Origin of the sequence: Mesobacillus stamsii, assembly GCF_030814065.1 — a bacterium.
Classification (GTDB): Bacteria; Bacillota; Bacilli; order Bacillales; family Cytobacillaceae; genus Mesobacillus; species Mesobacillus stamsii.
On the sequence record NZ_JAUSUN010000009.1, the window covers coordinates 56,749 to 114,419 of the forward strand.

General features: G+C 43.9%; 54 protein-coding genes and 1 pseudogene (1 of these 55 running past the window's edge). 45 read left to right on the forward strand and 10 right to left on the reverse strand.

The genetic code is table 11. From position 1 onward, the window contains the following. The 3 genes from recN to spo0A form a co-directional block, all read left to right on the forward strand. Nucleotides 1–1,685: the 3' portion of a DNA repair protein RecN gene (gene recN / locus J2S25_RS09435; RefSeq protein WP_044393753.1), read on the forward strand. Its footprint begins 7 nt before the window's first position; only the last 1,685 of its 1,692 coding nucleotides appear in the window; the start codon falls outside the window, past its left edge; the stop codon is at nucleotides 1,683–1,685. A 124-nt stretch (nucleotides 1,686–1,809) separates the two neighbouring features. Continuing rightward, nucleotides 1,810–3,096: a SpoIVB peptidase gene (spoIVB, locus tag J2S25_RS09440; RefSeq protein ID WP_044393754.1), complete on the forward strand. Its 1,287-nt coding sequence runs from the start codon at nucleotides 1,810–1,812 to the stop codon at nucleotides 3,094–3,096. 241 nt (nucleotides 3,097–3,337) lie between these two features. Continuing rightward, entirely contained in the window at nucleotides 3,338–4,132 is a 795-nt protein-coding gene (gene spo0A / locus J2S25_RS09445) for a sporulation transcription factor Spo0A (RefSeq protein WP_044393755.1), read from the forward strand. A 106-nt stretch (nucleotides 4,133–4,238) separates the two neighbouring features. Here the strand turns inward: spo0A and J2S25_RS09450 are convergent, their stop codons facing one another. Beyond that, nucleotides 4,239–4,502 (reverse strand): DUF2627 domain-containing protein, encoded by a 264-nt coding sequence (locus J2S25_RS09450; protein ID WP_044393756.1) that lies wholly within the window; start codon nucleotides 4,500–4,502, stop codon nucleotides 4,239–4,241. 213 nt (nucleotides 4,503–4,715) lie between these two features. Here J2S25_RS09450 and J2S25_RS09455 point away from each other — a divergent pair, with 213 nt between their 5' ends. From J2S25_RS09455 to J2S25_RS09535, 17 genes are all read left to right on the forward strand, one after another. After that, entirely contained in the window at nucleotides 4,716–6,776 is a 2,061-nt protein-coding gene (locus J2S25_RS09455) for a sigma-54 interaction domain-containing protein (protein ID WP_307191767.1), read from the forward strand. A gap of 135 nt (nucleotides 6,777–6,911) precedes the next feature. Further along, the gene (yqiS, locus tag J2S25_RS09460) at nucleotides 6,912–7,811 is read left to right on the forward strand and encodes a phosphate butyryltransferase (RefSeq protein WP_044393760.1); all 900 of its coding nucleotides are present in this window, start codon (nucleotides 6,912–6,914) and stop codon (nucleotides 7,809–7,811) included. A 35-nt stretch (nucleotides 7,812–7,846) separates the two neighbouring features. Continuing rightward, entirely contained in the window at nucleotides 7,847–8,941 is a 1,095-nt protein-coding gene (bcd, locus tag J2S25_RS09465) for a branched-chain amino acid dehydrogenase (protein WP_044393761.1), read from the forward strand. A 155-nt stretch (nucleotides 8,942–9,096) separates the two neighbouring features. Then, nucleotides 9,097–10,182 (forward strand): butyrate kinase, encoded by a 1,086-nt coding sequence (buk, locus tag J2S25_RS09470; protein WP_044393762.1) that lies wholly within the window; start codon nucleotides 9,097–9,099, stop codon nucleotides 10,180–10,182. A 63-nt stretch (nucleotides 10,183–10,245) separates the two neighbouring features. Next, complete coding sequence (gene lpdA, locus J2S25_RS09475) at nucleotides 10,246–11,667, forward strand: dihydrolipoyl dehydrogenase (protein WP_044393763.1); 1,422 nt, start codon at nucleotides 10,246–10,248, stop codon at nucleotides 11,665–11,667. A gap of 54 nt (nucleotides 11,668–11,721) precedes the next feature. Further along, nucleotides 11,722–12,717 (forward strand): thiamine pyrophosphate-dependent dehydrogenase E1 component subunit alpha, encoded by a 996-nt coding sequence (locus J2S25_RS09480; protein ID WP_307191768.1) that lies wholly within the window; start codon nucleotides 11,722–11,724, stop codon nucleotides 12,715–12,717. A gap of 12 nt (nucleotides 12,718–12,729) precedes the next feature. Continuing rightward, on the forward strand, nucleotides 12,730–13,713 hold the full coding sequence (locus J2S25_RS09485) for an alpha-ketoacid dehydrogenase subunit beta (RefSeq protein ID WP_044393767.1): 984 nt from the start codon (nucleotides 12,730–12,732) through the stop codon (nucleotides 13,711–13,713). A 21-nt stretch (nucleotides 13,714–13,734) separates the two neighbouring features. Continuing rightward, nucleotides 13,735–15,030, forward strand: coding sequence for a dihydrolipoamide acetyltransferase family protein (locus J2S25_RS09490; protein ID WP_044393768.1), 1,296 nt, complete (start codon nucleotides 13,735–13,737; stop codon nucleotides 15,028–15,030). Nucleotides 15,031–15,208: 178 nt separating this feature from the next. After that, the gene (locus J2S25_RS09495; protein ID WP_307191769.1) at nucleotides 15,209–17,164 is read left to right on the forward strand and encodes a methylmalonyl-CoA mutase family protein; all 1,956 of its coding nucleotides are present in this window, start codon (nucleotides 15,209–15,211) and stop codon (nucleotides 17,162–17,164) included. Further along, nucleotides 17,151–19,331 carry a methylmalonyl-CoA mutase gene (gene scpA / locus J2S25_RS09500; RefSeq protein WP_044393772.1) on the forward strand — a complete coding sequence of 727 codons (2,181 nt, stop codon included), beginning with the start codon at nucleotides 17,151–17,153 and terminating at the stop codon, nucleotides 19,329–19,331. Before J2S25_RS09495 ends, scpA begins: the two co-directional genes overlap by 14 nt. Further along, nucleotides 19,331–20,461, forward strand: a complete 1,131-nt coding sequence (gene meaB, locus J2S25_RS09505) for a methylmalonyl Co-A mutase-associated GTPase MeaB (RefSeq protein ID WP_307191770.1) — start codon at nucleotides 19,331–19,333, stop codon at nucleotides 20,459–20,461. Before scpA ends, meaB begins: the two co-directional genes overlap by 1 nt. Before the next feature lie 191 nt (nucleotides 20,462–20,652). Further along, on the forward strand, nucleotides 20,653–21,090 hold the full coding sequence (locus J2S25_RS09510) for a BrxA/BrxB family bacilliredoxin (RefSeq protein WP_044393776.1): 438 nt from the start codon (nucleotides 20,653–20,655) through the stop codon (nucleotides 21,088–21,090). A gap of 196 nt (nucleotides 21,091–21,286) precedes the next feature. Next, the gene (locus J2S25_RS09515; protein WP_044393778.1) at nucleotides 21,287–22,078 is read left to right on the forward strand and encodes a transporter substrate-binding domain-containing protein; all 792 of its coding nucleotides are present in this window, start codon (nucleotides 21,287–21,289) and stop codon (nucleotides 22,076–22,078) included. A gap of 83 nt (nucleotides 22,079–22,161) precedes the next feature. Continuing rightward, nucleotides 22,162–22,821, forward strand: coding sequence for an amino acid ABC transporter permease (locus tag J2S25_RS09520; protein WP_044393780.1), 660 nt, complete (start codon nucleotides 22,162–22,164; stop codon nucleotides 22,819–22,821). Beyond that, nucleotides 22,814–23,536, forward strand: a complete 723-nt coding sequence (locus J2S25_RS09525) for an amino acid ABC transporter ATP-binding protein (RefSeq protein ID WP_044393782.1) — start codon at nucleotides 22,814–22,816, stop codon at nucleotides 23,534–23,536. The genes J2S25_RS09520 and J2S25_RS09525 overlap by 8 nt, the downstream gene beginning before the upstream one ends. Before the next feature lie 132 nt (nucleotides 23,537–23,668). Then, nucleotides 23,669–24,658, forward strand: a complete 990-nt coding sequence (locus J2S25_RS09530) for an aromatic acid exporter family protein (RefSeq protein ID WP_044393784.1) — start codon at nucleotides 23,669–23,671, stop codon at nucleotides 24,656–24,658. 28 nt (nucleotides 24,659–24,686) lie between these two features. Continuing rightward, nucleotides 24,687–25,208, forward strand: a complete 522-nt coding sequence (locus J2S25_RS09535; RefSeq protein ID WP_044393786.1) for a L,D-transpeptidase — start codon at nucleotides 24,687–24,689, stop codon at nucleotides 25,206–25,208. A 232-nt stretch (nucleotides 25,209–25,440) separates the two neighbouring features. Here the strand turns inward: J2S25_RS09535 and prli42 are convergent, their stop codons facing one another. After that, on the reverse strand, nucleotides 25,441–25,536 hold the full coding sequence (gene prli42 / locus J2S25_RS20040; RefSeq protein WP_157841607.1) for a stressosome-associated protein Prli42: 96 nt from the start codon (nucleotides 25,534–25,536) through the stop codon (nucleotides 25,441–25,443). Nucleotides 25,537–25,744: 208 nt separating this feature from the next. On the opposite strand from prli42, the gene mce reads away from it, so the two are divergent. From mce to J2S25_RS09575, 7 genes and pseudogenes are all read left to right on the forward strand, one after another. Beyond that, nucleotides 25,745–26,158: a methylmalonyl-CoA epimerase gene (mce, locus tag J2S25_RS09545; protein WP_044391105.1), complete on the forward strand. Its 414-nt coding sequence runs from the start codon at nucleotides 25,745–25,747 to the stop codon at nucleotides 26,156–26,158. Nucleotide 26,159: 1 nt separating this feature from the next. Continuing rightward, on the forward strand, nucleotides 26,160–27,710 hold the full coding sequence (locus J2S25_RS09550) for an acyl-CoA carboxylase subunit beta (RefSeq protein WP_044391104.1): 1,551 nt from the start codon (nucleotides 26,160–26,162) through the stop codon (nucleotides 27,708–27,710). A gap of 74 nt (nucleotides 27,711–27,784) precedes the next feature. Next, a complete protein-coding gene (locus J2S25_RS09555; RefSeq protein ID WP_044391103.1) occupies nucleotides 27,785–28,906 on the forward strand; it encodes a tripeptidase T in 1,122 nt (373 codons plus the stop codon). A 331-nt stretch (nucleotides 28,907–29,237) separates the two neighbouring features. Beyond that, entirely contained in the window at nucleotides 29,238–29,765 is a 528-nt protein-coding gene (locus tag J2S25_RS09560) for a matrixin family metalloprotease (RefSeq protein ID WP_044391102.1), read from the forward strand. Between the two features lie 16 nt (nucleotides 29,766–29,781). Next, nucleotides 29,782–30,369: a hypothetical protein gene (locus J2S25_RS09565; protein ID WP_044391101.1), complete on the forward strand. Its 588-nt coding sequence runs from the start codon at nucleotides 29,782–29,784 to the stop codon at nucleotides 30,367–30,369. A 664-nt stretch (nucleotides 30,370–31,033) separates the two neighbouring features. Next, nucleotides 31,034–31,936: pseudogene (locus tag J2S25_RS09570) on the forward strand (IS1595 family transposase). 64 nt (nucleotides 31,937–32,000) lie between these two features. Further along, nucleotides 32,001–32,483: a chemotaxis protein CheW gene (locus tag J2S25_RS09575; RefSeq protein WP_044390360.1), complete on the forward strand. Its 483-nt coding sequence runs from the start codon at nucleotides 32,001–32,003 to the stop codon at nucleotides 32,481–32,483. 49 nt (nucleotides 32,484–32,532) lie between these two features. On the opposite strand, the gene J2S25_RS09580 is transcribed toward J2S25_RS09575, so the two are convergent. Continuing rightward, the gene (locus J2S25_RS09580) at nucleotides 32,533–34,245 is read right to left on the reverse strand and encodes a methyl-accepting chemotaxis protein (protein WP_044390362.1); all 1,713 of its coding nucleotides are present in this window, start codon (nucleotides 34,243–34,245) and stop codon (nucleotides 32,533–32,535) included. Between the two features lie 181 nt (nucleotides 34,246–34,426). Here J2S25_RS09580 and J2S25_RS09585 point away from each other — a divergent pair, with 181 nt between their 5' ends. Together J2S25_RS09585 and gnd are read left to right on the forward strand one after the other, a co-directional pair. Next, a complete protein-coding gene (locus tag J2S25_RS09585; protein ID WP_044390363.1) occupies nucleotides 34,427–35,719 on the forward strand; it encodes a DNA polymerase IV in 1,293 nt (430 codons plus the stop codon). A gap of 107 nt (nucleotides 35,720–35,826) precedes the next feature. Next, on the forward strand, nucleotides 35,827–37,236 hold the full coding sequence (gnd, locus tag J2S25_RS09590) for an NADP-dependent phosphogluconate dehydrogenase (protein WP_044390365.1): 1,410 nt from the start codon (nucleotides 35,827–35,829) through the stop codon (nucleotides 37,234–37,236). A gap of 497 nt (nucleotides 37,237–37,733) precedes the next feature. On the opposite strand, the gene zwf is transcribed toward gnd, so the two are convergent. Beyond that, nucleotides 37,734–39,233: a glucose-6-phosphate dehydrogenase gene (gene zwf, locus J2S25_RS09595; RefSeq protein WP_128721455.1), complete on the reverse strand. Its 1,500-nt coding sequence runs from the start codon at nucleotides 39,231–39,233 to the stop codon at nucleotides 37,734–37,736. Nucleotides 39,234–39,533: 300 nt separating this feature from the next. Between zwf and rnz the strand changes: the two genes are divergently transcribed. The 3 genes from rnz (at nucleotide 39,534) to J2S25_RS09610 (ending at nucleotide 43,192) form a co-directional block, all read left to right on the forward strand. Further along, nucleotides 39,534–40,466, forward strand: a complete 933-nt coding sequence (gene rnz, locus J2S25_RS09600; protein ID WP_044390367.1) for a ribonuclease Z — start codon at nucleotides 39,534–39,536, stop codon at nucleotides 40,464–40,466. A gap of 241 nt (nucleotides 40,467–40,707) precedes the next feature. Then, nucleotides 40,708–41,076, forward strand: a complete 369-nt coding sequence (locus tag J2S25_RS09605; RefSeq protein ID WP_044390385.1) for an ArsR/SmtB family transcription factor — start codon at nucleotides 40,708–40,710, stop codon at nucleotides 41,074–41,076. Further along, the gene (locus J2S25_RS09610; RefSeq protein WP_084221670.1) at nucleotides 41,069–43,192 is read left to right on the forward strand and encodes a heavy metal translocating P-type ATPase; all 2,124 of its coding nucleotides are present in this window, start codon (nucleotides 41,069–41,071) and stop codon (nucleotides 43,190–43,192) included. Before J2S25_RS09605 ends, J2S25_RS09610 begins: the two co-directional genes overlap by 8 nt. Nucleotides 43,193–43,295: 103 nt before the next feature. On the opposite strand, the gene namA is transcribed toward J2S25_RS09610, so the two are convergent. Together namA and proC are read right to left on the reverse strand one after the other, a co-directional pair. Continuing rightward, nucleotides 43,296–44,318 (reverse strand): NADPH dehydrogenase NamA, encoded by a 1,023-nt coding sequence (gene namA, locus J2S25_RS09615; protein WP_044390369.1) that lies wholly within the window; start codon nucleotides 44,316–44,318, stop codon nucleotides 43,296–43,298. 133 nt (nucleotides 44,319–44,451) lie between these two features. Continuing rightward, nucleotides 44,452–45,297 carry a pyrroline-5-carboxylate reductase gene (proC, locus tag J2S25_RS09620; RefSeq protein WP_044390387.1) on the reverse strand — a complete coding sequence of 282 codons (846 nt, stop codon included), beginning with the start codon at nucleotides 45,295–45,297 and terminating at the stop codon, nucleotides 44,452–44,454. Between the two features lie 519 nt (nucleotides 45,298–45,816). Here proC and J2S25_RS09625 point away from each other — a divergent pair. From J2S25_RS09625 to J2S25_RS09640, 4 genes are all read left to right on the forward strand, one after another. Continuing rightward, nucleotides 45,817–46,782: an MBL fold metallo-hydrolase gene (locus tag J2S25_RS09625; RefSeq protein WP_044390370.1), complete on the forward strand. Its 966-nt coding sequence runs from the start codon at nucleotides 45,817–45,819 to the stop codon at nucleotides 46,780–46,782. 10 nt (nucleotides 46,783–46,792) lie between these two features. Next, nucleotides 46,793–47,584, forward strand: a complete 792-nt coding sequence (locus J2S25_RS09630) for an SDR family NAD(P)-dependent oxidoreductase (protein WP_044390372.1) — start codon at nucleotides 46,793–46,795, stop codon at nucleotides 47,582–47,584. A gap of 206 nt (nucleotides 47,585–47,790) precedes the next feature. Then, nucleotides 47,791–49,050: a Y-family DNA polymerase gene (locus J2S25_RS09635; RefSeq protein ID WP_044390374.1), complete on the forward strand. Its 1,260-nt coding sequence runs from the start codon at nucleotides 47,791–47,793 to the stop codon at nucleotides 49,048–49,050. Nucleotides 49,051–49,071: 21 nt separating this feature from the next. Further along, nucleotides 49,072–49,410 (forward strand): YolD-like family protein, encoded by a 339-nt coding sequence (locus tag J2S25_RS09640; protein ID WP_044390376.1) that lies wholly within the window; start codon nucleotides 49,072–49,074, stop codon nucleotides 49,408–49,410. A 49-nt stretch (nucleotides 49,411–49,459) separates the two neighbouring features. Here the strand turns inward: J2S25_RS09640 and J2S25_RS09645 are convergent, their stop codons facing one another. Continuing rightward, the gene (locus J2S25_RS09645) at nucleotides 49,460–49,684 is read right to left on the reverse strand and encodes a CDGSH iron-sulfur domain-containing protein (RefSeq protein ID WP_431305953.1); all 225 of its coding nucleotides are present in this window, start codon (nucleotides 49,682–49,684) and stop codon (nucleotides 49,460–49,462) included. Between the two features lie 134 nt (nucleotides 49,685–49,818). Between J2S25_RS09645 and J2S25_RS09650 the strand changes: the two genes are divergently transcribed. Further along, a complete protein-coding gene (locus J2S25_RS09650; RefSeq protein WP_044390379.1) occupies nucleotides 49,819–50,157 on the forward strand; it encodes an iron-sulfur cluster biosynthesis family protein in 339 nt (112 codons plus the stop codon). A gap of 111 nt (nucleotides 50,158–50,268) precedes the next feature. Here the strand turns inward: J2S25_RS09650 and J2S25_RS09655 are convergent, their stop codons facing one another. Beyond that, a complete protein-coding gene (locus J2S25_RS09655; protein ID WP_044390381.1) occupies nucleotides 50,269–51,177 on the reverse strand; it encodes an alpha/beta hydrolase in 909 nt (302 codons plus the stop codon). Between the two features lie 283 nt (nucleotides 51,178–51,460). Here J2S25_RS09655 and J2S25_RS09660 point away from each other — a divergent pair, with 283 nt between their 5' ends. The 5 genes from J2S25_RS09660 (at nucleotide 51,461) to J2S25_RS09680 (ending at nucleotide 54,531) form a co-directional block, all read left to right on the forward strand. Next, nucleotides 51,461–52,150, forward strand: coding sequence for a CoA transferase subunit A (locus J2S25_RS09660; protein WP_044394384.1), 690 nt, complete (start codon nucleotides 51,461–51,463; stop codon nucleotides 52,148–52,150). Between the two features lie 29 nt (nucleotides 52,151–52,179). Then, nucleotides 52,180–52,848, forward strand: coding sequence for a CoA transferase subunit B (locus tag J2S25_RS09665; protein ID WP_044394344.1), 669 nt, complete (start codon nucleotides 52,180–52,182; stop codon nucleotides 52,846–52,848). Nucleotides 52,849–52,964: 116 nt separating this feature from the next. Continuing rightward, nucleotides 52,965–53,213, forward strand: coding sequence for a YqkE family protein (locus J2S25_RS09670; protein ID WP_044394346.1), 249 nt, complete (start codon nucleotides 52,965–52,967; stop codon nucleotides 53,211–53,213). Further along, complete coding sequence (locus J2S25_RS09675; protein ID WP_044394347.1) at nucleotides 53,210–53,734, forward strand: GrpB family protein; 525 nt, start codon at nucleotides 53,210–53,212, stop codon at nucleotides 53,732–53,734. The genes J2S25_RS09670 and J2S25_RS09675 overlap by 4 nt, the downstream gene beginning before the upstream one ends. Before the next feature lie 62 nt (nucleotides 53,735–53,796). Further along, a complete protein-coding gene (locus J2S25_RS09680) occupies nucleotides 53,797–54,531 on the forward strand; it encodes a hypothetical protein (protein ID WP_198528199.1) in 735 nt (244 codons plus the stop codon). 61 nt (nucleotides 54,532–54,592) lie between these two features. Here the strand turns inward: J2S25_RS09680 and J2S25_RS09685 are convergent, their stop codons facing one another. Together J2S25_RS09685 and mciZ are read right to left on the reverse strand one after the other, a co-directional pair. Next, a complete protein-coding gene (locus J2S25_RS09685; protein ID WP_044394349.1) occupies nucleotides 54,593–55,504 on the reverse strand; it encodes an aldo/keto reductase in 912 nt (303 codons plus the stop codon). A gap of 61 nt (nucleotides 55,505–55,565) precedes the next feature. After that, nucleotides 55,566–55,712, reverse strand: coding sequence for a Z-ring formation inhibitor MciZ (gene mciZ / locus J2S25_RS09690; protein WP_084221835.1), 147 nt, complete (start codon nucleotides 55,710–55,712; stop codon nucleotides 55,566–55,568). Nucleotides 55,713–55,788: 76 nt separating this feature from the next. Here mciZ and J2S25_RS09695 point away from each other — a divergent pair, with 76 nt between their 5' ends. The 3 genes from J2S25_RS09695 to fur all read left to right on the forward strand — a co-directional run bounded on the left by J2S25_RS09695 (nucleotide 55,789) and on the right by fur (nucleotide 57,650). After that, entirely contained in the window at nucleotides 55,789–56,340 is a 552-nt protein-coding gene (locus J2S25_RS09695; RefSeq protein WP_044394350.1) for an NUDIX hydrolase, read from the forward strand. Between the two features lie 94 nt (nucleotides 56,341–56,434). Further along, complete coding sequence (spoIIM, locus tag J2S25_RS09700; RefSeq protein WP_044394351.1) at nucleotides 56,435–57,076, forward strand: stage II sporulation protein M; 642 nt, start codon at nucleotides 56,435–56,437, stop codon at nucleotides 57,074–57,076. 115 nt (nucleotides 57,077–57,191) lie between these two features. Beyond that, nucleotides 57,192–57,650, forward strand: a complete 459-nt coding sequence (gene fur / locus J2S25_RS09705) for a ferric iron uptake transcriptional regulator (RefSeq protein ID WP_044394352.1) — start codon at nucleotides 57,192–57,194, stop codon at nucleotides 57,648–57,650. Nucleotides 57,651–57,671: the final 21 nt, after the last annotated feature.

The following is a 57,671-nucleotide window of genomic DNA, read 5'->3' on the forward strand; positions in this document are numbered from 1 at the left end:
CTGAATTATCAATACGTAATTTCGCGATTATTGAATCTTTATCTGTTTCTTTTACGAAAGGATTAACTGTTCTCACCGGAGAAACAGGTGCCGGCAAATCGATTATTATCGACGCCATCCACTTGCTGGTCGGCGGGAGAGGATCAGCTGAATTTGTCCGGCATGGCGAGGATAAGGCGGAGATCGAAGGATTGTTTTTTATTGAAGACCCGAATCATCCAAGTAAAGCGAAAGCAGCAGAATTCGGCATCGAAATAGAGGACGGAATGATCGTTTTAAGAAGGGATATTGCAGCCAATGGGAAAAGTGTGTGCAGAATCAATGGGAAACTTGTCACCATTGCTGTCTTGAGAGAAGTTGGTTCCACACTGATTGATATCCATGGACAGCATGAACATCAGGAACTCATGGATGAAACTAGGCATATCAACCTTCTCGACCAGTTTGGCTCCGAGGAGATCTTGCCAGCGATCCAGGAGTATCGTCAAGTGTATAGATCGTTCGAACAAACACTCAAAAAGCTTAATAGTCTCAAGTTAAATGAGCAGCAAATGGCACACAGATTAGACCTAATCCAATTCCAGCATGATGAAATCCTGTCCGCAAACTTGATGATGAATGAGGACGTGGAATTGCTGGAAGAGCGACGGAAGCTTGCCAATTTTGAACGAATTTTTGAAAGCATCCAGATGAGCTATAATGCACTGCACGGCGATCAGCAAGGTCTGGATTGGATTGGTCTCGCCATGGATAATCTCCAAACAGCTGCGGAGTTGGATTCTGAGTATAAAACTGTTGCAGAAGCAGTCGCGAATAGCTTCTATATGATTGAGGATGCTGCGAGAACGATCAGGAATCACCTTGATTCTCTTGAGTATGACCCTCAGCGCTTGCTGGAGATAGAAGACAGATTGAATGAAATGAACCAGCTTAAGCGAAAATATGGAAAAACGATTGAAGAAATTCTTGAATATGCCTCAAAAATAGAAGAAGAAATCGAAACTTTGCAAAATAAAGAAGTCCATATTGACCAGATGGAAAAAGAATTGGCCTCGCTCAAAAAAGATTTGCGGATTGAAGCTCATCATATAACACAAATCCGAAAAAAATGGGCCAAGAAACTGACAAAACTAATTCATAAAGAATTAAAAGAACTTTATATGGAAAAAGCTGTATTTGAACTAAAGATCGATTCAGACCTAGACGATTTTCATAAAAATGGGGTAGATAAAGTTGAATTTTATATTTCAACGAATCCAGGTGAACCCGTAAAGCCATTATCAAAAATTGCTTCTGGAGGAGAATTGTCTAGAATCATGCTCGCACTAAAAAGTATTTTCTCTAAACATCAGGGTGTTACGTCGATAATTTTTGATGAAGTGGACACAGGTGTCAGCGGGAGAGTAGCACAATCCATCGCCGAAAAGATCTACCATGTATCGACTGACTCCCAGGTTCTCTGTATTTCGCACTTGCCTCAAGTAGCAGCAATGGCGGATACCCATCTTTATATCGCGAAAGTGATAAAAAACGGGCGGACAAAAACCTCTGTCACTCCCCTGTCCGCTGCTGAAAAGGTAAAGGAAATTGGCAGGATGATTTCCGGAGTCGAAATCACAGAGCTAACAAAGCAGCATGCAGAGGAATTGCTGCAAATGGCACAGAGTATGAAGACCGTTACTTGAAAAGCTATCCATAATGGGTAGCTTTTTTATTTTTATACTAGTTATAAATGAGACAAGTCAAGGCAAAATTAAAGGTGTAGCCATTTTTGATGTGTGTGAACTAGAAGCGAGGAGAGTGAATGGAATGAAAAAAGATTTTCTCAGAAAATTTATTGGTGGAATTCTCCTTGTTTCATTAATTGCTCTAGGATATGCAAAACCAGTACATGAATATTTATCTATTCCAGGTGAATTGACATTGTTCGAGGGGCAAACTCTTGAGTTCCAGGCAAATGCAGCTCAAGTAACGGCTCCTTTAAAGGATTCGAGCATTACGGTTGACCAGAAAGATGAAACGGTTTCGATAGACGCCAAGAGACATGGAAAGGACGAAATGGTCCTTGAGTTAGCCGGCTTTCCAGTGAAAAAGGTCGATGTAAATGTCCTAAAGGATTTTAAGGTCAGACCGGGTGGTCAATCAATAGGCGTAAAACTTAATACGATTGGTGTCCTAGTGGTCGGGCATCATCAGGTTCAGGCAGCGGAAGGAAGGGTATCACCAGGAGAGCTGGCTGGTATTAAGAAAGGCGATATCATCACGGAAATCAATGGACAGCAAATAGAAAAAATGGCAGACGTCGGCGATCTTGTTAAACAAGCAGGAGCCAATGGAAAGGCGTTGGATGTAGTCATCAAAAGGGATAATGAAAAAATCAAAACGAAGCTTCAGCCTATGAAGGATGTAAACGAAAACACGTATAAACTTGGCTTGTATATACGTGATTCGGCAGCAGGTATTGGGACGATGACGTTTTATCATCCTCAGTCCAAAAAGTATGGCGCGCTTGGCCATGTCATATCAGATATGGATACTAAAAAGCCGATTGTCGTTGAAGATGGGCAAATTGTGAGGTCAACCGTTACTTCCATCGAAAAAGGCGGGAAAGGGAATCCGGGTGAAAAGCTGGCTCGTTTTTCTGCTGACAGAGAAGTAATTGGAACGATCAGCAGAAACAGCCCATTTGGGATCTTCGGGGAGTTGAACAAAGAGATTGCGAATGGGATTTTTGATAAACCATTGTCGATTGCTCTGTCGCATCAAGTAAAGGAAGGGCCAGCAAAAATTCTTACCGTTGTCGATAATGACGAGGTGAACCTTTTTGATATAGAAATTGTTAGCACCATCCCGCAAAAATTTCCGGCAACAAAGGGGATGGTTATCAAGATAACCGATCCTGAGCTGCTTGAGAAAACGGGCGGAATTGTCCAGGGAATGAGCGGCAGTCCGATCATACAAGACAACAAACTTGTCGGGGCTGTCACGCATGTGTTCGTAAATGATCCAACAAGCGGATATGGAGTCCATATCGAATGGATGCTAAATGAAGCCGGAATTGACATTTATGAAAAACAAAGAGAACAGGCAAGTTAACAGAAATTTGGCGGCGATATAATGCCGCCTTTTCTTTGTTTAAAAGGATATTCGACAAAATCCTCCTCTCCTTATTGTCAACTATCGAAATGAGTCGAAAAACAAAGGAAAAGGAAGAAAACATAAGAAAATATTACTTTTTTAAGAAAAAATTAAAAATAAAAGGAATATCTGTTGCATTGTCGAATTAGTTATTTAGAATAGAATTTAGAGAACAGATTGATTGAGGAGGAACTAAGCAGTGAGCAAAATAAAAGTATGCATTGTAGATGATAACAGAGAACTAGTCGATCTTTTGGAAGAATTTATTTCATCACAGGAGGATATGGAAATCGTCGGTGTCGCCCATAACGGCCAGGAATGTTTGGAAATGCTGGAAGACACGGATCCTGATGTCCTGCTTTTAGATATTATCATGCCTCATCTTGATGGACTCGCGGTGTTAGAGAGACTCCGTGATATGAAAAAAGCAATCATCCCGAATGTCATCATGCTGACAGCCTTCGGACAAGAAGATGTGACGAAAAAAGCAGTAGAGCTTGGAGCATCCTACTTTATTCTGAAACCATTCGATATGGAGCAACTCGCTGTGCATATCCGTCAGGTAAGTGGCAAGGCAAAAATGGTAGCAAGAAAGCCTTCTTCCCTCAATTATGGAAGGGCTAATGCAGAACAAAAGCCCAAAAATCTAGATGCTAACATTACTAGCATTATCCATGAAATTGGAGTTCCTGCTCATATTAAAGGTTATATGTACTTGCGTGAAGCTATTTCCATGGTATACAACGATATTGAACTCCTTGGATCAATCACAAAAGTTCTCTATCCAGATATTGCAAAGAAATTCAATACAACGGCCAGCAGGGTAGAACGTGCAATCCGACATGCGATTGAGGTAGCGTGGAGCAGAGGGAATATTGAATCCATTTCTTCCTTATTCGGCTATACAGTAAGCATGTCAAAAGCAAAGCCTACGAATTCCGAATTCATTGCAATGGTCGCCGACAAGCTGCGTCTAGAGCATAAAGCCTCTTGAAGGAGTTAGAAAAGATTTCGCTATTTTTCCATACATCATAACAAATCTTACTTGATTTCTTTTTAAGTCGGAGTCAAGGATAGAAAATAAAACACAGGCCAGATCATCATGGCCTGTGTTGCTTTTTATTGCTATCCGGAATGCGGAAAAATGCCTGTACTTTATTTCTCTTACGGTCCCGATGCAGAATGAAACCAGCGATGAATCCAAGTCCCGCCAGAAAAAAGAGTAGTCCAGACAGGAACTGAAGCCATAAATAGGGAAAAGGGACCTGTAAAATTCCGAAAACCATATCACGCATTAGTTTTACCCCTAAAGCAGCAATAACACCTGGTATTACCATGATGAGTAACGCGACAATTCTGATCATTTGAAAATCCCCTCATTAAGGTTGTCCTCTTTAGAAAGTATACTTCAACATAAGCTTTTTCCGCAATATTTGTTGTTTGCAATTAGCTGCAGAAAAAGTGGACACGAAAGAAATTTGTCAGTTTGTTTAAAAACCATTACAATGAAATTGAAAGATATTGCAGGCTGTAAAGGAAGATTCATGAAATATATTTCCAACATGTGGTGAATAATTATGCAAAAAATAATGATTGTAGGTGCAGGCAAGGGTGGAATAGCGATCCTTGATATTTTTAAACAAACGGCCTCTATAGCTGCGGTTATTGACATTAATCCAAATGCTCCCGGAATACTAGCTGCGCAGGAAGCAGGTATCCCTACAGGGGTAGACTGGCAAGCGTATTTGTCCGCTGAATTGGATATCATTATCGAAGTGACCGGGGATGAAAAAGTTTTCCAGGAATTGAGAGATGCTCGCAGTAAAAGCACGGTACTGATCCCGGGAAGCGTCGCATTTCTTCTTGCAACTTTGTTACAAGAAAAGGAAGAACTAATCAAGACTCTTAGAAAAATTACATATGAACATGATTTAATCTTTAATTCCTCTGGAGACGGCATGGTCGTTATTAATACAGAAGGAATAATAACTTTATTCAATAAGAGCGCTGAAAAAATTATTGGGAACAAGAGGGAGCGCGCTGAGGGCCGGCATGTTCTGGAGATCATTCCGACCAGCAAACTTCCGAGAGTCCTGCTTACGAGAAAGATCGAGTCTAATCAAGAATTATTGCTGTCCAATGGCTCAAAGATTATCACAACAAGAATTCCGATCATTGATGAGAATGACCAGCTGATTGGTGCCTTTTCTGTATTCAAGGATATCACCGAAGTAGTAAATCTTGCGGAAGAAATCACAAACCTAAAAGAAATCCAGACGATGCTCCAGGCAATCATTCATTCCAGCGATGAGGCTATTTCCGTAGTCGATGAGGATGGCCGAGGGATTATGATTAATCCTGCTTACACGAGAATAACCGGGCTTAAAGAAGAAGAAGTAATCGGACAGCCAGCAACTGCAGATATTTCTGAGGGAGAAAGCATGCATATGAAGGTGCTTCAAACGAGGAGGCCTGTTCGCGGAGCAGCGATGAGGGTTGGCCCGAAAAAAAAGGAAGTAGTCGTAAATGTTGCCCCTATCATAGTGGATGGGAAATTAAAGGGCAGTGTCGGGGTTATCCATGATATGTCTGAAATCCAAAGTCTTAACCGGGAGCTCCATCGCGCAAGGCAGATCATTCGGACGCTCGAGGCGAAATATTCGTTTGAGGATATTATTGGCCAATCGGAAGAAATGACAATCCCGATTGAACAGGCGAAGCTAGGAGCAAAAACACCTGCAACGGTCCTCCTCCGCGGCGAATCAGGTACAGGGAAGGAGCTTTTTGCTCATGCAATTCACAATGCCAGTGACCGCAAGTTCAACAAATTCATTCGAGTCAATTGTGCCGCGCTTTCAGAGTCTCTGCTAGAAAGTGAACTTTTTGGTTATGAAGAAGGGGCGTTCTCAGGGGCAAAAAGAGGTGGGAAGCGCGGATTCTTTGAAGAAGCAAACAGCGGAAGTATTTTTTTGGATGAAATCGGCGATTTGCCAGCAAATACGCAGGCTAAATTACTGCGTGTCCTGCAGGAAAGGGAAATTGTCCGTGTCGGAGGAACAAAACCTGTGCCTATCAATGTCAGGATAATTGCTGCAACCAATGTAAATCTTGAAAAAGCGATAGCTAATGGCAGTTTTAGGGAAGATTTATATTATCGGCTGAACAGGATGCCGATCCATATCCCCCCTCTCAAAAGAAGGAAAGATGACATTCCTCTGCTTTGCGAAAGATTGATCCAGAAAATAAATCAAGACTACGGACGAAATGTTGAAGGTGTATCCAATCGTGCCCTTAAGAAGTTGATGGCATATGACTGGCCAGGGAATGTCAGAGAACTAGAGAATGTGCTCGGCCGGGCAATCATTTTTCTACATTATTCCGAGACCATCATTCAGGAAGAACATCTTCCTGAACTTCAGAAAGGCGAGGAGAAGAAAAGGGAGAGCGGCGAGACTGATCCAATCCGTTCAGAGACTTTAGCCACGCAATTGGAAATATACGAAGAAAGCGTGATAAAATCAACTCTTCATTCTATGAAAGGCAATAAAACTGCGGCTGCCAAAGTATTAGGGATTTCTGTTAGGAATCTCTATTATAAACTTGAAAAATATGGTATTGAAACAAATGGCATGCAATAACCTTCATAGTACGCAAAATTTTGCAGAATATTTTTCAGCAAGAGTAAAACGTTTTCATGTTTTTTGATTGGCATGCTTCTTGCAATAAGATACTAATGGGTGATGTGCAAACGAAAGAAAGGATGGACTAAAAACATGAAGCTTGACTCGCTGATTAGCACGGCCTCTCAAAATGGCAAAAAAACCATCGCAGTAGCAGCGGCAGAAGATCCACGTGTATTAGAAGCAGTTGCCGGGGCTGTTGAAAGAAACCTTGCAGATTTTTTTCTCTATGGAGATGAAGAGGAAATCAATAGAATCATCGCTGCACAATACCCTGTTCTCGCGAATCATCAAGGAATTGAAATTTTCTCTGCATCAAATAATAATGCAGCCGAGCTGGCAGTGAAAGCTGTAAATGCGAATGAAGCTCAGGTAGTGATGAAGGGGAATATCCCGACTGCTGCAATCTTGAAGGCAGTCCTGAATAAAGAATATGGTCTCAGAGCAGGAGCGGTATTATCGCATGTAGCTGTGTTTGAAGTGCCTGGGTATGACAGATACTTAATCGTTACCGATGCTGGGATGAATATCGCGCCGGACCTTGAACAAAAGGCACAAATAATTACGAATGCCGTCAGGGTAGCTCATTCAATCGGTATTGATATGCCAAGAGTAGCGCCTCTGGCAGCGGTGGAAGTAGTCAATCCTACTATGCAAGCCACCACGGATGCAGCGGCATTGACGGTCATGAATCAAAGAGGGCAAATTTCCGGTTGTATTGTCGATGGCCCGCTTGCGCTCGACAATGCGGTATCACAGCTTGCTGCAGAGCACAAGGGAATCAAGAGCGACGTCGCCGGGAAGGCTGATATCCTTTTAGTGCCTGCAATCGAAGCCGGTAATGTATTGTATAAATCATTAGTTTACTTCGCCAATGCAAAAGTTGGCGCAGTCATAGCTGGGGCAAAAGCTCCAATCGTGTTGACATCCAGGGCAGATACAGCGGAAAGCAAGCTATATTCTCTTGCACTGGCATTATGCTCTACTAACTAACAAATAACCTACATAAGTAAAAGGGGGAACTAGAAATGGAAATCTTCAAGTATCTTGAACAGTATGATTATGAGCAGGTAGTGTTTTGCCAAGATAAGCAATCAGGGTTGAAGGCGATTATTGCCATACATGATACAACTTTAGGTCCAGCTTTGGGAGGTACCCGTATGTGGACTTACGCTTCAGAAGAAGCAGCGATCGAGGATGCTCTTCGACTTGCAAAGGGGATGACTTATAAGAATGCCGCAGCTGGTCTTAATCTTGGCGGAGGAAAAACGGTCATCATCGGCGACCCGCGCAAGGATAAGAACGAAGAATTGTTCCGTGCATTCGGCCGGTATGTCCAGGGCTTAAATGGCAGGTACATCACCGCTGAAGATGTAGGTACGACAGTGGCTGATATGGACTTGATCCATGAAGAAACAGATTATGTAACTGGTATTTCTCCAGCATTCGGTTCTTCTGGTAATCCTTCACCTGTAACTGCTTACGGTGTATACAGAGGAATGAAGGCCGCTGCAAAGGAAGCATTTGGCACAGATTCTCTTGAGGGGAAGACAATCGCAGTGCAGGGTGTAGGAAATGTCGCCTTTCATCTATGCCGTCATCTTCATGAAGAAGGAGCGAACCTGATCGTAACGGACATCAATAAAGAAGCAGTGCAGAGAGCGGTCGAAGCATTCGGGGCCAAGTCTGTAGCCCCAGAGGAAATCTATGGAGTAGACTGTGATATTTATGCTCCTTGTGCCTTAGGTGCAGTTATTAATGATGAAACGATTCCACAAATCAAAGCAAAGGTTATTGCAGGTGCAGCAAACAACCAGCTGAAGGATGCCAAACATGGGGATATCATCCATCAAATGGGGATCGTTTACGCTCCTGATTACGTCATCAATGCTGGCGGAGTAATTAACGTAGCAGATGAGCTATATGGCTACAATGCTGAAAGAGCGATGAAAAAGGTTGAAACGATTTATAATAATATTGAAAAAGTAATTGAAATTGCCAAGCGGGACGGGATTCCTACCTATAAAGCAGCAGACCGTATGGCGGAAGAACGTATTGAAAGAATGCGCAATTCTCGCAGTCAGTTCCTGCAAAATGGCCAACATATCTTAAGTCGCCGTTAACCTTTTTTGTCGCTTGTTTTTGTGATGAAAAGGATAAGCCTTAATCAAACATGACTACAGAGTGCGCTGAACCATTCCTTCGGCGCCTCTGCTGTTCTTCCATGCTACTGATATTACGGATTAAAGATGCTTGTAAGCAAAATGGAGGTTTAACTGTGCAACAAACCGAACATCGGATTCTCGTGATAAATCCAGGATCTACATCAACGAAAATAGGTGTATTTGATAACGAAGTGTCCATTTTTGAAAAAACGATCCGTCATGATTCAGCTATTATTAACTCCTATGAAACCATCATCGATCAATACGAATTCAGGAAGAAGACGATTCTTGAGTCGCTTGATACGGAAGGCATTAATATTTCGAAACTAAGTGCAGTTTGTGGGCGCGGAGGTCTTTTACGGCCGATTGAAGGTGGAACATATAAGGTTAACAAAAAAATGCTGGAAGATCTGCGGGCAGGATTCTCTGGCCAGCACGCATCAAATTTAGGTGGTATTTTAGCGTTTGAAATTGCTTCAGGTTTGAACATTCCGTCGTTTATTGTGGATCCAGTCGTGGTCGATGAACTAGAGCCAATTGCCCGTGTATCTGGATTCTCGCTCATTGAACGCAAGAGCATTTTCCATGCTCTCAACCAAAAGGCGGTTGCGCGAAGGGTCGCGAGGGACCTCGGTAGGAAATATGAAGAGCTGAACCTCATCATTACCCATCTCGGTGGCGGGATCACCGTGGGTGCTCATAAAGGAGGAAGGGTGGTGGATGTCAACAATGGTCTGCATGGAGATGGTCCATTTAGTCCGGAACGTGCAGGCACCGTACCAGCTGGAGATCTTGTTCAGCTTTGCTTTTCTGGAGATTACTTTCGGGATGAAATCATGAGAATGCTTGTCGGAAGAGGAGGTCTTGTTGGCTATCTGGGCACAAATGATGCAGTCAAGGTTGAAAAGATGATCAAGCAAGGGAATGAAAAGGCGAAACGAGTTTATGATGCGATGGCATACCAGGTGGCAAAGGAAATCGGTTCTGCCAGCGCAGTCCTGGCTGGAAAGGTTGATGCGATTGTTCTTACTGGGGGACTTGCTTACGGCAAGGAATTTGTCCAGAAAATTTCTGAACGCATCAATTGGATTGCGGATGTTCTTGTTCATCCGGGAGAAAACGAATTGCAAGCTCTTGCTGAAGGAGCTCTTCGAATTTTACGAGGCGAGGAAGATGTCAAAGAATACCCAGGCAGTTAAATCCTGCAAGACAAGGATGGTTCTTTTTAATCCAATTTCATTCCTATTAGAGGAGGGGTACAGATGACTCAAGAATATGATTTGGTCATTCTTGGTGGCGGTACAGGCGGATATGTAGCAGCAATCAGGGCTTCACAGCTTGGCCTGAAAACTGCCATTGTTGAAAAAGGAAAGCTGGGCGGAACTTGCCTGCATAAAGGCTGTATACCAAGTAAGGCATTGCTCAGAAGTGCTGAAGTTTATGCGACTGCAAAGAATAGTGAAACCTTCGGTATTACTGTCGGTGAGGTCACCGTGAATTTCACCAAGGTTCAGGAGAGAAAAGAAAAGATTGTCGAACAGCTACATAAAGGTGTCCATCACTTGATGAAACAGGGGAAAATCGATGTTTATGAAGGGTTGGGAAGAATCCTCGGACCTTCGATATTTTCGCCTATGCCGGGAACCATTTCCGTTGAAATGAACAATGGGGAAGAGAATGAGATGCTTCTGCCTAAGAATGTCATCGTTGCAACTGGATCCCGTCCGCGTACGCTTCCAGGGCTTGAAGCTGACGGCCAATATGTCATGACTTCTGATGAAGCGCTTGTCATGGAAGAACTTCCTAAATCGATCATCATCGTCGGCGGGGGAGTCATCGGAATAGAATGGGCGTCGATGCTCGCGGATTTCGGGACAGAAGTTACTGTCATTGAGTATGCTGATCGCATCGTTCCAACGGAAGATAAAGAAGTCTCTAGGGAAATGCAGCGCGCGATGAAGAAAAAAGGCGTGAAAATCATAACGAGTGCCAAAGTCCTTTCGGAAACATTGAAAAAGGGTGATGGTGTCAGCATTGGTGCTGAAGTGAAGGGTGAAACGAAAGAATTTTTTGCTGAAAAATTACTTGTTTCTGTTGGACGTCAAGCGAATGTGGAAGGAATTGGACTGGAGAATACAGAAATCGAGCTAGAAAAAGGCTATCTTCAGACAAACGAGTTTTTCCAGACAAAAGAGTCCCATATTTATGCAATTGGGGATGTCATCGGCGGTCTGCAGCTTGCTCACGTAGCTTCACATGAAGGAATCGTAGCAGTGGAGCATATTGCCGGAGGAAACCCGGATCCAATCGATTATACGCTTGTTTCTAAATGCATCTATAGCTCTCCTGAAGCTGCAAGCGTAGGGCTGACAGAGGATGAAGCGAAGGAAAAAGGTTTTGAAGTAAAGACTGGAAAGTTCTCTTTCAAAGCTATAGGAAAAGCACTTGTATATGGAGAATCAGATGGTTTTGTAAAAATCATAGCTGACAAGGCAACGAACGACATTCTTGGGGTGCATATGATCGGTCCGCACGTAACGGATATGATTTCGGAAGCAGGCCTTGCAAAAGTACTGGATGCGACACCTTGGGAAGTTGCGCATACAATCCATCCGCATCCGACATTATCGGAAGCTATTGGAGAAGCCGCCTTAGCTGTTGAAGGAAAAGCAATCCATTCTTAAATTTTTTAGAACAAGAACTATTTTTCGAAGGAAAAAAGCATGGGAGGAATAAACATGGCAGAAAATCGTCACGCTGCAGTTGGCTTAAGTGATGAAAGGGTTATGGAAATGTATGAAACAATGCTGTTGGCCCGCCGCCTCGATGAGCGGATGTGGTTGTTGAACCGCTCCGGGAAAATTCCGTTTGTAATTTCCTGTCAGGGGCAGGAGGCAGCACAGGTGGGAGCTGCTTTTGCGCTTGATCGCGACAAGGACTATGTGCTTCCTTATTATCGTGATATGGGAGTTGTCTTAACTTTTGGCATGACAGCAAAGGATTTGATGCTTTCTGGTTTTGCCAAGGCGGAAGACCCTAACTCTGGTGGGCGCCAAATGCCAGGGCATTTTGGACAAAAGAAAAACAGGATCGTTACAGGTTCTTCACCGGTAACAACGCAGGTTCCTCATGCTGTCGGCATTGCTCTCGCGGGGAAAATGGAGAAGAAAGACATTGTTACATTGGTTACATTTGGTGAAGGATCATCCAATCAGGGTGATTTCCATGAAGGGGCTAACTTTGCTGGAGTTCATAAGCTTCCTGTTATCTTTATGGTTGAAAATAATAAGTATGCAATCTCAGTCCCTTATGAAAGGCAGGTTGCTGCCGAGAAGGTATCTGATCGAGCGATCGGATATGGAATGCCTGGCGTAACCGTTGATGGGAATGATCCGCTCGAAGTATACAAAGCGGTCAAGGAAGCTGCAGACCGCGGACGCCTTGGCGAAGGCCCGACGCTGGTCGAAGCGGTTTCGTACCGTCTGACACCACATTCTTCTGATGATGACGACAGAAGCTACCGTACGTCCGATGAAGTTGCAATAGCGAAGACAAAAGATCCAATCATCACGTTTGGTGCTTATCTGAAAGAGAGTGGCCTAATGGATGAGGAGAGCGAAAAAGCGATCAATGACAAGATCATGAAATTGGTGAACGAAGCAACAGATTACGCTGAAAACGCTCCGTATGCAGAGCCTGAACATGCATTAAAATACGTTTATGCTGAAGAGTGAGGAGGAACGAAAATGGCGGTAATTTCTTATATAGAGGCTGTAACAATGGCAATAAAGGAAGAAATGGAAAGAGATCCGAGAGTTTTTGTTCTCGGGGAAGACGTTGGAAGGAAAGGCGGAGTGTTCAAAGCAACGCAAGGCCTGTACGAGAAGTTTGGCGATGATCGGGTTATTGATACTCCTCTTGCAGAGTCAGCAATCGCTGGAGTCGGTATTGGTGCAGCAATGTATGGCATGCGCCCAATTGCTGAAATGCAGTTTGCTGATTTCATCATGCCTGCTGTCAACCAGATCATTTCTGAAGCTGCGAAGATACGGTACCGATCTAACAACGACTGGAGCTGTCCGATGGTCATTCGTGCTCCTTACGGCGGCGGCGTCCACGGTGCGCTTTACCATTCACAGTCGGTGGAGGCGGTTTTCGCGAATCAGCCTGGTTTGAAAATTGTCATGCCATCCACACCTTATGATGTGAAAGGACTGTTGAAGGCGGCGATCAGGGATGAGGATCCAGTATTGTTCTTTGAACACAAGCGTGCTTATCGATTGATTAAGGGAGAAGTTCCAGAAGATGATTATGTTTTGCCAATCGGTAAAGCAGATGTGAAGCGTGAAGGGGAAGACATCACTGTTATTACATATGGCCTCGCTGTTCATTTTGCACTACAGGCTGCTGAAAAGCTCGCAAAGAATGGAATTTCTGCTCACATCCTCGACCTTCGCACTGTATACCCATTGGATAAGGAAGCTATCATGGAAGCTGCTTCTAAAACAGGAAAAGTTCTTTTGATAACGGAAGACACGAAAGAAGGCAGCATTATTAGTGAAGTATCTGCGATTATAGCGGAAAACTGCTTATTCGAACTTGATGCTCCGATCAAGAGACTGGCTGGCCCGGATGTTCCTGCTATGCCATATGCTCCTACAATGGAAAAATACTTCATGATCAACCCGGATAAAGTGGAAAAAGCAATGAGAGAGCTTGCTGAATTTTAAATCCAGAAGGAGGGTCTATCTGTGGCGATCGAACAAATCAAAATGCCTCAATTAGGTGAGAGTGTTACAGAAGGAACGATCAGCAAATGGCTGGTCTCTGTTGGTGATAAAGTAAGTAAATACGATCCGCTTGCCGAAGTCATGACCGACAAGGTAAATGCTGAGGTACCATCTTCCTATACGGGGACAATTAAAGAATTGATTGCAAATGAAGGAGATACTTTTGCAATTGGTGAAATTATTTGCACTATGGAAGTAGATGGCGGCAGCACCGACGAAGCTCCAGTGGCAGAGGAGTCTGCAGCAGAAGCTTTAATAGAGAACGCTGCACCTGCTGCTGTCGGCGGCAAGGAAGGAAATAAAGCAAGATATTCACCAGCCGTCTTAAAGCTTGCTCAGGAACATGCTATCGACTTGACTATGGTGAATGGAACCGGGGCAGACGGAAGAATTACGCGGAAGGATCTTCAGCAAATCATTCAATCCGGAAACATCCCTCAGCCAGCTGCCGATGCACCTAAGGTTCAAGCTTCTGAAAACACAGATGCTCCAGCCAAGCCGGCAGCACCATCTCAGCCAGTAGCACCGGAAGCTCCTTCTGTACCAGTTGCTGCTGGTGACATCGAAATTCCGGTGACTGGAGTTCGCAAGGCGATTGCTGCGAATATGCTACGCAGCAAGCATGAAGTTCCGCATGCTTGGACTATGGTCGAAGTGGACGTTACGAATCTTGTGGAATACAGAAATAGCCTAAAGGATCATTTCAACAAAAAAGAAGGTTTCAACCTTACGTTCTTTGCCTTCTTCGTAAAAGCTGTCGCCCAGGCATTGAAGGAATTCCCACAAATCAATTCGATGTGGGCTGGCGACAAGATTATCCAGAAAAAAGAGATTAATCTTTCCATCGCGGTTGCGACGGATGATGCGTTGTTCGTACCTGTCATAAAAAACGCAGACGAAAAAACAATTAAAGGCATTGGTCGCGAAATCAATGAACTTGCCCAAAAGGTACGTACTGGAAAGCTTCGTTCCGAGGATATGCAAGGCGGAACCTTTACCGTCAACAACACAGGCTCGTTCGGTTCCGTTCAGTCAATGGGTATTATCAATTACCCACAGGCTGCGATTCTTCAGGTAGAATCAATCGTTAAGCGCCCTGTCGTGATGAACAATGGCATGATCGCAGTTCGCGATATGGTGAATTTATGCCTGTCCCTTGACCATCGTGTCCTGGATGGCCTTGTTTGCGGACGATTCCTGGCAAGGGTAAAAGAAATCCTGGAAAATACATCAAAAGAGACGACTTCCATCTATTAATTCAGCTCTAAAAACGCCCAGAACTAGTTCTGGGCGTTTTCCTATGTAAATAGGAAAAAGTCATTCGTTGCTAGAAAAGCATTCGTATACTAAAATAAAAGAGAAATTAAAAATTAGAATTTTATCACAATTCCAAGTGAAGGAGGGAAGACTGTCTGAACGATAGACAGGGAATTATATGACAATCGAGAGTATGAAGGCTGCTGCATTTCATAAGGCAGAATTAGATGATTGGCAAAAAAAAGCTGCTGCTTCACTTAAAGAGAAATCAATTCAATCGCTTTATACCGATACATATGAAGAGATCATTCTTAAACCTCTTTATACAAAAGCCGATTTACCTGACGGATGGACCGGAGCACTTCCCGGCACACCAGACTACAGGCGCGGAATCGAACCATTAGGATACCAATCTGTAACCTGGCATATAGCAAATCGTCTTTCTTACAAGGATGTAACGGAACTGAAAGAAAAAATGCACGCTGCTTTAGCAAAGGGTCAAACCGCGATTTCCTTTGAAGTAAAGCCCAATTTGTTCATGGACCCTCGTGGATTGGCAGAATTCTTCGCTTCTTTTAAAAATAACTACCCTTTAAGTTTGAATGCAGGATTGCTTCAAACACCGCTTCTTGCGGCATTGTCTGTTGCTTGCCAAGAGGAAGGGACTTCAAGGAAGGTTTCAGGATTTGTCGCGGCGGATCCTGTTGCTGAAGCAAGTCTAAATGGGGGATTGCCAAAAAAAGAAAAGATATTTTTTGCTGAATGGGCAAGGATGCTGAAGGAAGCAGACCAGCAATGGCCACAACTAAAAACAGTGCTCGTCCATACCGTTCCTTATCATGACAGCGGTGCAAGTGCGGTGCAGGAACTCGCTGCCAGCATTGCTACTGGGGCATACTTGCTGCAGCAATTGCTTGACCAGGGCTGGGAATCGAAGAAAGCGTTGTCAAAATTTGTGTTCCATTTTGCGATCGGCTCGAACTTCTTCATGGAAACAGCCAAGCTCAGGGCTGCCAGGATTGTATGGAGTAAAATAGCGGAAGCATACGGTGCTGAACCTGAAGACCAGAAAATGGTTCTATCAGCTGAGACTTCAACGTATACGAAAACGATTTTTGATCCGTATGTAAACATGCTCAGGACTGGGAATGAAGCTTTTGCTGCAGTGCTGGGCGGCATACAGTACCTGCACACAGGAAGCTTCGAGGAAGCAATGGGAACCGTCAGCACCTTCTCTGAAAGGGTGGCCCGCAACACACAACTAATCCTGAAAGCAGAGGCGCATCTCGAAAAAGTAGCCGATCCTGCTGGAGGATCTTGGTACTTGGAATCCTTGACTAATGAACTAGCTGAAAAAGCATGGGATCTATTCCTTGAGTTGGATAGCAGGGGAGGCATTTATCAGGCCTTGAAGTCCGGTTGGCTTCATGAACAGATTGACAAGACGGCACATGCTAGGGAAGAGGATCTGTTTAAACGGAAAACGAGCATCGTCGGGACAAATGTGTATGCCAATCTATCAGAAACAGTTCGCCAGCCAGAAGTACAGAACAGTAATCGTCCATATTTTGGAGGCACACTTCGTGACTGTAAAAAAATGATTGAATCAGAAGAGCCGCTATTAACAGGGTTTGAAGACATTGAACAAAGTTTTACACGACTAGAACCGAAACGTTTATCACAACCATTTGAGAAACTAAGATTCAGGGCAAAGGTTCTGGAGAAAATAGGGCAGCGTCCAGTAGTTGGTTTACTCTGTCTTAACCAGTTGAAAAAACATAAGCCAAGGGCCGATTTCATTACTGGTCTTTTATCAGCGGGTGGAATTTATACGCTAAAGAGCGACGAGATCTATACAGTTCAGGAAGCGCTGGATTTCATTAAAGCATCGAGTGTAAAACAATTTGTCATCTGTGGGGACCAGGCTTCCTATCACTCATTTGGTCCCAAGCTGGCGCTTGAGATCATGAAGAAATATGATGTAAAGCTTTATCTCGCAGGTATCCCGGAGAAAAAAGCAAGCGAATGGAACACTGCTGGAATCGGGGATTTTCTGCATGTAAGAAGCAATGCTTACCAGTCCCTATCATCGATTCTTCAAGAAATGGAGGAAGGCAACAATGCGAAAGCCTGATTTCACAAAAATCACCTTATTTGCTGATGAAAAAAAGGAAGGCAAGGAGCAGGTTGACACTCCTATTAAAGAAAAGCTTGAAGACTTGTTGTTTGAGACAAATGAACAAATCAAGGTAAAGGGTGTATATACAAAAGAAGATGTTGAATCTGTTAAGCATCTGGATGGCATGCCTGGTCTTCCGCCTTACACAAGGGGGCCATATCCAGCGATGTATGTAAACCGCCCATGGACGGTAAGACAGTATGCGGGCTTTTCCACTGCGGAAGAAAGCAACGCATTTTACAGACGGAACCTTGCGATGGGACAAAAAGGTTTGTCTGTTGCCTTTGACCTTGCCACTCATAGGGGATATGATTCGGATCATCCGCGGGTGGAAGGGGACGTTGGAAAGGCAGGTGTCGCGATTGACTCCATCCTGGATATGAAAATTCTGTTTGATGAAATTCCGCTTGACCAGATGTCTGTGTCAATGACAATGAACGGAGCAGTCCTGCCGATCATGGCATTTTTTATCGTTACAGCCGAGGAACAAGGTGTGACGCAGGAACAATTATCCGGCACGATCCAAAATGATATTTTGAAGGAGTACATGGTCAGAAACACCTATATTTACCCGCCGGAAATGTCCATGAAAATCATCGCTGATATTTTTGAGTACACATCCCAATACATGCCTAAATTTAATTCAATCAGTATTTCAGGCTATCATATGCAGGAAGCCGGAGCGCCGGCGGATATTGAACTTGCTTATACCCTGGCTGATGGCCTTGAATATGTGCGGACAGGTTTGAAAGCTGGCATTGATATCGATTCATTCGCCCCGAGATTAAGCTTCTTCTGGGCGATCGGCATGAACTATTTTATGGAAGTCGCCAAAATGAGGGCGGCGAGATACATTTGGGCAAAAATGATCAATACGTTCCATCCCAAAAATGAAAAGTCAATGGCTTTGAGGACCCATTCCCAGACTTCAGGATGGAGCCTGACTGAGCAGGACCCCTATAATAATGTCATCCGAACATTAGTGGAGGCACATGCAGCAGCAATGGGCCATACACAATCCCTGCATACCAATGCGCTTGATGAAGCGATTGCGCTGCCAACAGATTTCTCGGCCCGCATTGCCCGCAACACCCAATTGTTTTTGCAGGAAGAGACCGGAATCACAAAAGTGATTGATCCATGGGCGGGTAGCTATTATGTAGAAAGCCTGACAGATGCGCTGATTGAGAGAGCTTGGGCGCATATCGAAGAGATTGAGAATCTTGGCGGGATGGCCAAAGCAATCGAAACTGGTTTACCAAAGATGCGCATTGAAGAAGCAGCTGCAAGACGTCAGGCCCAGATTGACTCTGGCAAAGAAATAATTATCGGCGTGAATAAATACAGGCTTGACCAGGAGGATCCGCTTGAAATCCTCGATATTGATAACTCTGCTGTTCGCGCAAAACAGCTCGAAAGGCTCAAGCAGCTGAAAGAAAATCGTGATAGTGAAAGAGTTGCAGTTGCTTTAATGGATTTGGCTGCTGTAGCTGAAACTGGGGAAGGCAATCTTCTGGAGTATGCTGTAAGGGCCGCTCGGGCACGGGCGACGCTTGGAGAGATTTCAGATGCCATTGAAAAAGCGGCAGGAAGGCATAAAGCAGTCATTCGGTCAGTGAGCGGCGTATACAGTGCCGCCTTCACAAATGAAGAAGAAATTTTAGAAGTCCAGCAAATGACAAAGGAATTCCTCGAAAATGAGGGGCGCCGACCGAGAATTATGGTAGCAAAGATGGGGCAGGATGGCCATGACAGGGGGGCTAAAGTCATTTCAACCGCATTTGCAGACTTAGGCTTCGATGTCGATATCGGCCCGTTGTTCCAGACACCGGAAGAAACAGCCATCCAGGCAGTGGAAAACGATGTCCACGCCATAGGGATCAGCTCGCTGGCAGCAGGGCATAAAACGCTGTTGCCCCAGCTCGTTCATGAACTGAAAAAGCTGGGCCGTGAGGATATTGTTGTCCTAGTCGGCGGAGTCATCCCTGCACAGGACTACCAGTTTTTATATGACAACGGAGCCAGCGCGATTTTTGGGCCAGGAACAATCATACCGATTGCAGCCCAAAAAGTGTTGCGGACAATCTATGAACGCTTGGGCTATGAGGAAGTGTCCCAATAATGAAGGACGAAAAAAGGCCAGAATGGTATGAACCGAAAAAGGCTGATTTCTTTTCAAGCACCTTGAAGCCCGGTGTTTCAGGGAATGATCCTGGGGACGAATATCCTGTTAAAACAGGACGTTTCGTTAAGAAAACAGCAAACCGTAAAATAGATCCTTATACCCTTGCAGTGGAAATCAGAGGCGGAAACAGAACCGCGCTGGCAAAAGGAATCACCTTGATTGAAAGCAACGCAGAACGTGATTTTCAATACGCCCAATTGCTATTGCAACATCTCCTAACTGATTCGGGAAATTCCATTAGGATAGGCATTACAGGTGTTCCGGGAGCTGGGAAGAGTACGTTTATTGAGAGTTTCGGCAGCTATCTATGCGACCTAGGACACAAGGTTGCAGTACTTGCCGTGGACCCTACCTCAACTGTAACGGGCGGAAGTATCTTAGGAGATAAGACAAGGATGGAAAAGCTTGCAAGAAATCCACGAGCTTTCATCCGTCCCTCCCCATCTGGAGGGAAACTTGGAGGAGTACACCGGAAAACGAGGGAAACGATGTTAATCTGTGAAGCAGCAGGCTTCGATGTGATCCTCGTTGAAACGGTCGGGGTCGGACAGAGCGAAGTCATCGTCAGGGATATGGTCGATTTCTTCCTGCTGCTTGTCCTCACCGGTGCAGGGGACGAACTTCAAGGCATGAAAAAAGGAATCATGGAACTTGCGGATTGTGTTATAGTCAATAAAGCAGATGGTCAAAATGAACAGGCGGCCAAAAAGACAAAAGAAGAATATAACCGAATTCTTCCTTTCCTGCAGCCGGCAACAAAGGGTTGGCAAACGACCGCTTTAACGAGCTCAGCGTTGCACGACAAAGGGAACGACGAAATATGGAATAGGATCTCAAACTTCAAGAGCCTTACTAAGGAAAGCGGTGTTTTTGAGGAGAGAAGAAGGTTTCAGATAAAGGAATGGCTGAATGATCTAATCATCGACCAGCTTCAGATGAATTTTTTTCAGCACCCTGCTGTCAAAAGTTTGCTTCCAAAAATTAAAAATGAAGTGATATCAGGTAACACGCCCGTTGCCTCTGGCGTCGACGAGTTATTCAAAGCCTATTTTGAAGCCAGAAAATAATAGAGCATGATTCAAAAAAAGCGGACAACAGCATATGCCGTTGTCCTCCATTTAGGGAGTTTAGGGGTATGGATCTAGCTGTGTTGTTACCTTTCCCGGATTTCCGGAAAGTTAAACTTACTTTGAAAAATTTACGTTAGTTGGTATCATTAGTGAAGTACTAAATAATTCCTAGCAGAGGAGAGATTTCAATGAGCATGGATTTTAATTTTTTCATGAATGATGTAGTCCGTCAGGCACGCCAGGAAATTGTGGCAGCTGGATATACAGAACTGACCACTAGCGAAGATGTAGAACAGGCTATTGCTAAAAAGGGGACAACGCTGGTCATGGTGAATTCCGTTTGCGGATGTGCTGGAGGCATCGCTCGTCCAGCGGCCACGCATGCGCTGCACTACGATAAGCGTCCTGACCAACTTGTTACTGTTTTTGCCGGCCAGGATAAAGAAGCGACAGAAAAGGCCCGCAGCTATTTCACCGGATTTCCGCCTTCCTCTCCTTCCTTTGCCCTTTTGAAGGATGGAAAGCTTTGCAGAATGATCGAGCGCCACGAAATTGAAGGCCACGATCCAATGCAGGTAGTAAATAAACTGCAAGAAGCATTCGAAGATTATTGCGAAGAAGTATAAATGAAAAAGGATCTCGGTTTTCCGGGGTCTTTTTCACTAAAAAAAACAGTTAATTTATAAAGAAAAATATTATTGCATAATTATTAATATGTGTTAAAATACACTTTAGTTAATAAATATTAGTTCGATCGCTTAGAGAAATAGATTGAACAGTAGTATATTGATAAAATATCTGTTATAAATAGGGGGAAGACAAGTGAAAAAGACAGTTGCAATAGGAATCATTGGCATGTTGATGATGGCAGTTCTTGCTGCATGCGGAACAAGCCCTGAAAACACTTCAGGTAGCGGCGGAGAAGAAAAGAAGATCTTGAAAATGGGAACGTCAGCGGATTACCCGCCATTTGAATACGTGGACACAGCAAAAAGCGATGAAATCATTGGGTTTGACGTGGATTTAGCTAACCTGATCGCAAATGAGTTAGGCTATAAAATTGAAATCAAGGACATGGATTTCAACGGCCTTATTGGTGCAATCCAGGCAGATAGCGTAGACTTTGTCATGGCAGGTATGACTCCTACTCCGGAACGGAAAAAGAGCGTCGACTTCTCGGATGTTTACTATACAGCACAGCATATGATCGTTTCTGCAAAAGACAGCAATATTAAATCAATCGAAGACCTAGCAGGAAAGACCGTTGGAGTTCAGCTATCCTCCGTTCAGGAAGAAGAAGCTGGAAAAATTGCGGAAACAGTCGATATCAAAATCGAAAAGCGGACAAGAATTCCTGAACTCGTTCAGGAAATCAAAGCTGGACGCATCGACGCAGCGATTATTGAAGATACTGTAGCGAAAGGATATTTTGACAATAATCCTGACTTGGAAGGATTCACACTGGAAGGTGGAAGCGAAGAAGAAGCAGGTTCAGCTATTGCATTCCCTAAAGGAAGCAAACTGACCGCGGATTTCAACAAGGTTCTGAAAGAAAAGATGGAGAATGGGGAAGTAGACAAGTTGATCGTTAAATGGTTTGGCGGAGAAAAGTAAAAAGCAAAACAGGCGTTCAGAATGCTTATGTCTTCTGGGCGCCTTTCTCCTTCATGAATTAGACAGAGAGGGCTGTTAACAATATGGATCTTGATTTTACCGCCATCCTCCCTTCATTGCCTTATATTTTAAAGGGAATCGGCGTGACACTGAAAATCGTTTTAGTAGCAGGTCTTCTGGGCTTTGCGTTCGGTATCATCCTTGCGATTTTTAAAATCAGCAAATACAAGGCGCTCCATTGGTTTGCGGATATTTATACATCCATCTTCAGAGGGACTCCGCTCATCCTGCAATTGATGATCATTTATTACGGAGCTCCGCAGATCATCGGCTTTGAAATATCATCTTACTATGCTGCTGTTGCTTCCTTCTCTTTGAACTCTGCCGCCTATATTTCCGAAATCATTCGCGCCGGTATTTTAGCCGTGGACAAGGGGCAAAAAGAAGCAGCGCAGGCTCTTGGTGTACCTGGAAATCGCATGATGTGGGACATCATCCTGCCCCAGGCATTGAAAAATATCCTGCCAGCATTGATGAATGAATTTATCACCCTGACGAAGGAATCGGCAATCGTAACGGTTATTGCTGCAAATGATATTATGCGGAGAGCATATATTGTCGGTGGAGACCAATACCGATTTTTCGAGCCGATGATTTTTGCCGGTATGATCTATTATCTTATGGTCATCTCCTTGACATTCGTTGGGAAGCTAGTGGAAAGGAGACTGAGACAAAGTGATTAACGTACAAAATCTTCATAAATCATTTGGCCGTCTTGAAGTTCTGAAAGGAATCTCAACGTCAATCAAGAACGGAGAGGTTGTTGCCATCATTGGTCCTTCAGGTTCTGGAAAATCGACCTTTCTCCGCTGTCTCAATTTACTGGAACAGCCAACAAGCGGCAAAATTATAATAGGCGCAGATAATATTACTGATAAAAAAACGAATATCATGAAAGTCCGCGAGAATGTTGGCATGGTGTTTCAGCACTTTCATCTATTCCCGCATATGACCGTGCTGCAAAACATCACCTATGCACCATTAAAGGTGAAAGGCATTAGCAAGTCAGAAGCAGAAAAACATGGTCTAGAACTGCTGAAAAAAGTTGGGCTATCCGAAAAAGCAAATGAATATCCAAGCAGATTGTCAGGTGGCCAAAAACAGCGAGTAGCGATCGCTCGGGCGCTTGCGATGGACCCTGGTGTTATGCTGTTCGATGAGCCTACTTCCGCACTGGATCCAGAAATGGTCAAAGAGGTATTAGAGGTCATGAAGTCGCTGGCTCATACCGGTATGACGATGGCCATTGTCACACATGAAATGGGCTTTGCACGCGAGGTGGCGGACCGCGTTCTATTCCTCGATGGCGGAGTTCTGGTAGAAGATGCGCCACCAGCTGAATTTTTCAGCAGTCCGAAGAGCAGCAGGGCTAAAGAGTTTCTTGATAAAATGCTATAAAAAAAACCGGCAGCTTGCTTTTCATAACAATGATATATCTGATAAACTATGAATGATCATATCCTGAATGGTATGATCTTCTTTTTATTAAGTTTTAAGTTGAGAAAAGTTGGTTTGATAGGAGAAATTACTGTGAAATTCAGAATTGGTTATCGGACTTTAAAAACAGCACTTGGTACGGCGCTCTCCATTATCATTGCCCAGTTTTTTGGCTTCGAGAATTTTGTTTCGGCAGGCATTTTGACGATTCTCTGCATCCAGGTGACAAAAAAGAGGTCGCTACAAGCATCATGGCACCGGTTTATCGCCTGTATTATTGCGATGGCTTTCTCTGCGGTGTTTTTTGAGGGCATTGCCTACCATCCAGTTGTGATTGGACTGCTGCTGCTGTTTTTCATCCCGACCGTTGTCATGTTTGGGGCAAAAGAGGGAGTAGTGTCGAGCAGCGTCATCATCATGCATCTCTACTCGGCTGGAAATGTAACAGGCAGTCTTTTATTCAATGAATTAGGAATCATCACCATTGGAATTGGGGTAGCGTTGATCATGAATCTTTATATGCCAAGTGTCGATTACAAGCTTGAGCATTACCAAAGTGAAATAGAGGCGTTGTTCAAGAAAATTTTCAACGAAATTTCCAAATATCTCCGAAACAATGATTCCACTTGGGATGGCAGGGAATTGACGGAAACATCCATTTTGCTTGATAAAGCAATTGGTCTGGCGATTCTTGATGTCGAAAACAATATTTTGAGAGATGAGAACTTATACTATCAGTATTTTAAAATAAGAGAAAAGCAATTTGAAATTATTGAGCGAGTGTTGCCATCGATCACGTCCATTCCTCAGCACGTTGCGCAGGCTAATATGGTTGCTGAGTTTATCGAGGATTTGGGAAAAGGCATCCACCCGGGGAATACGGTTGTATTTTATCTGGAAAAATTATTGAGGATGAGAGCTGAATTTGAAAATATGGAGTTGCCGAAAACAAGGGAGGAATTCGAGGCGCGGGCTGCCCTGCTTCATTTCGTCAATGAAATGGAACAATTTCTTTTGTTAAAACGGTCATTTAAAGGTATGAATACGGGGAAGAATAAAAGTCAGCCGGCTGCGGCAAACTAACGGAAAAAAAGACAACGGAGGGATCAGCATGCCGATGTTTATCTCCATGCTTCTTGCAGTTTTCATTTTTTCTCCTGTCTGGCCGTTGGGAACAAATCCACTGCCGGGGGACCCATTTGTGATTGTAAATAAAAAAACGAACGAGGTCGCTTTGATCAATGAGAACAGAGTGCAGACGGTTGTCAGCGCAGCAACAGGCAAATCAGCGGACCTGACACCTGAAGGTCTTTTCACCATAACAGTCAAGGCTGCTAACCCGTATTATCGAAAGCTTGATATTCCAGGAGGGGACCCTCGAAATCCGCTGGGTAGCAGATGGATCGGTTTTGACGCGGAAAACACAGATGGCCGAACCTATGGAATACATGGAACAAACGACCCCTCCAGTATAGGAAAAAAAGTATCGAAAGGCTGTGTCAGACTGCAAAATGAGGCGGTTGATTCCCTCTATGAGTATATTCCATTGGGAACAAAAATCCTGATTACTTCCACTGAGAAAAGCTTCCTCCAGCTGGGCCAAGAGCACGGGGCGATCAGAACAAAAAAATGAGGACTGTCAGACGACAGCCCTTTTCTTGCTGTTTAGGAAATTATTAAATTATTTAGTTGTGGATAACTACTTGTGGTTTTCTTAATCCAGCTCCAGCGCCTAGCCCCTCGAGTCGCTTCGGTCCGCTCGATGTACAGGATGTGCTAGATCCGCCAGCCACAGGACGTGGCGTTATCGGCGGGCAGCGCTTGTCGGGGCTGTTCGAGGCGCTTGCGCTTTTTGTTCTTTATCTCTATAGGAAGGTAGCTAAGCCCATTAGAAGGGTCGAAGCCAGCATAGTAAGAAGCATAACGTAAACGACTGCTTTTCTGATATTCGGTTTCCGCATGAAAAATTCCCCCTTCCACTTTCCTATTCTCCTTCTATTATTTTACCTTGCAAGAACCGTTTCAACAACCACTTTGATTAGGATATTGTCTATATTCTCCTTTTTACCAAAATCACGCTTTTCACGATGTAAAGGAGAAGGTTTTGCGACAAATTTGTCGAATAGTAAAATAATTAACTATTTTTAAATAATGGTTGGAGGGAAATAGATGATAAAAAAAGTTGATCACATCGGCATTGCTGTCAAATCTCTTGAGGATGCCCTCCCGTTTTATACAGACGTACTGAAGCTGCCATTACTGGGGATTGAGGAAGTGGCCAGCGAAAAGGTGAAAGTCGCTTTTCTGCAAGCGGGAGAAACGAAGCTGGAACTTCTGGAGCCACTATCAGAGGATAGTGCGATTGCCCATTTTATGGAGAAGCGTGGGGAGGGGATCCACCATGTTGCCCTAGGAGTTGAGTCGATCCAGGACAGAATCGACGATATGAAGAAAAACGGGATCAAGATGATTCAGGATGTACCAAAGAAAGGTGCAGGCGGAGCACTTGTAGCATTCATGCACCCGAAATCGACCGGCAGCATTTTATACGAACTTTGCCAGAGTAACAGGGAGGCTGAATAAAATGACAGACATCTATGAAAAAATTAATGAATTATATGATCGACGCAGGGAAATCGAATTGGGTGGCGGTGACGACCGAATTGAAAAACAGCATGAAAAGGGCAAGCTGACAGCCCGTGAACGAATCGAACTACTTGTGGACCCAGGCAGCTTTGTAGAATTGAATCCATTCATCCAGCATCGCAGCACCGATTTTGGGCTAGAGAATCAAAAGGGACCCGGGGATGGAGTAGTCACTGGTTATGGAAAAGTAAATGGCCGGGCGATCTATCTTTTTTCTCAGGATTTCACCGTTTTCGGCGGTGCGTTGGGTGAAATGCATGCAAAGAAAATCGCTAATGTGATGGATCTTGCCGCCAAAAATGGCGCTCCATTTGTCGGATTAAATGATTCCGGCGGAGCAAGGATCCAGGAGGGTGTCGTTTCTCTTGATGGCTACGGTCAGATCTTTTACCGTAATTCCATTTACTCAGGGGTAATCCCCCAAATATCCGCGATTATGGGACCTTGTGCAGGGGGAGCAGTGTATTCACCAGCGATTACTGACTTTGTATTCATGGTCGAAAAAACGAGTCAAATGTTCATCACCGGGCCAAAAGTAATCGAAACGGTTACAGGTGAAAAAATCTCCGCCGAAGATTTAGGCGGTGCCATCGTACATAATACAATCAGCGGCAACGCTCATTTCCATGGCCAATCCGAAGAAGAAACATTGGAGCAGGTAAGAATGCTGTTAAGCTATCTGCCACAAAACTATGAAGAAAAACCTCCGCGTCTTGAAGCAGATGATCAGGATGACTATCGTCCAGACTTAACAGACGTGATTCCATTTGACGCTGTCAGGCCTTATGATGTGCGCAGCGTAATCGAGCAGGTTGTCGATCCTGGTTCATTTTTGGAAATACAGAAGGATTTCGCCAAAAATATTGTGATTGGCCTTGCGAGAATCAAAGGGGAAGTTGTTGGTCTTGTCTGCAACCAGCCAAAGGTGATGGCAGGGGGACTTGATATCAATTCATCCGACAAAGCAGCTCGATTCATCCGATTCTGCGATTCTTTCAACATCCCAATTATCACCTTTGAAGATGTGACAGGATTTTTTCCGGGAATCAAGCAGGAGCATGGTGGGATCATCCGCCACGGTGCAAAAATTCTCTATGCTTATTCAGAAGCAACTGTTCCGAAACTAACGGTTATTTTACGGAAAGCATATGGGGGAGCATATGTTGCCCTGAACAGTAAATCCATCGGGGCAGATCTAGTTTTTGCCTGGCCAAATGCCGAAATTGCAGTAATGGGACCACAGGGAGCCGCAAATATTATTTTCGCCAAGGAGATTCAGATTAGCGAAAATCCTGACCAGACAAGACAGCAAAAAATCAATGAATATCGTGATAAATTTGCGAATCCATATGTCGCGGCCAGCCAGGGAATGGTCGATGACGTCATTGATCCGCGTGATACACGGATCAAATTGATTCAGGCACTTGAGATGCTCCGGACAAAGAAAGAAGCCAGGCCGGGCAAAAAGCATGGCAACATTCCGCTATAGGATTTAGTGTTTGGTGTTGTCCGTCCATTAGCGTTATACTCAAGTAGTATATACATAATTGGAGGTTGGCCAGGATGATTAATAACGAACGTTTATTGAATGAGTTTTTAGAGCTTGTCCAAATTGATTCCGAAACAAAGTATGAAACAGAGATCGCTGGCGTTCTCAAGCAGAAATTCGCGGCCCTCGGAGTGGATGTCATCGAGGATGATACGACTGCACAAACAGGGCATGGTGCTGGTAACCTGATCTGTACTTTGGAAGGGACAAAAGAAGGTGTCGATACCATCTACTTCACTTCCCATATGGATACAGTCGTACCGGCAAATGGAGTAAAGCCATCCATCAAAGATGGTTATGTTGTCACAGATGGGACAACCATTCTTGGTGCAGATGACAAGACGGGACTGTCAGTCATGCTTGAAACGATTCGTGTCCTGAAGGAACAATCGATCCCTCATGGAACAATCCAGTTCATCATTACCGTCGGGGAAGAATCAGGGCTTGTTGGTGCCAAGGCATTAGCTTCTTCTTTGGTAAAAGCGAAATACGGATATGCACTCGACAGTGACGGCAAGGTAGGAAACATTATTGTCGCCGCTCCTACGCAGGCGAAAGTGTCGGCTGTCATTCATGGCAAAACCGCCCACGCAGGTGTTGCTCCTGAAAAAGGTGTTTCCGCCATTACGATCGCTGCCAAAGCAGTGGCCAGAATGCCGCTTGGCCGTATTGATGGAGAAACAACCGCAAATATCGGCCGTTTCCAGGGCGGAACACAGACAAATATCGTGGCCGACCGCGTCGAAATTCTTGCTGAAGCCCGTTCGCTAATCCCGGAAAAAATGGAAGCGCAAGTGGCAAAAATGAAGGAAGCATTCGAATCAGCTGCACGGGAAATGGGCGGAAAAGCTGAAGTGGATGTCCAGGTTATGTATCCTGGCTTCAAATTCAGTGAAGGCGACCTGGTTGTGCAACTGGCTCAAAAAGCTGCCGCAAAAATCGGCAGAAGCTCAGAATTGCTCCAAAGCGGCGGCGGAAGCGATGCGAATGTCATTGCCGGCTTTGGTATCCCGACAGTCAACCTGGCAGTTGGCTATGAAGAAATCCACACAACAAACGAAAGAATGCCAATCGAAGAGCTAGAGAAGCTTGCCGAGATGGTCATCGCATTGATTCAAGAAGTAGCTGCACAATAAAAAATGAGAAAAAGTAGGCTTCCCTGCACGGGGAAGCCCTTTTTATAAGAACTTACAGATTTTAATAGACATCTTGACGCTTTCTCCAAATGATGAACAGATGGACAATTATCAGCTTCTTGGCTTTGCAGAACAGGTTTATAATGTCATGTTTGAATTTGTTGCCCATCGAATACCAGAACCTTTGGTGAAATATACAACATTATAGAGAGAAAGACTGTCTGATATAATTTCTGAAAATTTTAAAAAAATAATTTTTTTGATAGACTAGGATTTTCTTATCTGGTATTCTATCTTTGCAAAAACCATAATATAGAAAGGAAGTCATAAAATGAAAAAGAAAGTGATCCTTCCGCTTTTGTCCATTGTTATGTTTTTATTTGTTTCAGGGAGTAATGCATATGCTTATCTGTTTAACACTGCGCCAAAGATATACTACCCTACAGATGCTTATTACTGGGTAGATCCAGACTTTAAAAATTTTCAAAGTGGTTACAAGTGGACAGAAGTGGACCAATCCGTGAACAAGTGGGATGCGCTGCCAGAAATTCAATTTACCACAAGGGTATCCAGCACTTCTAACGCAGATGTATATATTGAATGGGCGAATGCTTATAGTGGAGATACTTATGGACGCTATGTCAGCGGTTCAAATGGCCATATCATTATTTACAAGGCTTGGTTCGAGTTAACTGAAACACAGGAAAGGGAAACTATTGTTCATGAGGTGGGGCATGCATTAGGACTAGCACATACTCAGAAAGAAAACGATAGTATAGCAGTAATGCGTCAATATAACTTTAACAATAAAGACTACCCTTTATCTGACGATAAAGCTGGAATTGCAAGATTATATTAAAAAGGGGTAAAAATAAATGAAAAAAATACTAATCGTTGGAATTTCCGTTTTAACATTAACATTTGGAGGTTTATTTGTTGCAAAGAACTTTAATGGTTCAGAGCCAAAAGTAATCAGCGATCATGCGAAAGTCGTATCATTTGAAACATTGAGTGAAATGGAAAATGAGAGTCCTATTATTGTTCGCGGAAAAAAATTAGGGAAGCTGGGTCAGAAAAAAGTAAAATCAAAAGTAAATGATAATATTATTTCCGGATGGACTGAAGCCGAATTCCTTGTTAAGGAAGTTATCAAGACAGACGGAAATGAAAAGGTCAAACCTAATGCCAAAATTAGTGTTGGTGAATTAGTCTATGAACACGAGGGTATTATTCATACGACAAATGGCTACAAAGAAATGAAAAACGGAGAAGATTATCTCCTGTTCTTAATTGAACGAGATGGTGTGCTCTCAATACGAGGAGTTACCTTTGGGAAAGTACCTTTAAACACAGATGACGTTGAGATGTATGCGGATGAAGACGAGCCGGAAGAAGAAGTAAAAGCAGAGCGGGCAAATTTTGCAAAATTGTTTAACGAAGCAAAAGAGAAGTACGGAAAGTAAAAATAAAACCCTCCAAGGCATGTATTGGCTTGGAGGGTTTATTTATTAAGTGTTTAATTTGTTTGCTATTTGACCAAATGGTATCTAGATGATAGCTCATCTGTAGGCCAACTTCCTCATAAGTTAAACCCGTATCTTCATGGAGTGATAGGATGGTCCGTTCAAATGAAGTCAACTTATCAAAAGGGAATGAGGCATTTTTTCCGATGATCCAATTCAAGCCCCAGTTCCTTTGTCTCGATTTCGAAATACAAGTCCTGGTACCAGTGTTCTTGTAATTTAATTTCACTTTCATGGTCTATGAATTCGTCATCGGTTTCTGTACGCCTAGAATAAAGAGGGTCTTTGAAAAGGGATTGGTAGTGGCAAGAAATGTGTTTTAATAGACATTTCAGAGAGAAGTTGAAGGCAAAATGTCCAGGAAATGAGTTGTTTTCTTAGACAGTTCCAGGAGAAGTAATCGGCAAAATGTCTATTAGCTGACCTTTTTTTTCAATATCCCTAAAAATGAAACGAAAGAATCCGATATAATACTTGGAAAACTGTTCATTCACCACGCAACGATAATAATCTATTCTGATTATCCATTTAGCTCAGTTTCCTCTTTTCATACGAACTAATGTTTGGTATACTAAAATCAAACATTGGTTCGGGAGTGATTTAGATGGCTAAAAAGGAATCTATGAATTTGATACAGTTTCAAAAAGCATTTCAAACGGAAGATGCGTGCCATCAGCATTTATACAAGATGAAGTGGTCTGATGGATTCCGCTGCCAAAAGTGTCAGCACGATCGGGCTTAAGAAATCAAAACCCGTAAACTTCCTTTGTATGAGTGTACGAATTGCCACCATCAAACAACGGTCACTGTAGGTACTGTGTTGGAGAAAACTCGCACAGACCTTGTAAAATGGTTTTGGGCGATTTACCTCATCGTTCATGACAAGCGTGGGGTTTCTGCCACGTTCCTTGCTGATGAACTTGGCGTTGCCTATCAAACCGCTTGGACGATCCAACATAAGGTCCGTAAAGCAATGGGAGAGCGTGATAGCATGTATACCCTAGCTGGCATTGTAGAGCTAGATGATGCTTTTTTCGGAGCGCCCACAGAAGGCGGTAAACGCGGGCGCGGTACGGATCAAACCCCCGTCCTTGTTGCTCTCTCGCTTGATAAGAAAGGTCATCCTAAATATCTTAAGATGCAAGTGATTCCTGACGTTAAAGGTGTTACACTTGTTACCTTTGCACAAAAGTTCATCGAGTCTGGATCAACCATTACAAGTGATAAGTACCGATCTTATAAAGCTTTGGCGAAAGAAGGGTTTAATCATGAAGCCAAACTCTTTAATCCAGTGGATAACCCAGATCATCTAAAGTGGCTTCATACGGTCATCTCCAATGCTAAAGCCTTTATTGGCGGGACCTTCATGGGTTGGATTCCAAACATTTGCAAGCCATACCTGGATGAATTCTGTTATCGATTCAACCGTCGAGCAATAAAAAACGAACTGTTTAACCGATTGGCTCAATGTTGTGTATCATCAACCACTGGACCTATACTGAGCTAGTTGGATAATCAGATAATCTATTATTACATAGGGATAGAACTTTAAATAAAGGAAGTGTACTCCAATGAAAGAAAGTACGAAGACGGTTGTATTCCAGGCAGGAAAAGAAGAATATGCTATTCCGATTCTTTTCGTTATCTCGATTGAAAAAATGGAAGGGATGACTGCGATCCCGCATATGCCTGACTATGTTACTGGCATCACAAAGGTAAGAGGGGATTTGATTCCAGTCGTAGATTTGGAAAAAGTCCTCTATAACCGGGATATTCAGGCAGATGACAAGACAAGACTGATCGTAGTGGAGACTTCTGACATCTCGCTCGGTATCCTGGTCAAGGATGCGAAGGAAATCCTTGAGATACCTCAGGAAAACTTAAAACAACCAGGTCTAATCGCATATCAAAATACTAAATTCATTACAGGTATAGCCAATGTGGAAAAACGGTTGATTATGGTCATTGATCCGGACACGCTAATCCAGTCGCTTGAGGGAATCAAAGAGATTAAGGACTATATGAAGAGTCAAAAACAGGAAATACCGTACTAGTTAGTGTTAGGAAACAAGCTGATCCTTCGGTGGTCAGCTTGTTTTGGCTTTATAGCTTAAAGCTGGAGAATGATTTTCTTAGATCCTCGGCCATGCTGGACAATTTACTGGATGATTCCAACAGTTCCTGCATGGTTGCATTTTGTTCCTCTGTGGTAGCTGCTACCTGCTCGAGGAATTGTGCAGACTTTGAAGATGCGGTAATGACCTCTGTCGCAGATAGCGCCATGAATTCAATCTTTTCATTCGCACTCATGACAGCTCTGCTGACAGTGTCTCCCTTCACGCTTACTTCTTCGATCGATTGAGCTATTTCAGTGAATAGGGCTGCCACTTTCCCGACAAGTTCATTGCCTTTCTGTACAGTAACCTGGCTTTCATCCATGACATTTACTGCCTGGTTCGTTTCTTTTCCAGTTTGTTCAAGAATTGCGCGGATGCTTTCTGCCGCTCCGGCTGATTGTTCAGCAAGTTTGCGCACTTCCTGGGCGACAACTCCGAAGCCTTTCCCATGCTCTCCGGCTCGTGCCGCTTCAATTGCTGCATTCAATGCCAATAAATTTGTCTGGTTAGATATATTAGTGATGATTTCAATGATTCGATGGATTTCCTGAGAATTATTCTTCAGGGAATGAATCACTTTGGCTAATTTCGTAACCTTTCCATTTATTTCGTCCATCTGTTCTGTCACATTGTAAGCATACAATTTACCCTGCTCTATTTTTTGCTTCGTATCTGAAGTGGTTTGCAATGTTTCGTTCATCGATCCTGTAACCTGAATTAATTGGGCAGAAACATTTTCGACAGCTTCATTGGTGCGTTCGGAAATCTTCACCTGCTCATCTGAGGCAGATGCAACTTGCATGATCGATGTCGTGATTTCATTGTTTGCTTCTGTGGTGGATTCTGCATTTGCCTTTAGATTTCGCGACATTTCATTAACCTGATTAGATGACGTAAGAATGCTGGAAATCGATGTTCTAAGGTTTCCGGATAATTGGTTCATTGCCTGGATAATCTGACCGACTTCATCCCTGCTCTTTGCCTGCAACGCTTTTATATTCAGTTCCCCGGCTGCGAGTTTTTTGCAGTAAGCAACCACATCCTTAAGGTTTTTACTGATGCTGCGGGAGACAAAGTACATTGCCACAGAAGAGATGATAAAGGCGATGATGATAAGGATGAAAGTATTACGGATCATGGAAGCAATTGAAGAATGGGTTTCATTCATGATTTTGCTCCTGTCATCCAGAATGGTCGTCTGCAACTGGTTTAATTTTTCGATATTCATATCCCTGATGGTTTCAGCTTTGTTCGCAAGACTGATTTGGGTGAAAATATCAACCTGTTCTCCGTTTTGCTTAAATTCATCCACAGTCTTTAAAATCTCATCAGACCAGATTTTGTCCATATGCTTATCTGTTATGACGATTGCCTCGAATAGGGTTTGAGCTTCTTCCGTTTTCACATTTGCTTTCAGTTTTTTAGCTGAAGCATCAAACTGTTCTGCGTCTTTTTTATATAGTGTAAGAAGTTCAGATTTTGGTTCAGTTATGTAGTCAGTAATGATGATGTATTTCTGGCGAAAAGTGGCCCCCATTTCACTAATCATGATCGCGTAATCACTTTTCTCCTCTGCCAGGTCGATCGCATCTTGAAGATTGCTCAAAACACTGGAAAGATAAATAAAACTGCCCAGGAAAATGACCATGATAAATGCGAAAACGTTTGCATACTTTCTGCCAATGGACCAATACTGCATAAAAATTCCCCCGTCAATGTAATATCTGTTTGTTGATTTTATCGGATTCCACAGCGGAATTTTTAACCTTTTCTATGTTTTCTTCACATAAAATTCAAATTTGTCTTTTAAACTTCAATTAAGTATAAGAACGGTTTTTTTGTTAAACTAGAAGGGAACGTATATTTGGGAAGTGGCTGACATGAAAGAAATGTATCCAAAAAAGGGCAGAGTCATTTTACATGTTGATATGAATAGCTTTTATGCATCCGTTGAAATGGCCTATGATTCGGAACTCAAGGGAAAACCACTTGCCATTGCAGGAAACCCTAAGGAACGTCGAGGAATCATTGTTACTTGCAGCTATGAAGCGAGGAAGTTAGGCGTCAGAACGACCATGCCGTTATGGGAAGCAAAAAAGCTTTGCCCTGAGTTAATCATAAAATCACCGAATTTTGACAGATACCGGACAGCATCTGCGGCTATGTTCGATATTCTGCGCCAATATACCGAACTAGTGGAACCTGTTTCCATTGATGAAGGGTATATGGATATTACGGATTGTGCTGATATCGGGGCACCATTGGAGATAGCTGAGAGTATTCAGAAACGGATTCTCGAGCAGCTGGATTTGCCATGTAGCATTGGAATTGCTCCTAATAAATTCCTGGCGAAAACAGCTTCCGATATGAAAAAACCATTGGGAATCACAATTTTAAGAAAGCGGGATATCCCAAGGATCCTATGGCCGCTCGGAGCCGGTGAGATGCATGGAGTAGGAACGAAAACCGCGGATAAACTAAAAAGTATCGGCATTCTATCTATTGGTGACCTGGCCAAAGCTAATGATATTCAATTGAAAGCCCTGTTAGGGATTAATGGCCTGAAGCTAAAAGAAAGAGCAAACGGTCAGGACAATAGAATGGTGGATCCCGAATCGGTCTATGACTTCAAGAGTATCGGCAATTCGACAACCTTGCCGAGAGATCTTTCGAATCAGCATGAACTCATGAAGGTGCTTGACCGCTTATCAGAGCAGGTAGCTGCCAGGATGAAGAGAAAGGAAGCTGTCGCAACCACGATTAGCATCATGATCCGGTTTAAAGATAGAAAAACGATTACAAGAAGCCAAAAGCTTCAGAACCCGGTGTCGAAGAAGGACGAAATTGCTACTGTGGCCAAAGCTTTATTTTTAAAACACTGGAACGGGGATCCTGTTCGCTTGCTCGGAATCACGGGAACAGACTTGTTAGAAGCGGATCGGGCTGTAAAGCAGCTCGACTTGTTTTCCTATGAACAGGATGCAAAAAAGGAACCTTTGCTACATACGATGAACCTGCTACGTGAAAAATACGGCAAAAAGATCATCGAAAGTGCGGGATTGCAGAGGAAGAAGCATTCTTCAAGAGAAAACGCTGGAGCTGGGACAAGCTTTAATAAGGATTTCCTTCAGGACCGCAAAGGAAAGGACGATTTCGAGAAAAAAGACTTTTAAAGTTGTTTAGCTTCGTAAACCTAATTGTTTGCACCCTCTTGGATTCATTGTTACATTAATTTATAGTTTAAAAAAAAACGTTATGCAAAAGGAAGGAAGTTGGAATGATGTCAAAACAGCAAATCGGGGTCATTGGCCTCGCGGTTATGGGGAAAAACCTTGCGATGAATATTGAAAGCCGAGGTTATTCTGTTTCTGTCTATAACCGTTCTAGAGAAAAGACGGATGAAATGCTCGCCGAAACGGAAGGCAAAAATATTTACGGAACATTTTCAATCGAAGAATTTGTCCATTCTCTTGAAAAACCACGAAAAATCTTGCTGATGGTTAAAGCCGGTGCTGCGACCGACGCGACAATCGAGCAATTGAAGCCGCATCTTGAAAAGGGCGATATCATCATTGACGGCGGCAATACATATTTTGCCGATACACAGCGTCGGAACAAGGAGCTGAGCGAGCTTGGCCTTCACTTTATCGGCACCGGTGTATCTGGAGGAGAGGAAGGTGCCCTTCACGGACCATCGATCATGCCTGGAGGGCAAAAGGAGGCGTATGAACTGGTTGCTCCGATCTTCCAGGATATTGCCGCTAAGGTCAATGGGGACGCTTGTACGACCTATATTGGTCCGGATGGAGCGGGTCATTATGTAAAAATGGTCCACAATGGAATCGAGTATGGCGACATGCAGTTGATTGCAGAATCTTATTTCATTCTGAAGCATGTTCTTGGCTTGGGTGCGGAAGAACTGCATGAAGTATTTGCAGAATGGAACAACGGGGAGCTTGACAGTTATTTAATCGAAATTACAGCAGATATTTTCACAAAGAAGGACGATGAAACTGGCAAAGCGCTGGTCGACGTGATCCTTGATACCGCTGGCCAAAAAGGAACCGGAAAATGGACAAGCCAGAGTGCTCTGGATCTTGGAGTTCCGCTGCCGATTATTACAGAGTCCGTTTTCGCGCGGTTTATTTCGGCAATGAAGCAAGAGCGAACTGAGGCTAGCAAGGTACTTACCGGACCAGAAGCGAAACCATTTGATGGCGACAAAAAGGAATTCATTGAATCGATTCGAAAGGCTCTGTATTTAAGCAAAATTTGCTCTTATGCTCAGGGTTTCGCGCAGATGAGAGCAGCTTCTGAGGAATATGACTGGAACCTGAACTACGGAGAAATCGCTATGATTTTTCGAGGAGGCTGCATTATTAGAGCCCAGTTCCTCCAAAAAATCAAGGAAGCTTATGACCGTGACCCAGGTTTGAAAAATTTGCTGCTTGATCCATATTTCAAGGAAATTACAGAAAGCTATCAACAGTCATTGCGAGAAATCATCTCTGCTGCTGTTCTCAACGGAATTCCTGTGCCTAGCTTATCAGCTGCCCTTTCCTACTTTGACAGCTACCGGACAGAAACACTGCCGGCCAACCTGATTCAAGCACAGCGCGATTACTTCGGAGCTCACACCTATCAGCGCATCGACAAAGAAGGAATCTTCCACACGGAGTGGATGGAATAAGACACTGTAACAGCGGATCTTGTATCCGCTGTTTTTTTATAAGAAAGTATAAATTTCTTTGAAAATTGTCCAGCTTCAGCTCCAGCACCTTGCCCCTCGAGACGCTTCGATCCTGCCAAATGAAGTCAAAGATGTATTGAGATAAAAAATACAAACAGTTTTACTTATTGCTCGCATAAGGGTATCTCTCGGCAAGAAAGATGCCCTTATGGAGGTGAAAATGCTCGCATAAGGGTATCTTTCGGCATGAAAGATGCCCTTATAGAAGTGAAAATGCTCGCATAAGGATATCTTTCGGCATGAAAGGTGCCCTTGTGGAGGTGGAAATGCTCGCATAAGGGTATCTTTCGTTTCGGCATTTGGATGCAGTTTAGTTTAGATATTAGTTCCAGTTTTTTCTTTTGTATAAAGAATAGTGTCATCCGTTCCAATCAACAGCACGTTAATCAGCCAAACCCAAAAAAGGACCGGGCGGTTTTCGCCCGGTTTTTTCTTAACTAGCAATTATCCACGTCAATTTCAGTGACTGGCCACCAGAAGAATCCGTCATTTTTGAGCAGTTTGTCCGCTGCCTCAGGACCCATCGAGCCTGATTCATAGTTCGGGAAGGAATGTTCATTTGTGTTTTCCCATACTGCAGAAATGTTATCGACGAAACTCCAGGATAGCGCGACTTCATCCCAATGAGTGAAGTTTGTTGCATCCCCGCGCAATGAATCATACAGCAGCTTCTCATATGCTTCTGGAGTATTCAATCCATCGATCCCTTTATTAGCATAATTCAATTTGACAGGGGTAGCTTCTGTACCTTGACCAGATTTCTTCGCGTTTAAGTGAAGCGTAATTCCTTCTTCTGGCTGGATATGGATCACCAGCAGATTTGGATTTACCGTCTGTTCTCGCTGGTAATATAAATCCATTGGGATATCTTTGAATTGAATGACAATTTTTGTTGATTTAGCTTTCATTCTTTTTCCTGTTCGGATATAAAACGGTACTCCAGCCCAGCGAAAGTTATCAATCATCAGCTTGCCTGCGACAAATGTCTCGGTATTAGAGTCAGGGTCAACCATTTCCTCCTGACGGTATGCTGGAACCTCTTTTTCATTCATCGATCCCTGTCCGTATTGGCCACGGACGAAATAGTCGTTTACTTCCTCGCCGATAATCGGGCGAAGTGCACGGAACACTCTTACTTTTTCAGAACGTATTTCATCCGTTGTCAATTTGATAGGCGGTTCCATCGCCAGCAAAGACACCATCTGAAGCATATGGTTCTGGACCATGTCCCGGAGTGCTCCGCTCTTTTCATAATAGCGGCCGCGTTCTTCCACACCAAGTGTTTCACTGGAAGTTACCTGGATGTTAGAAATGTAGCGGTTATTCCAAAGCGGTTCAAACATTGCGTTTGCAAAGCGGATGACTTCGATATTTTGCACCATCTCTTTACCGAGGTAATGGTCGATCCTGTAGATCTCATCCTCAGAAAAAGCGGTCCGGATCTGCTTATTTAACACTTTGGCGGATTCAAGGTCATGGCCAAATGGCTTTTCAATGACGAGCCTCTTAAATCCTGTGACATTCGTTAGCTTATCTTTCTTTAAATGCTCAGCAATTGTTCCAAAAAATTCTGGTGCCATTGCCAGGTAGAATATTCTATTGCCATCAAGCCGGTAATTTTCGTCAAGCTCCTCTGCCAGCTTGCCAAGTGCGATATAGGAACTTGAGTCAGTCACATCATGGGAGTGATAATAAAATTTAGAAACGAACTCATCAAGATTCGCTGCAGCCTCGCCATGTTCTGTTACAGACTCTTTTACCCTCAGCTGAAATTCTTCATTTGTCAGGGAACGGCGGGCAACGCCAACGACTGCGAACTTGTCCAGTTGCCCTTTTGCATATAAATTGTATAGGGAAGGGAACAGTTTTCGGTTTGCCAGGTCTCCTGTAGCCCCGAAGATCATGATTAAAGCGGTTGGTTTTTCGTTGTGTGCCACAATATAGAACCTCTCTTCTATTTAGAAATATGTAAAGGCTCCTTCCCGTTTCCGTTTTTTTCACCGGAAAATGGAAAGCAACAATCTCTGTGAATAAAAATCACTTTACAAATACAAAATTTTATCCGTTTCGATAACAATTAGCAACTTTTTTGGCCTGAAGTTAGTTTCTGCAATTTGTATCGAACTATCCTATTCTCCCTTTCAGCAACATTCTGTTTAGATAGAATCTGTTTCATATGATATATTGAAAAGAAAAGCGGGAACGCTTGTATACAAAAGGTCAGGAGGATATTAGGCATGGATGTTTTTTTTCTGGGGACAGGTGCGGGTGTTCCCGCAAAATTAAGGAATGTTACATCAATTGCCCTGAAATTGCTCGAGGAGCGGGGTGCTATCTGGCTGTTCGACTGTGGGGAAGCAACCCAGCATCAGATATTACATACAAGCATAAAGCCGCGCAGAATTGAAAAAATTTTCATCACCCATCTGCACGGCGATCATATTTATGGTTTACCCGGTTTGCTGTCCAGCCGTTCGTTCCAGGGCGGGAATTCATTGGTTACTGTTTATGGACCGCCGGGGATCAAAGAATATATTGAAATATCCTTGAAAATTAGCAAAACGTATTTGAAGTATCCGATGGAGATTGTCGAGCTGGAAGAAGGAATCATATTCGAGGATGAACAGTTTATTGTGGAGGCAAGACTTTTAGAACATGGAATTCCTTCATACGGTTATAGAATCATTGAAAAGGACCGGCCGGGTACACTCCTTGCAGATAAGCTTCAAGCTGCAGGGGTAAAGCCTGGCCCTGATTACAGGAAAATCAAGAATGGGGAAGAAGTCATATTGGACAACGGTACGATGATTGACCCTACGGAATTTGTCGGACCGCCGCAAAAAGGCCGGATTATCTCTATTTTAGGAGACACAAGAAAATGCAAAAATGCTCAGCTACTTGCTGAGAAGGCTGATTTGCTTATCCATGAGTCCACTTTTTCAGCAGGTGAAGAGGCGATCGCGCATGAGTATTTCCATTCGACTACATTGCAGGCAGCCGAAACAGCCTTGCATGCTGGAGCGAAAAAGCTGTGCCTTACCCATATTAGTTCAAGATATGACCGTAATGACTGGCAGCAGCTCGAAGCGGAAGCCAAAACAATTTTTCCCAACACTGTCCTATCAGAGGACTTTATGGAAGTCCTGATTCCATATGATCATGACGAATAAAGGGGTGTGACGATTGAAAACAATCTATCTTGTACGTCAGCTAGTGCTGCTGGACAGCGAGTGAAAACACACTTCTGAATCGAATAATTAGGATTTTATTTTAAAAGGTTGCTGACCAACAGGGAGAAAAAATAGCCTAATCTTTAAAATCAGGAGAAAATCCTGGTTTTTTTATTGACATTCAAACGGTGGTTTGAATATGATATATTCAAATGATGATTTGAATGAGGTGGATGATAAATTGAAGGAGCAGGATGTCTGTCAGGTTAACTGTGTCCACGAAGATAAGGTTGAAGCGGTTGCTGGTAAGTTAAAGGAAAAAAATACAGCGGATGCCGCAAAAATTTTCAAAGCCTTATCCGATGAAACGCGAATAAAGATCGCCTATTCGCTTTTTGTGGGGGATGAACTTTGTGTGTGTGACGTGGCCGGAATCGTTAAGGCTTCAACCGCGACTGCATCCCACCATCTCCGTACGCTGAAAGTTCTCGGTCTTGCCAAATATCGCAAGGAAGGGAAGCTTGTTTATTACTCTCTGGTGGATGACCATGTGAAGCAAATAATTCAAATGGCCTTTGAACACCAAAAGGAGATGGAGTTTAATGACTGAAGCAGTTCAGACTGGAGAAAAAACAATATACCGGGTACAGGGCTTCACCTGAGCAAGCTGTGCTGGAAAGTTCGAACAGAACGTAAAGCACCTGGATGGTGTTTTTGATGCAAAGGTTAATTTTGGCGCTTCTAAGATAACAGTGTACGGCAATACCTCGATGGAAGAACTGGAGCGGGCTGGTGCGTTCGAAAACCTGAGACTTTTCCCTGATAACGCCGAGGCTCCTGTTGGGAAAAAGAAGCCATTTTGGCAGGAAAACGCGAATTTGCTGCTCAGCGGGGCAATGATTATTGTAGCGTCGCTGTACGACGAAAAATCAGTGACTGCAATTCTATTGTTCCTGGGCGCCATTTTTATTGGCGGCTATACACTTTTTAAAAGTGGGATAAAGAATCTGTTAAGACTTGACTTTGACATGAGGGCTCTGATGACCGTCGCCATTATCGGCGCTGCGATTATTGGTGAATGGAGCGAAGGTGCTGTCGTTGTCATTTTGTTTGCGATCAGCGAGGTTCTTGAGCGATATTCGATGGATAAGGCAAGAGCGTCGATTCGTTCGTTAATGGATATCGCTCCAAAAGAAGCACTGGTACGCCGCAACGGCAGGGAATTTACCATCCATGTAAAAGAGATAGAGGTCGGCGATATCATGATTGTCAAGCCTGGTGAAAAGATTGCCATGGACGGAGACGTCACAGCGGGCAGCTCGGCTGTAAATCAGTCGGCAATCACCGGTGAGTCTGTACCCGCTGAGAAAAATGTGGGCAATGAAGTCTTCGCTGGGTCGATTAATGGGGAGGGATTGATGGAGGTTAAAGTAACCAAGTTAGTCGAGGATAGTACCATCGCTAAAATCATCCATCTTGTCGAGGAAGCTCAGGCAGAAAAGGCACCTTCACAAGCCTTCGTAGATCGATTCGCTAAGTACTACACACCGATTATCATCCTGGTTGCCTTTTTGGTAGCGATTGTACCTCCGCTTTTGTTCAATGGCGACTGGAATGAATGGATTTATCAGGGATTAGCAGTCCTTGTTGTCGGCTGCCCTTGCGCACTCGTGATTTCAACGCCGGTATCCATCGTGACCGCAATCGGCAATGCAGCCAAAAATGGTGTACTCGTTAAAGGTGGTGTCCATCTGGAAGAGATGGGCATGCTTAAAGCAGTGGCTTTTGATAAAACTGGGACGCTGACTAAGGGTGTCCCGGAAGTGACCGATTTTGTGCTGCTGGCTGGCACAGATGAAAGAAAACTTCTTGCTAAGGTTGCCGCATTGGAAAATAAGTCACAGCACCCGTTAGCTGCTGCGATTGTCCGCAAAGCAGAAACGGTTGGAGTGCCGTTCAGGCAGAAACAGATCGAAGCGTTCGCATCGGTAACTGGAAAAGGTTTAAAGGGAGCAGTCGATGGGGCTACTTTCCATATCGGAAGCCCTGCCTACCTTAATGAAATAGTGGATGGTGGTATTCCATCTTCCGCTTCAGATAAAATTGCTGCTTTGCAGGCAGAAGGAAAAACAGTGATGGTTGTTGGAGCAGATGCCAACTTGCTTGCCTTGATTGCCGTCGCGGACGAAGTAAGAGAATCGAGCAGGGAAGTCGTTGCCCGTCTTCATGAACTTGGGGTTGAAAAAACGATTATGCTGACAGGGGACAATAGAGGGACAGCACAGGCAATTGGCAGCCTGGCGGGTGTGTCAGATATTCAATCTGATTTGCTGCCTGAGGAAAAACTGGCATTCATTAAGTCTTTGCAGAAAGATCATGGAAAAGTCGCAATGGTCGGCGATGGAATAAACGATGCGCCTGCACTTGCTGCGGCCACTGTTGGTATCGCGATGGGCGGGGCGGGGACCGATACAGCACTCGAAACGGCTGATATTGCGTTGATGGCCGATGACTTGAAAAAGCTCCCCTTTACGATCAAACTAAGCCGGAAGACACTGGCGATCATTAAGCAGAACATCGCATTCTCGATCGGTGTGAAATTGCTCGCGCTCTTGCTGGTCATCCCAGGCTGGCTTACCTTGTGGATCGCGATTTTCGCTGACATGGGTGCAACCCTGATTGTAACACTCAACGGATTGAGACTTTTAAGGGTTAAAGATAAATAGAGAAAAGATCACACGCAAAGGCTGCTCTGTTCTTACGAAAAAGGCTGGGAATAATAGAAAAAAGAGGCTGTTAATAATGTCAGCCTCTCTTTCTATTGCTTTGTTAAAATATCCACCCTCGTTCATATTGCTTAGGTGATTTAATGCTTGTTCCGAGTTCTTTCGCTGCCGTTCTTGGCCAGTATGGATCACGCAGCAGTTCTCGTGCAAGGAAAATTAAGTCTGCACGGTCATTTTGGAGGATTTCTTCCGCCTGGATACCGGTTGTGATCAATCCGACAGCTCCGGTAGCAATATTTGCTCCATGTCTGATTTTTTCAGAAAACTTGACTTGATAGCCTGGATAGGCGTTAATTCTTGCCGGCACAACAGCACCAGAGCTGACATCAATTAAATCAACTCCAAGTTCTTTCAGCGATGCACCAATTTCTACGTAATCATCGGCAGTCAAGCCATCTTCATGGTAATCGCATGCAGAAACGCGGACAAACAGAGGTCCTTCCCAAACGGTTTTTACTTCTTCAAGAACTTCCTTTAGGAAGCGGAAACGGTTCTCTTTCGTACCACCGTAATGGTCTAACCGTTTGTTCGTGAGTGGCGAAAGGAACTGGTTGATCAAATACCCGTGTGCAGCATGAATTTCGATTACATCGAAGCCAGCACGCTTAGCCCTTTCTGCGGCATTTCTGAATGCCTCGACGGTTTCCTTGATTTCTTCCACCGTCATTGCCTTTGGTTCCTTATAATTTTCATCGAAAGCGATCGCTGATGGGGCGATGATTTCATCACGCAATGCTGCTTTTCGGCCGGCATGTGCCAGTTGGATACCAACTTTGGCGCCGTATTGCTTGATTAGCTCAGTCAGTTTTGCCAGTCCGGAAACATGCTCATCGCTCCAAATTCCCAAATCCTGATGAGATATCCTGCCCTGTGGTGTAACCGCGGTTGCCTCAAGGATGACCAGACCCACTTGACCGACTGCCCGGCTTACATAGTGTGTCGTATGAAAGTCAGTGACCATCCCGTCTTCCTTTTCACAAGAGTACATGCACATTGGTGCCATGACGATCCTATTTTTTAAGGTCAACTCTTTCAGTGTATACGGTGAAAATAATTTCTTTTCCAATCCAGAAGCCTCCTTTATTTCGCTATCCAAAATATATTTTCAGTATAACAGGGCTTGAAGAGGAAGGGAAAAGTTGTACTCACTTAAAGGTGTTTTTTCCAATCGTTGTGAAATAGGATACCAGTTTTCCATTCTAAATATGGCGGTTTGCGGCTGTCATTTCGTTTCCCAGCAAATGGCCAAGTCTTTTTGATTGGGCGGTAGCTTCCTTTATGCAAGATACTATAGCCGTTTGAACCCCATGCTGCTCGAGAACATTGATGCCTGCTTCCGTCGTACCACCTGGGCTCGTTACCTCCAAGCGCAGTTGTGCAGGCTCCTTATCCGATTGTGTCAGCATTTCCGCTGCACCGAGCAGTGTCTGGATAATCAGCTGCTTTGCTGTTTGTTTTTCGAGACCGATTTCCGCGGCGCTTTTTTCCATCGCCTCCACAAGATAATAAATATAAGCTGGCCCACTGCCAGATAATCCCGTGACGGCATCGAGTTGATCTTCCTCCACGATTGTCGTCTGGCCAACTGTGTTAAAAAGTTCTTGTACCAGCGTCTTTTGGGACTTACTTACATGGGAATTCACGGCTATAGCAGTTGCCGATTTCCCAACCGCAGCCGAGGTGTTCGGCATTGCCCTGACCACGGCAAGGGATTTTTCCGCTGCTATTTCAATGGCATTAATCGATACGCCAGCGAGGACGGAGATAACCAGCATTCCTTCTGTCAAGTAGTGTTTGATTTCCTCCATCGCGATGGAGGCGTCCTTTGGCTTCATCGCCAGGACGACGGCATCTACATCCTTAAAAAGGATGTCGCAATCATATGTTGCCTGTATTCCATATTTCTGTTCCAATGTTTTCAATCTGTCTGTATCCTGTTTATTTGTGACCCATATTTGTTCTGCCGGAAGAAGCCCGCTTGCTCCTATCCCGGAAATCATTGCTTCTGCCATCGATCCTGCTCCTACAAAAACAAGCTTCTTCATCAGATTCGCCTCCATAGTTTTCGTTTTTTTAGATAAATACAAAAAGGCCTTCATCCGTAAAAGGACGAAAGGCCATGCTTCCGTGGTACCACCTTCATTCACTTCTTTGGCATTTGCCGAAGAAGTGCAGCTCAATAGCCGTTAACGCCGGAATACGTCCAGGTTTTCCTGGCAGCTCGCAAGGTAGGCTTCAACAGGAAGAGGGCCGCGGAGCCTTACAGCCGGTGGGCTCCACTCTCTAACACCATTCCTGTCTACTCGTCTTGCTCAATTGCTTTTAATTAAATACGAAATTTTAATAGTAATTATGCAAGAAAGACTACCCTTATGTCAAGCGAAAAAAATTAGTTTTTAGTTTTTTCTGAAAATGAGAGGTGGAATTAATGACATTTCTCCACTTTACAGGTAAACTTAACTTTATATTGGGAAAATACTAGAATCAATAAAGATAAGTGCTTTTTTAAACAATTCATTACTTTACCTTATAGAAAAATAATGTTTTTGGGGTGTATAGAGATTATGGTTGAATGGAAAGATGGAATTGCTAAATTGACTTTGCCAACGCCTTTTTCGGTTGGTGATGTGAATGCCTATTTAATAAAAGGGGACAGGTTGACACTTGTGGACGCGGGTACAAAAACGAAAGAGTCCTGGGAGTCGTTCCAATCTCAACTGTCCGATTTAAGATTGAAGCCGGAGGATGTGGAGCAGGTGATCCTGACTCATGATCATCCGGATCATGTTGGGATGCTGGACTACCTTTCACCCGACCTTGAAGTATATGGTCATCACCTGAATGAAAGATGGATCAACAGAACTTCGGATTTCGAGAAGGAACATAAGGAATTCTACGAAAAAATTTTTATGCAGTCAGCCATACCAGAGCAATATTTTGTTCCTTCAATGAAAGGAATGAAAAAGGCATTAGTATTTTCATGCAATCGCTCATTAACAGGGACTATTTTAGAAAATGACGTCCCGCCGGCGCTGCCAGGATGGAAGGTGATTGAAACACCGGGCCATGCTCAGAGTCATATCGTGCTTTTGCGTGAAAAAGATGGCACAATGATCGCAGGGGATACGATCCTTGCTGGAATCTCGCCCAATCCATTGCTTGAACCACCGCTGCCAGGAGAACTGGAAAGGCCGAGATCTCTGGTTCAATATAATACAACCTTAAAAAAACTGCAGCAGTACCGGGTAGGGCTGGTATACACAGGCCATGGAACGGAGATCATGGAATTGCATCGTCTGATTGACAAGAGGCTCGCCCGCCAGCATGACCGTGCCATGCAAGTCAGAGGAATGCTCGAAGGCAGGGAACTCACCGTTTTTGAGATCTGCAAATTGCTTTTCCCGACGGTATATGAACGTGAACTGAACCTGACGATTTCGGAAACCGTCGGACAGCTTGATTATTTACAATCCTTGGACGCGATTTCAGTCAGAGAAGAAGGGGATTTCTTCGTTTATACAGCAAAATGAGGTGAAACTGATGCCATCTTTAAAAGGAAAAAACATTATCATTACCGGTGCGTCGGGAGGAATAGGGGCTGAGATTGCCAGACTTTGCGCTGCGCGCGGAGCGAACCTTGTCCTTTTGGCCCGGAGTATTGACAAGCTGGAAATATTAAAAAAAGAATTGCAATCGAAGTACGCCATCAATATCCATGCACGGCAGCTGGATGTTTCAGACCCAGAAGCAGTCAAGAAAGTTTTTTTTGAGGTGCTTTCGGACATTCGCTATGCCGATATATTGGTCAATAATGCTGGATTCGGCATTTTTGATTTTGCCCATGAAGTGAAAACGGAGGAAATTAAGTCGATGTTCGATGTCAATGTTATTGGCTTGATTGCCTGTACATCAATGGTTCTTCCGGGCATGAAACAGCGTGGCAGCGGACATATCATCAACATCGCTTCCCAGGCAGGCAAAATTGCTACGCCGAAATCAAGTGTTTACTCGGCAACAAAGCATGCGGTGCTTGGCTACACGAACAGTCTTCGCATGGAGGTTGCTGATGACCATATTTTTGTCACTTCTGTTAATCCGGGACCGATTGCAACCAACTTCTTTACTATTGCGGATAAGCAGGGAACGTATGTGAAAAGTGTCAAACGATTCATGCTGAAGCCGGAATATGTCGCAAAGCAGGTAGTCGACCGGATGATGACTAAGACAAGGGAAATCAATCTGCCGCGCTGGATGAGCGCAGGCAGTATATTTTACACCTTGTTCCCCCGGACTTTTGAATTATTTGGCAAAAACTTCTTCAATAAAAAATAAACTTCCAGACCGCCATCCATTTTGGCGGTTTTTTAACTAGGAACACAGGCTTTCGCACACTCCAGTCTTGGTATTATTCCCTAGTTTCTCCTTAATTAAGTCAGTCACCCGGAAAATTTCCATTGAAATCGAACGCATATTCGCTTAATATAATGGGTAGAATGATACGGAACAAATGTTCTTTTTCTGCAAAGGGGAGGGAAGACATGGTAGATTACAGCGAAATGCCGCAAAACAAAATTTTATGTGTGGATATCAAGAGCTTCTATGCCAGCTGTTCCGCCGTGATGCTCGGCCTTGATCCTCTTGAATGTTACCTGGCTGTCGTCGGGAATCTCGATCGTCCCGGAAGTGTCGTCCTGGCAGCTTCCCCTCGTTTGAAAAAGGAGTTTGGCATCAAGACTGGATCGCGAAAGTTTGAAATTCCTGATGATCCGCGAATAGTCGTCGTTGATCCGCAAATGTCAACATACCTGCGAATCTCCACTGAAATCTCCCGTGTATTTAATCGCTATGTCCCAAAGGATGCAATTCATACTTACAGTGTGGACGAAAGCTTCCTGAAAGTGGATGGGGTCTCTAAGCTTTGGGGTGATGCTGCTTCGATCGCCAAAAAAATCAAAGATGATATCGAGCGCGAGTTCCAGCTTCCGTGCGCGGTCGGGATTGGCCCGAACATGCTGATGTCGAAGCTGTGCCTGGACCTTGAGGCAAAGCGCAAAGGGATTGCCGAATGGACATATAATGATGTTCAGACAAAGCTGTGGAATGTGTCTCCGCTGAGAGAGATGTGGGGAATTGGCCGTCGTGTCGAAAAAACGCTGAACAGCATGGGGATTTTCACAGTCGGCCAGCTTGCCCGTTATGACCTTGAAGTCCTCGAGAAGAAATTTGGCATTATGGGAAACCAGATGTACTGGCATGCATGGGGAATTGATTTTTCCAATATCGGTGCCCCAATTATGGAAGGGCAGATTAGCTTTGGAAAAAGCCAAATTCTGCTTCGGGACTACAAAGAAAGAGAAGAAGTCAACCATGTCATCCTTGAAATGTGTGAAGAAGTCGCACGCAGAGCCAGAAGCCATGGGAAGGCAGGCCGAACAATCAGCTTAGGGATCGGCTATAGCCAGGATGAATTTGGCGGCGGCTTCCAGCGGTCAAGGACGATAGGAGAGCCCACCAATATTACGATGGACGTGTATCGTGTCTGTCTTGATCTTTTCGCCGAGAACTACGCTGGAAAAACGGTGCGGAGCATTTCAATCTCGATTGGGAATCTCGTTACGGACAGTGAGTTTCAACTCGATCTTTTCGAGTTGAACGGATGGAAAAAGAAAGAACTCGGCTATGCAATGGATCGAATTCGTAGCCGTTACGGTTCCACGGCTCTCCTAAGGGCGGTTTCCTATACGGCAGCCGGAACAGCAAGGCATCGGGCCGCACTTGTAGGTGGGCATAAGGGTTAATATTTTAAAGGAGGAGAAAAGTTGATTCGTGACCGCGGAAGAATCAAGTGGACATCTATGATGCTTCCTGAACATGTAAAAATGCTCCGTGACTGGGCACAGGAAGATCAATACGAAAAAGAGAAACAACTGGATGAACAGCAGCTTGAGCAATTGAATGAAACAATCCTTGAGGCGATGGAGTACAACAGGCTCGTCAGCATTTCTTATTTCCGCCACAGCAAGTATGAATTGGTGATCGGGAAAGTCCATTACTGGAACGAGCTTGGGGAGAAACTCCATATTATCGATCGGTTTGAGGAAATTCATCTTATTGAAATCTCAGCAATTGCGGATGTCAGGCTTGCAGTCGAATGGTAGCCATTGTCCGCAACAAAAAGGGACAATGGCTATCATTCCCCAGAATGGATTATTCCGTGTCTTCCGCTTGCGGCGCGCGCACGGACGACTCAAATTTCCCTTTATGGGAAGCGTCGCAAAACGGCATATTTTTGCTCATACCACAGCGGCAAAGCGAGAACACGGGCTTTGTCTCATACTTATTGCCGGCTCCATCCAGCAGCTCTACATCGCCGGAAATCCGTAAAGATCCATTATCATTGACCTTAATTGTAACTTTTGACAAAAAAAGCACTCCTTTCAGGTTGTCAGAATTATCTTTGATAGTAAAAGTTAAATAGGAAAATTGCAAGACATTTTCACATAGAGCTGGGAACGTAAAAAAGGGATCTGTATGGTAAAATGAAATCTCGGAAAGGAAGTGCAATCGTGAAATTGAAAATCACCGAAGCAGCATCAAATAAACTGAGTGAACAAATCGCAGGCAAACAAGGTTATGTGAAATTGAAATACGATATAGACGGCTGCGGTTGTGCAGTGAATGGTGTGGCTGCTCTCTGGTTTGAAAGGGAAAAAGAAGCGGAAGAGCACTCAATAGAAACAGGAAATATCTCCATTTATATCGAAAAAGCGAAGGAAGTATTTTTTGCTGAGGAAATGACGCTGGACTTTCATAAGACCAACGGATGCTTCCAATTGAAAAGCCCGAATGAGTATCTAAATCCAAGAATGAGTTTTTATGATAAAACAAACGTTTACAAAAAATGATAATTGAATGCAGAAGGAAAAGAAATCGATCGCCAGGAGAAAAGGGGTAAAGGGCGGCTCCAGGTACCCTTTTCTAATAGCATGCTGTCCGCAGCAGCAATATCATCACCGTTAAAACACGTATTCCTCAAGAAATTCATCGACTACTTTTTCGTATTGCTCCTGATTTTGGCTGTATGATTGGGCGTGAAGGCCGTTTTCAGCCATGAACAGCTTCTTTGGTCCTTTTTTCTGTTTAAACAGAGCCTCGGTCATGGATGGCAGAATGAAATCGTCCATGCGGCTGTGGATAAACAGGATCGGATTCTTAATATTTTCGATAACTGCAATCGGAGATACCTCACTTAAGGAATATTTATCGCGAATACGGATAAACAGATTGGCTACCGGAAGCAAAAGTTTTGGCGGGAATAGTTTGACTTCTTCCTTGATTCGATAAGCGAGCTGTTCGCTGAAGTCGGAAAACGGGCAATCCGCAATATAGAAATCAGCACCATCCTCAAGCATCCCTGCGTACAGAAGCAAGGTCGCAGCGCCCATGGATTCCCCATGGATGCCAAGCAGGAGATCCGAACCTTTTTCTTTTCTTAGCCAATGTACCACCGATTGAAGATCGAATTTTTCATAATATCCATAGCTTGTTGTTTTCCCACCGGATTCCCCGTGGCGGCGATGGTCGTAAATAACCGCATTAAAGCCCCTGTTCAGAAAGAGATTCATATATTTTATAGAATTCATTTTGCTCTGGGTCACACCGTGGGAAATTATAATATAATGATTCGTGTCATGGGGTTCTACCAGGATAGCCTTCACCTCATAGCCAAAGGATGAAGGGATGGTCACTTCCGTTTTTGGAAGGGACTCATACTCGCCAGGAATCAGATGGCCAGCCTCCGCTTCCTGGTGAACAATTTCCTCCTCCTCCCTCCTTTTTAAAAACATGACTTTATTTGAAATGAATATGCCAAAGGAGGCAAATATCAGTAAAAGTGAAAATAAAACACGAAACGCCTTTTTCAAGCTAATCCCTCCGAAAACTAAAGTTCCCTATCTATTTTACCATGAAAAATGAAACTTCAAAAAAGCTTAAAATAACTGCTTCCAAAATCTCTCCCTTTTTGGGAAGTGAGAGCATTCGTTATCCTCTCCTCTTAAGATACCTTTATTGTAAATAGAATATTTTTAAAAATGCAAGAATAAATAAAATTTTGATAAAATAAAAGGGATTTTTTGAAAAGCAATAGAAGTAAATATATAGAAGTAAGGAAAGTGCGGTGCGAACATAATCAAAGGGGGAAAAACGATGAAAAGAATTTGCACATCCTTTCAAGACGCCGTAGCGGATATCCATGATGGAGCAACCTTAATGGTTGGCGGTTTCGGTCTCTGCGGGATTCCTGAAAACGCAATCCTCGCGCTCGTTGAAAAAGGTGTAAAAGACTTGACCGTCATTTCGAATAACTGCGGCGTCGACGATTGGGGGCTTGGCCTGCTGCTTAAAAATAAGCAGATCAAAAAAATGGTAGGTTCCTATGTGGGCGAAAACAAAGAATTCGAGCGTCAAGTACTCTCTGGCGAAATCGAGGTTGAATTGATTCCACAGGGCACGCTTGCGGAGAAAATTAGGGCCGGTGGTGCCGGTATTCCGGCTTTCTACACGCCGGCGGGTGTAGGAACGCCAATCGCCGATGGAAAAGAAACCCGCATGTTCAATGGCAAGGAGTATCTTCTTGAAGAATCACTGACAGCAGACTTCAGTATAGTCAGAGCGTGGAAGGGCGATAAAATGGGCAATCTTGTATACCATAAAACGGCAAGGAACTTCAATCCGATGATTGCAGCAGCCGGAAGGGTCACGATTGCCGAAGTAGAGAATCTTTATGAAGTGGGCGAATTGGAACCAAACAGTATCCATACTCCAAGCATTTACGTTCAGACACTGATTGAGGGCAATCAGGAGAAGAGGATTGAAAGGCTTACAGTGAGAAGTTAACTCTGGCTGACCATGAAAGGGGAAGGAATATGATTAAGAACAAAGGGAATGTCCGGGAAAAAATCGCGCGCCGGGCGGAAAAAGAAATCGAGAACGGCTTTTACGTAAACCTTGGGATTGGGATGCCAACACTTGTAGCAAACTTCCTTTCTGAAGATAAACAGGTCGTTCTCCAGTCGGAAAACGGACTGCTGGGAATCGGACCTTACCCAACAGAAGAAAACGTTGATCCTGATCTGATCAATGCCGGAAAGGAAACGGTCACCGCCATTCCGGGATCAGCTTATTTTGACTCTGCTGAATCTTTTGCAATGATTCGCGGAGGGCATATCAATATCGCCATCCTTGGTGGCATGGAAGTCTCTGAAGCTGGTGATCTTGCAAACTGGATGATTCCAGGGAAGATGATCAAAGGAATGGGAGGCGCAATGGATCTAGTCCACGGTGCGCGGAAAATCATCGTCATCATGGAGCATGTAAACAAGAACGGGGAAGCGAAAATCCTCAAGGAATGCAGTCTGCCACTGACAGGGAAAAATGTGGTAAACAGAATCATCACCGACATGGCGGTGATCGACGTGACGCCATTCGGTCTGAAGCTCGTTGAAGTAGCAACAGGCTACACAGTCGAAGAGGTAATTCAATCAACGCAACCAGAACTGCAGGTGGATGACGCGGTAAAACTGGACGCATATTGACCACCAGGAACGCCTTTAAATTGGGCGTTCCTTCTTTATAGATGGTATAATCTTTTAACTAAACGGCTTTGCAAAGGAGCCAAACTTTAAAATGCATAGAACCGAGGGATCCATAAGTGAAGAAAAAACAAAAACGCCAGCAGCCAGTTAAAAAAGACGAAAAACCGGCAACATTAGGGGACCTGCTGAACCAGGATATCATGCAGAAACTAAAAGCCCAGCAACTGCAGCTAAAGGAAGAGGAAGAAAAGCAGAAGCAGGCTGAATTGCAGCGAAAGAAGGAAGAAAAGCGTCAAAAAGAGAAAAACAAATCGTTTGAAGAACTTCTGTCTGAAAGCGACATGGATTGGAATAAGTTTAAATGACAAAACGAAGAGTAGAAGTGGTGGCATATCGTACCGAATGGCCAGCACTTTTTGAACAGGAGAAGCAGCTAATTGGCGAAATTTTTAACTGGAATGGGGCAGAGATCTACCATATCGGCAGTACATCTGTCCCAGGTTTAAGCGCAAAGCCAATTATCGACATCATGCTGGCTGCAAATAGCCTCGAATTAGTAGAAGAAGCAACACCGGCGCTTGAAGCTGCTGGATACGCTGCCATGGGAGAAAACGGAATTCAGGAGAGGCGGTATTTCCAAAAAGTCGATGAGAACGGTATTCGGAAAGTGCATCTGCACGCGTTCGAAAAAGGCAGCGATCAGATATACAGGCATCTTGTTTTCCGTGACTATTTAAGGTTTCATTCAAAAGAAGCGGGAGAATATGCGCGCGTAAAGGAAGAGGCAGCCCGGAAACATAAAAATGATATCGAATCATATATGGAGACCAAAGCTCCAACGATTATGGAGCTCGAGGAAAAAGCGAAACGCTGGAGGCCATTCTGAAGCATGTTTTGCTTCCGATGCTATGGGGCAAATTAAGTAAAAATAGCAAAGGGGAAGGTTTTGTGGTCTTCACAACTTTTTTACTGGCAGCAGGCTTCGTTGCCATTCATCTATTTTCCAGATATTTGCCGTTTCTTGGGAATGTACCAAGAAGCAAGTTGCTCTCAGCTGCCGGTGGCATTTCCGTGGCATATGTTTTCATCCATCTGCTCCCTGAATTAAATAAACATATCGAGATCCTCGATCGTAATATTCAAACAGAAGCGCTCAAGTTCTTTGAAAACCATACCTATATTGTTGCAATGCTTGGGTTGGCCTTTTTTTACGGAATGGAGCGCATGGCAAAAAGATCAAAGAAAAAGCAGCAGAAAGAGAATAATTTAAACCACGCATCAACAGGCGTGTTCTGGATTCATATAACGTCCTTTTTCCTTTACAACGGGTTGATCGGCTATCTATTGCTGCATGGAGAACAGGGATCCATCAAAGGCCTGCTTTTGTACTTCTTCGCCCTTGGCGTCCACTTCATCACAAGTGACCATTCTCTCAGGGAGATACATAAGGAGGTTTACGACAGAATCGGTAGATGGCTGCTGGCGGGAGCGATCATCGCTGGATGGGCCATCGGAATCATGGTGGAGGTCAATGAAAACATCATTGCGGTTTTATTTGCTTTACTCGCAGGTGGAATCATTTTGAATGTCATGAAGGAGGAGCTTCCTGAGGAGCGGGAAAGCAATTTTTGGGCGTTCGCGGCTGGAATGGGAGCTTATACCATTCTGCTGATGCTGTCTTAGCCAGTGAGAAACGCTAAGGCAAAAAAGGACATACTCGGCGAATATGTCCCCAACTTGCTGACTATCGATGCTGATCATAAGAATTGGCTTTCGTGAGCGTTTTAATCAAATGAATTTCTTCCGCAGAAAGTGGATTGGCGCTTGCCGCCCGCGCAGTTTCTTTTATTTGCTCTGGGCTGCTTGCCCCGACGACAATCGAGGCAATAGCCGGATCTGCTAGATTATATTGAATCGCTGCTTCTGTAAGAGTATGGGAAGAAGCCAGTTTTTCTTTCAGTAGCGGCAATATTTTCGTTAATTCACCATAGCTATAATCAAGATACCCGTTGGAGGGCACCTTTTCCAACAGCCTGTCGCTCAGCATCCCTTTCGCTACCGTTCCTCGGGTAACAACGCTGATCCCTTTTTCATCAAGAAAAGGGAGCACTTCTTCTTCCGGACGTCTGTCAAGCATGCTGTATTGCATCATGACGGAGACAATATTGGAATTTTGGGCATACGCACGAATGACATTCGGTCTGATGGAGGAAATACCATAATGCTTTATAAAGCCTTCAGCTGTTAACTCTTCGAAAGCCTCAATTGTTTCGTCAATTGGATCCTCAAGCGTTCCTCCGTGAAGCTGATAGAGATCGATATAATCGGTATTCAATCTTTTCAGGCTTTGTTTGACTGCCTCTTTGATATGTTTTTTTGAGGGATCCCATGTCCAGCTGTCCCTTGTCTCGGTCCAGCGATTTCCGGCTTTAGTGGCAATGACAACCTGGTCTCTGACAGTCCGAAGTGCCTGTCCGACGATCTTTTCATTTTCTCCAAAGTCGTATAAATCGGCGGTGTCAAAATAATTGATCCCTTCCTCGAGGGCAGCTTCAACCACAGCCTGTGCCTTGGCGGAATTTGTACCAAGTGACATGCAGCCAAGCCCGATTTCACTAACAAATAATCCAGATGAGCCTAATTGCCGTTTTTCCATTCCATCCCTCCGTTGTATGAATAATACCTCCATTTTATCGGAAGGGGAGGTGTGAATTCAACTAATCAGAACGGCCCACTGGCTGATGAACTGTTTTCAGCCAGTCTTTCACCAGGACATGCTGTTTGCCGTACTCTTTTAAAATCGCTTTAATTTCCCACGCTTTTCCAGCAATCGTGATCCCTTGACCGTGCACGTACACTTTCATTGCCATACTCCTCTCAAATAAGTATGGTAAAATTGTATGAGCGTTTGATATTGGATTAGAACAGGGGGGAACTCGAATGAAATCTCTTGAAGAAAAAACATTGAAAACAAAAAAAATCTTTACAGGAAAAGTCATTAGCCTACAGGTAGATGAGGTAGAATTGCCGAACGGGAAAACATCTCAACGCGAAATCGTCAAGCATCCAGGGGCGGTGGCTGTGATTCCGGTTACTGCTGACAATAAAATTGTCATGGTCGAACAATACAGAAAGGCTCTTGAAAGGACGATTATCGAAATACCGGCCGGCAAGCTAGAGGCTGGTGAAAAACCCGAGATATGTGCTGCCCGAGAGCTGGAAGAAGAAACTGGTTATGAATGTGCCAGCATGGATTGGCTGATTTCCTTCTATACCTCTCCAGGCTTCGCCGATGAAATTATTCATATCTATAAGGCAACTGGGCTCGTGAAAAAAGACAATCCAGCAGCAGCCGACGAGGACGAATTTGTCAATTTGATGGAAGTGAGTCTGGAAGAAGCGGCGCAGCTGATAACGGAACAAAAAATTTATGATGCAAAAACAGCATATGCCGTTCAATACTTGCAACTGCAAGAGAAATTGGGTAAATAAATAGTCACTTGAAAATAGTACACAGATTTTATTTAGTTCTTCTTCCTCGGTAACTGCATATGATGGTAGTAATCAATATGCAGGAGGAAAAGAGATGAAGAAACGAAGGTACCAGGACGTCGCAGTAAATCATTTACGAGAATATTCCTCTATTTATCTTTTTGTCATTGTCCTTTTTCTGATGGGGGTCATCTTTGGGGCAGTGATTGTGAATAGTCTTAGTTTCACGCAAAAGGAAGATTTATTCTATTATCTTTCCCAGTTTTTTGGACAGGCTGCTTCCGGTAAAGTAGCGGATGGAAGGGATTTATTTTTACAAAGCTTTATGCATAATGGCAAGTTCATTGGCCTAATATGGATTTTAGGAGTTTCGATCATTGGCCTGCCAGTTATCCTGGTCCTTTTATTTATGAAAGGGATGGTGGTTGGTTTTACCGTCGGATTTCTCGTAAATCAAATGCAGTGGGACGGTTTCTTGCTGTCTTTTGTATCGATCCTCCCGCAAAACTTCATCATTATCCCGGTTTTTATTATTACTGCAGCGATGGCAGTGACATTTTCTTTAAAAATGATCAAGAATCAATTCATGAAAAAAATCAGCCAGCCGATCATGCCTTCCTTTTTTAGGTATATCTTTTCCTTTCTAGCAGCACTCGTCTTTCTGGCGATGGCAGCAGCAATCGAGGCATATTTATCTCCGGCAGCATTGAAGGCAGTTATCAATTCATTGAATTAAAATGAATATTAAATGACAATAGTTATTGTTTCTTCATTGTAATTATTTTATTTTGAATCTCCTTTCCGTTCTGATATAATAAAAGAACAGTGGCGGGGGAGTGAGAACTATCGAAATGGAAAACAGAATCGAGAGAATCAAGAAACAGCTGCATTCGTCCAGCTATAAATTAACGCCGCAACGCGAGTCTACCGTTCGCGTATTGCTTGAACATGAAGAAGACCACTTGAGTGCGGAAGATGTTTATTTGCTTGTCAAAGAGAAATCTCCTGAAATCGGACTGGCGACAGTATATCGAACACTTGAACTGCTAACTGAACTGAAAATTGTAGATAAAATCAATTTCGGGGATGGTGTGTCCCGATATGATCTCCGCCAGGAAGGCGCCGCCCATTTCCATCATCACCTTGTCTGCATTGAGTGCGGAGCTGTAGATGAAATTCAGGATGATCTTCTGGAAGACGTAGAAGAAATTGTGGAACGAGACTGGAACTTTAAGATTAAAGACCACCGCTTGACTTTCCATGGCATTTGTTATAGATGCCAAGAGAAAAATACGGCAGAAACAGAATAAATTCAACGCCCTTTTTTCCAA

Excerpts from the sequence above, each read along its gene's own strand:
- bcd (WP_044393761.1), top strand. The coding sequence starts at position 7,847 with ATGGAAATCTTCAAGTATCTTGAACAGTATGATTATGAGCAGGTAGTG.
- prli42 (WP_157841607.1), bottom strand. The coding sequence starts at position 25,536 with ATGCGGAAACCGAATATCAGAAAAGCAGTCGTTTACGTTATGCTTCTT.
- J2S25_RS09585 (WP_044390363.1), top strand. The coding sequence starts at position 34,427 with ATGAAAGAAATGTATCCAAAAAAGGGCAGAGTCATTTTACATGTTGAT.
- J2S25_RS09555 (WP_044391103.1), top strand. The coding sequence starts at position 27,785 with ATGATTAATAACGAACGTTTATTGAATGAGTTTTTAGAGCTTGTCCAA.
- J2S25_RS09630 (WP_044390372.1), top strand. The coding sequence starts at position 46,793 with ATGCCATCTTTAAAAGGAAAAAACATTATCATTACCGGTGCGTCGGGA.
- J2S25_RS09635 (WP_044390374.1), top strand. The coding sequence starts at position 47,791 with ATGGTAGATTACAGCGAAATGCCGCAAAACAAAATTTTATGTGTGGAT.
- fur (WP_044394352.1), top strand. The coding sequence starts at position 57,192 with ATGGAAAACAGAATCGAGAGAATCAAGAAACAGCTGCATTCGTCCAGC.
- J2S25_RS09695 (WP_044394350.1), top strand. The coding sequence starts at position 55,789 with ATGAAATCTCTTGAAGAAAAAACATTGAAAACAAAAAAAATCTTTACA.
- J2S25_RS09575 (WP_044390360.1), top strand. The coding sequence starts at position 32,001 with ATGAAAGAAAGTACGAAGACGGTTGTATTCCAGGCAGGAAAAGAAGAA.
- proC (WP_044390387.1), bottom strand. The coding sequence starts at position 45,297 with ATGAAGAAGCTTGTTTTTGTAGGAGCAGGATCGATGGCAGAAGCAATG.
- rnz (WP_044390367.1), top strand. The coding sequence starts at position 39,534 with ATGGATGTTTTTTTTCTGGGGACAGGTGCGGGTGTTCCCGCAAAATTA.
- J2S25_RS09685 (WP_044394349.1), bottom strand. The coding sequence starts at position 55,504 with ATGGAAAAACGGCAATTAGGCTCATCTGGATTATTTGTTAGTGAAATC.
- J2S25_RS09510 (WP_044393776.1), top strand. The coding sequence starts at position 20,653 with ATGAGCATGGATTTTAATTTTTTCATGAATGATGTAGTCCGTCAGGCA.
- spoIVB (WP_044393754.1), top strand. The coding sequence starts at position 1,810 with ATGAAAAAAGATTTTCTCAGAAAATTTATTGGTGGAATTCTCCTTGTT.
- J2S25_RS09535 (WP_044393786.1), top strand. The coding sequence starts at position 24,687 with ATGCCGATGTTTATCTCCATGCTTCTTGCAGTTTTCATTTTTTCTCCT.
- yqiS (WP_044393760.1), top strand. The coding sequence starts at position 6,912 with ATGAAGCTTGACTCGCTGATTAGCACGGCCTCTCAAAATGGCAAAAAA.
- J2S25_RS09455 (WP_307191767.1), top strand. The coding sequence starts at position 4,716 with ATGCAAAAAATAATGATTGTAGGTGCAGGCAAGGGTGGAATAGCGATC.
- lpdA (WP_044393763.1), top strand. The coding sequence starts at position 10,246 with ATGACTCAAGAATATGATTTGGTCATTCTTGGTGGCGGTACAGGCGGA.
- mciZ (WP_084221835.1), bottom strand. The coding sequence starts at position 55,712 with ATGAAAGTGTACGTGCACGGTCAAGGGATCACGATTGCTGGAAAAGCG.
- J2S25_RS09450 (WP_044393756.1), bottom strand. The coding sequence starts at position 4,502 with ATGATCAGAATTGTCGCGTTACTCATCATGGTAATACCAGGTGTTATT.
- scpA (WP_044393772.1), top strand. The coding sequence starts at position 17,151 with ATGCGAAAGCCTGATTTCACAAAAATCACCTTATTTGCTGATGAAAAA.
- J2S25_RS09625 (WP_044390370.1), top strand. The coding sequence starts at position 45,817 with ATGGTTGAATGGAAAGATGGAATTGCTAAATTGACTTTGCCAACGCCT.
- meaB (WP_307191770.1), top strand. The coding sequence starts at position 19,331 with ATGAAGGACGAAAAAAGGCCAGAATGGTATGAACCGAAAAAGGCTGAT.
- J2S25_RS09550 (WP_044391104.1), top strand. The coding sequence starts at position 26,160 with ATGACAGACATCTATGAAAAAATTAATGAATTATATGATCGACGCAGG.
- gnd (WP_044390365.1), top strand. The coding sequence starts at position 35,827 with ATGTCAAAACAGCAAATCGGGGTCATTGGCCTCGCGGTTATGGGGAAA.
- J2S25_RS09495 (WP_307191769.1), top strand. The coding sequence starts at position 15,209 with ATGACAATCGAGAGTATGAAGGCTGCTGCATTTCATAAGGCAGAATTA.
- J2S25_RS09520 (WP_044393780.1), top strand. The coding sequence starts at position 22,162 with ATGGATCTTGATTTTACCGCCATCCTCCCTTCATTGCCTTATATTTTA.
- J2S25_RS09665 (WP_044394344.1), top strand. The coding sequence starts at position 52,180 with ATGATTAAGAACAAAGGGAATGTCCGGGAAAAAATCGCGCGCCGGGCG.
- J2S25_RS09580 (WP_044390362.1), bottom strand. The coding sequence starts at position 34,245 with ATGCAGTATTGGTCCATTGGCAGAAAGTATGCAAACGTTTTCGCATTT.
- J2S25_RS09485 (WP_044393767.1), top strand. The coding sequence starts at position 12,730 with ATGGCGGTAATTTCTTATATAGAGGCTGTAACAATGGCAATAAAGGAA.
- J2S25_RS09660 (WP_044394384.1), top strand. The coding sequence starts at position 51,461 with ATGAAAAGAATTTGCACATCCTTTCAAGACGCCGTAGCGGATATCCAT.
- J2S25_RS09480 (WP_307191768.1), top strand. The coding sequence starts at position 11,722 with ATGGCAGAAAATCGTCACGCTGCAGTTGGCTTAAGTGATGAAAGGGTT.
- J2S25_RS09560 (WP_044391102.1), top strand. The coding sequence starts at position 29,238 with ATGAAAAAGAAAGTGATCCTTCCGCTTTTGTCCATTGTTATGTTTTTA.
- J2S25_RS09675 (WP_044394347.1), top strand. The coding sequence starts at position 53,210 with ATGACAAAACGAAGAGTAGAAGTGGTGGCATATCGTACCGAATGGCCA.
- mce (WP_044391105.1), top strand. The coding sequence starts at position 25,745 with ATGATAAAAAAAGTTGATCACATCGGCATTGCTGTCAAATCTCTTGAG.
- spoIIM (WP_044394351.1), top strand. The coding sequence starts at position 56,435 with ATGAAGAAACGAAGGTACCAGGACGTCGCAGTAAATCATTTACGAGAA.
- J2S25_RS09565 (WP_044391101.1), top strand. The coding sequence starts at position 29,782 with ATGAAAAAAATACTAATCGTTGGAATTTCCGTTTTAACATTAACATTT.